Origin of the sequence: Geobacillus sp. BK01, from assembly GCF_052220245.1 — a bacterium.
GTDB lineage: Bacteria > Bacillota > Bacilli > Bacillales > Anoxybacillaceae > Geobacillus.
This window is the reverse complement of sequence record NZ_JBQPTH010000011.1, coordinates 1-57,671: the sequence shown is the minus strand read 5'-3', so window position 1 is coordinate 57,671 and position 57,671 is coordinate 1. Positions and strand designations below refer to the sequence as shown.

Annotated in this window: 49 protein-coding genes, 1 pseudogene and 1 riboswitch (1 of these 51 running past the window's edge); of the genes and pseudogenes, 16 read left to right on the top strand and 34 right to left on the bottom strand. The window is 52.4% G+C overall.

Annotated features, from left to right (window positions below; genetic code table 11):
* Positions 1-792, top strand: partial view of an MFS transporter gene (locus ACTVDO_RS12125; protein WP_442901610.1) — the 3' portion only. 366 nt of this gene lie to the left of the window's left edge; the window shows 792 of its 1,158 coding nt (coding positions 367-1,158); the start codon falls outside the window, past its left edge; it ends in the stop codon at positions 790-792.
* A 168-nt stretch (positions 793-960) separates the two neighbouring features.
* Here the strand turns inward: ACTVDO_RS12125 and ACTVDO_RS12120 are convergent, their stop codons facing one another.
* The 6 genes from ACTVDO_RS12120 to ACTVDO_RS12095 all read right to left on the bottom strand — a co-directional run bounded on the left by ACTVDO_RS12120 (position 961) and on the right by ACTVDO_RS12095 (position 10,427).
* Positions 961-2,121 (bottom strand): saccharopine dehydrogenase family protein, encoded by a 1,161-nt coding sequence (locus ACTVDO_RS12120; protein WP_020958588.1) that lies wholly within the window; start codon positions 2,119-2,121, stop codon positions 961-963.
* 157 nt (positions 2,122-2,278) lie between these two features.
* Positions 2,279-3,760, bottom strand: coding sequence for an aldehyde dehydrogenase family protein (locus ACTVDO_RS12115; RefSeq protein WP_020958587.1), 1,482 nt, complete (start codon positions 3,758-3,760; stop codon positions 2,279-2,281).
* 150 nt (positions 3,761-3,910) lie between these two features.
* The gene (locus ACTVDO_RS12110; RefSeq protein ID WP_442901609.1) at positions 3,911-5,551 is read right to left on the bottom strand and encodes a thiamine pyrophosphate-dependent enzyme; all 1,641 of its coding nucleotides are present in this window, start codon (positions 5,549-5,551) and stop codon (positions 3,911-3,913) included.
* Entirely contained in the window at positions 5,548-6,723 is a 1,176-nt protein-coding gene (locus tag ACTVDO_RS12105) for an aminotransferase class I/II-fold pyridoxal phosphate-dependent enzyme (RefSeq protein WP_442901608.1), read from the bottom strand. Before ACTVDO_RS12105 ends, ACTVDO_RS12110 begins: the two co-directional genes overlap by 4 nt.
* Before the next feature lie 368 nt (positions 6,724-7,091).
* Positions 7,092-8,780 (bottom strand): phosphomethylpyrimidine synthase ThiC, encoded by a 1,689-nt coding sequence (gene thiC / locus ACTVDO_RS12100; RefSeq protein ID WP_442901607.1) that lies wholly within the window; start codon positions 8,778-8,780, stop codon positions 7,092-7,094.
* 151 nt (positions 8,781-8,931) lie between these two features.
* Positions 8,932-9,045: riboswitch (TPP riboswitch) on the bottom strand.
* A 128-nt stretch (positions 9,046-9,173) separates the two neighbouring features.
* Complete coding sequence (locus ACTVDO_RS12095; protein ID WP_020958581.1) at positions 9,174-10,427, bottom strand: methyl-accepting chemotaxis protein; 1,254 nt, start codon at positions 10,425-10,427, stop codon at positions 9,174-9,176.
* Positions 10,428-10,637: 210 nt separating this feature from the next.
* Here ACTVDO_RS12095 and ACTVDO_RS12090 point away from each other — a divergent pair, with 210 nt between their 5' ends.
* The 7 genes from ACTVDO_RS12090 to ACTVDO_RS12060 all read left to right on the top strand — a co-directional run bounded on the left by ACTVDO_RS12090 (position 10,638) and on the right by ACTVDO_RS12060 (position 18,438).
* Entirely contained in the window at positions 10,638-10,847 is a 210-nt protein-coding gene (locus tag ACTVDO_RS12090) for a hypothetical protein (protein WP_020958580.1), read from the top strand.
* The gene (locus ACTVDO_RS12085; protein WP_235183444.1) at positions 10,790-11,188 is read left to right on the top strand and encodes a hypothetical protein; all 399 of its coding nucleotides are present in this window, start codon (positions 10,790-10,792) and stop codon (positions 11,186-11,188) included. Before ACTVDO_RS12090 ends, ACTVDO_RS12085 begins: the two co-directional genes overlap by 58 nt.
* A complete protein-coding gene (locus ACTVDO_RS12080) occupies positions 11,185-11,832 on the top strand; it encodes a hypothetical protein (RefSeq protein WP_023817448.1) in 648 nt (215 codons plus the stop codon). Before ACTVDO_RS12085 ends, ACTVDO_RS12080 begins: the two co-directional genes overlap by 4 nt.
* 242 nt (positions 11,833-12,074) lie before the next feature.
* Positions 12,075-13,991: an IucA/IucC family protein gene (locus tag ACTVDO_RS12075; protein WP_442901606.1), complete on the top strand. Its 1,917-nt coding sequence runs from the start codon at positions 12,075-12,077 to the stop codon at positions 13,989-13,991.
* On the top strand, positions 13,988-15,991 hold the full coding sequence (locus tag ACTVDO_RS12070; RefSeq protein ID WP_442901605.1) for an IucA/IucC family protein: 2,004 nt from the start codon (positions 13,988-13,990) through the stop codon (positions 15,989-15,991). Before ACTVDO_RS12075 ends, ACTVDO_RS12070 begins: the two co-directional genes overlap by 4 nt.
* A 15-nt stretch (positions 15,992-16,006) precedes the next feature.
* Positions 16,007-17,245 carry an MFS transporter gene (locus tag ACTVDO_RS12065; protein ID WP_442901604.1) on the top strand — a complete coding sequence of 413 codons (1,239 nt, stop codon included), beginning with the start codon at positions 16,007-16,009 and terminating at the stop codon, positions 17,243-17,245.
* Positions 17,233-18,438: a type III PLP-dependent enzyme gene (locus tag ACTVDO_RS12060; protein ID WP_020958576.1), complete on the top strand. Its 1,206-nt coding sequence runs from the start codon at positions 17,233-17,235 to the stop codon at positions 18,436-18,438. Before ACTVDO_RS12065 ends, ACTVDO_RS12060 begins: the two co-directional genes overlap by 13 nt.
* Before the next feature lie 40 nt (positions 18,439-18,478).
* Here ACTVDO_RS12060 and ACTVDO_RS12055 read toward each other — a convergent pair whose 3' ends face one another.
* Positions 18,479-18,892, bottom strand: coding sequence for an RDD family protein (locus ACTVDO_RS12055; protein ID WP_020958575.1), 414 nt, complete (start codon positions 18,890-18,892; stop codon positions 18,479-18,481).
* A gap of 267 nt (positions 18,893-19,159) precedes the next feature.
* Here ACTVDO_RS12055 and ACTVDO_RS12050 point away from each other — a divergent pair, with 267 nt between their 5' ends.
* The gene (locus ACTVDO_RS12050; protein ID WP_020958574.1) at positions 19,160-19,891 is read left to right on the top strand and encodes a sulfite exporter TauE/SafE family protein; all 732 of its coding nucleotides are present in this window, start codon (positions 19,160-19,162) and stop codon (positions 19,889-19,891) included.
* Positions 19,892-20,015: 124 nt separating this feature from the next.
* On the opposite strand, the gene ACTVDO_RS12045 is transcribed toward ACTVDO_RS12050, so the two are convergent.
* The 8 genes from ACTVDO_RS12045 to ACTVDO_RS12010 form a co-directional block, all read right to left on the bottom strand.
* Positions 20,016-21,542: a SpoIIE family protein phosphatase gene (locus tag ACTVDO_RS12045; RefSeq protein WP_020958573.1), complete on the bottom strand. Its 1,527-nt coding sequence runs from the start codon at positions 21,540-21,542 to the stop codon at positions 20,016-20,018.
* Positions 21,543-21,548: 6 nt separating this feature from the next.
* Positions 21,549-21,881 (bottom strand): STAS domain-containing protein, encoded by a 333-nt coding sequence (locus tag ACTVDO_RS12040; protein WP_020958572.1) that lies wholly within the window; start codon positions 21,879-21,881, stop codon positions 21,549-21,551.
* Positions 21,882-21,898: 17 nt separating this feature from the next.
* Complete coding sequence (locus ACTVDO_RS12035) at positions 21,899-22,303, bottom strand: ATP-binding protein (RefSeq protein WP_020958571.1); 405 nt, start codon at positions 22,301-22,303, stop codon at positions 21,899-21,901.
* A 287-nt stretch (positions 22,304-22,590) separates the two neighbouring features.
* On the bottom strand, positions 22,591-24,273 hold the full coding sequence (locus tag ACTVDO_RS12030; protein ID WP_051391555.1) for a LuxR C-terminal-related transcriptional regulator: 1,683 nt from the start codon (positions 24,271-24,273) through the stop codon (positions 22,591-22,593).
* A gap of 159 nt (positions 24,274-24,432) precedes the next feature.
* Positions 24,433-25,842: a phosphomannomutase/phosphoglucomutase gene (locus ACTVDO_RS12025; RefSeq protein ID WP_442901603.1), complete on the bottom strand. Its 1,410-nt coding sequence runs from the start codon at positions 25,840-25,842 to the stop codon at positions 24,433-24,435.
* Positions 25,793-26,908, bottom strand: coding sequence for a glycosyl transferase (locus ACTVDO_RS12020; protein WP_442901602.1), 1,116 nt, complete (start codon positions 26,906-26,908; stop codon positions 25,793-25,795). Before ACTVDO_RS12020 ends, ACTVDO_RS12025 begins: the two co-directional genes overlap by 50 nt.
* On the bottom strand, positions 26,889-28,076 hold the full coding sequence (locus ACTVDO_RS12015) for a glycosyltransferase family 4 protein (RefSeq protein ID WP_020958567.1): 1,188 nt from the start codon (positions 28,074-28,076) through the stop codon (positions 26,889-26,891). The genes ACTVDO_RS12020 and ACTVDO_RS12015 overlap by 20 nt, the downstream gene beginning before the upstream one ends.
* On the bottom strand, positions 28,073-29,116 hold the full coding sequence (locus tag ACTVDO_RS12010) for a sugar phosphate nucleotidyltransferase (RefSeq protein ID WP_442901601.1): 1,044 nt from the start codon (positions 29,114-29,116) through the stop codon (positions 28,073-28,075). Before ACTVDO_RS12010 ends, ACTVDO_RS12015 begins: the two co-directional genes overlap by 4 nt.
* A gap of 290 nt (positions 29,117-29,406) precedes the next feature.
* Here ACTVDO_RS12010 and ACTVDO_RS12005 point away from each other — a divergent pair, with 290 nt between their 5' ends.
* Positions 29,407-30,576 (top strand): Gfo/Idh/MocA family protein, encoded by a 1,170-nt coding sequence (locus ACTVDO_RS12005; protein ID WP_442901600.1) that lies wholly within the window; start codon positions 29,407-29,409, stop codon positions 30,574-30,576.
* Between the two features lie 109 nt (positions 30,577-30,685).
* On the opposite strand, the gene ACTVDO_RS12000 is transcribed toward ACTVDO_RS12005, so the two are convergent.
* Entirely contained in the window at positions 30,686-31,087 is a 402-nt protein-coding gene (locus ACTVDO_RS12000) for a (deoxy)nucleoside triphosphate pyrophosphohydrolase (protein WP_020958564.1), read from the bottom strand.
* Positions 31,088-31,256: 169 nt separating this feature from the next.
* Here ACTVDO_RS12000 and ACTVDO_RS11995 point away from each other — a divergent pair, with 169 nt between their 5' ends.
* The 3 genes from ACTVDO_RS11995 (at position 31,257) to sstT (ending at position 34,194) form a co-directional block, all read left to right on the top strand.
* Positions 31,257-32,018 (top strand): sporulation protein, encoded by a 762-nt coding sequence (locus tag ACTVDO_RS11995; RefSeq protein ID WP_020958563.1) that lies wholly within the window; start codon positions 31,257-31,259, stop codon positions 32,016-32,018.
* 475 nt (positions 32,019-32,493) lie between these two features.
* A complete protein-coding gene (locus ACTVDO_RS11990) occupies positions 32,494-32,787 on the top strand; it encodes a zeta toxin family protein (RefSeq protein ID WP_442901599.1) in 294 nt (97 codons plus the stop codon).
* 144 nt (positions 32,788-32,931) lie between these two features.
* The gene (gene sstT, locus ACTVDO_RS11985) at positions 32,932-34,194 is read left to right on the top strand and encodes a serine/threonine transporter SstT (RefSeq protein WP_020958561.1); all 1,263 of its coding nucleotides are present in this window, start codon (positions 32,932-32,934) and stop codon (positions 34,192-34,194) included.
* A gap of 327 nt (positions 34,195-34,521) precedes the next feature.
* On the opposite strand, the gene ACTVDO_RS11980 is transcribed toward sstT, so the two are convergent.
* The 4 genes from ACTVDO_RS11980 to rlmD (ACTVDO_RS11965) all read right to left on the bottom strand — a co-directional run bounded on the left by ACTVDO_RS11980 (position 34,522) and on the right by rlmD (ACTVDO_RS11965) (position 38,600).
* A complete protein-coding gene (locus ACTVDO_RS11980; protein WP_442901598.1) occupies positions 34,522-36,138 on the bottom strand; it encodes a carbon starvation CstA family protein in 1,617 nt (538 codons plus the stop codon).
* Positions 36,135-36,668 carry a hypothetical protein gene (locus ACTVDO_RS11975; RefSeq protein ID WP_442901597.1) on the bottom strand — a complete coding sequence of 178 codons (534 nt, stop codon included), beginning with the start codon at positions 36,666-36,668 and terminating at the stop codon, positions 36,135-36,137. Before ACTVDO_RS11975 ends, ACTVDO_RS11980 begins: the two co-directional genes overlap by 4 nt.
* Positions 36,669-36,683: 15 nt before the next feature.
* On the bottom strand, positions 36,684-36,974 hold the full coding sequence (locus ACTVDO_RS11970) for a CC/Se motif family (seleno)protein (RefSeq protein WP_442901596.1): 291 nt from the start codon (positions 36,972-36,974) through the stop codon (positions 36,684-36,686).
* 237 nt (positions 36,975-37,211) lie between these two features.
* Entirely contained in the window at positions 37,212-38,600 is a 1,389-nt protein-coding gene (gene rlmD / locus ACTVDO_RS11965; protein WP_020958556.1) for a 23S rRNA (uracil(1939)-C(5))-methyltransferase RlmD, read from the bottom strand.
* Between the two features lie 236 nt (positions 38,601-38,836).
* Between rlmD (ACTVDO_RS11965) and ACTVDO_RS11960 the strand changes: the two genes are divergently transcribed.
* Together ACTVDO_RS11960 and ACTVDO_RS11955 are read left to right on the top strand one after the other, a co-directional pair.
* Positions 38,837-39,253 carry an Rrf2 family transcriptional regulator gene (locus ACTVDO_RS11960; protein ID WP_033011350.1) on the top strand — a complete coding sequence of 139 codons (417 nt, stop codon included), beginning with the start codon at positions 38,837-38,839 and terminating at the stop codon, positions 39,251-39,253.
* A gap of 83 nt (positions 39,254-39,336) precedes the next feature.
* Complete coding sequence (locus tag ACTVDO_RS11955; RefSeq protein WP_442901595.1) at positions 39,337-40,212, top strand: SDR family oxidoreductase; 876 nt, start codon at positions 39,337-39,339, stop codon at positions 40,210-40,212.
* Positions 40,213-40,468: 256 nt separating this feature from the next.
* Here ACTVDO_RS11955 and ACTVDO_RS11950 read toward each other — a convergent pair whose 3' ends face one another.
* The 11 genes and pseudogenes from ACTVDO_RS11950 to ACTVDO_RS11900 form a co-directional block, all read right to left on the bottom strand.
* Complete coding sequence (locus ACTVDO_RS11950) at positions 40,469-41,938, bottom strand: alanine/glycine:cation symporter family protein (protein WP_442901594.1); 1,470 nt, start codon at positions 41,936-41,938, stop codon at positions 40,469-40,471.
* A 296-nt stretch (positions 41,939-42,234) separates the two neighbouring features.
* Positions 42,235-45,576: a DEAD/DEAH box helicase family protein gene (locus tag ACTVDO_RS11945; RefSeq protein WP_442901593.1), complete on the bottom strand. Its 3,342-nt coding sequence runs from the start codon at positions 45,574-45,576 to the stop codon at positions 42,235-42,237.
* Between the two features lie 48 nt (positions 45,577-45,624).
* Complete coding sequence (locus ACTVDO_RS11940; protein WP_442901592.1) at positions 45,625-46,740, bottom strand: restriction endonuclease subunit S; 1,116 nt, start codon at positions 46,738-46,740, stop codon at positions 45,625-45,627.
* Positions 46,737-48,191, bottom strand: coding sequence for a type I restriction-modification system subunit M (locus tag ACTVDO_RS11935; protein WP_442901591.1), 1,455 nt, complete (start codon positions 48,189-48,191; stop codon positions 46,737-46,739). Before ACTVDO_RS11935 ends, ACTVDO_RS11940 begins: the two co-directional genes overlap by 4 nt.
* 365 nt (positions 48,192-48,556) lie before the next feature.
* On the bottom strand, positions 48,557-49,012 hold the full coding sequence (locus ACTVDO_RS11930; protein WP_442901590.1) for a type II toxin-antitoxin system VapC family toxin: 456 nt from the start codon (positions 49,010-49,012) through the stop codon (positions 48,557-48,559).
* Positions 49,005-49,295, bottom strand: coding sequence for a hypothetical protein (locus tag ACTVDO_RS11925; protein ID WP_442901589.1), 291 nt, complete (start codon positions 49,293-49,295; stop codon positions 49,005-49,007). Before ACTVDO_RS11925 ends, ACTVDO_RS11930 begins: the two co-directional genes overlap by 8 nt.
* Before the next feature lie 118 nt (positions 49,296-49,413).
* Positions 49,414-49,560: pseudogene (locus ACTVDO_RS11920) on the bottom strand (DUF4351 domain-containing protein); the annotation flags it as partial.
* 495 nt (positions 49,561-50,055) lie between these two features.
* On the bottom strand, positions 50,056-51,432 hold the full coding sequence (gene rlmD / locus ACTVDO_RS11915; protein ID WP_442901588.1) for a 23S rRNA (uracil(1939)-C(5))-methyltransferase RlmD: 1,377 nt from the start codon (positions 51,430-51,432) through the stop codon (positions 50,056-50,058).
* 77 nt (positions 51,433-51,509) lie between these two features.
* Positions 51,510-52,430 (bottom strand): diacylglycerol kinase, encoded by a 921-nt coding sequence (locus ACTVDO_RS11910; protein WP_041267827.1) that lies wholly within the window; start codon positions 52,428-52,430, stop codon positions 51,510-51,512.
* 144 nt (positions 52,431-52,574) lie between these two features.
* Entirely contained in the window at positions 52,575-54,092 is a 1,518-nt protein-coding gene (locus tag ACTVDO_RS11905; protein ID WP_020958549.1) for a flotillin family protein, read from the bottom strand.
* A 21-nt stretch (positions 54,093-54,113) separates the two neighbouring features.
* Positions 54,114-54,653: an NfeD family protein gene (locus ACTVDO_RS11900; protein ID WP_442901587.1), complete on the bottom strand. Its 540-nt coding sequence runs from the start codon at positions 54,651-54,653 to the stop codon at positions 54,114-54,116.
* 213 nt (positions 54,654-54,866) lie between these two features.
* Here ACTVDO_RS11900 and ACTVDO_RS11895 point away from each other — a divergent pair, with 213 nt between their 5' ends.
* The gene (locus ACTVDO_RS11895) at positions 54,867-55,745 is read left to right on the top strand and encodes an Rpn family recombination-promoting nuclease/putative transposase (RefSeq protein WP_442901586.1); all 879 of its coding nucleotides are present in this window, start codon (positions 54,867-54,869) and stop codon (positions 55,743-55,745) included.
* A 101-nt stretch (positions 55,746-55,846) separates the two neighbouring features.
* On the opposite strand, the gene ACTVDO_RS11890 is transcribed toward ACTVDO_RS11895, so the two are convergent.
* From ACTVDO_RS11890 to ACTVDO_RS11880, 3 genes are all read right to left on the bottom strand, one after another.
* The gene (locus ACTVDO_RS11890; RefSeq protein WP_050368152.1) at positions 55,847-56,176 is read right to left on the bottom strand and encodes a DUF962 domain-containing protein; all 330 of its coding nucleotides are present in this window, start codon (positions 56,174-56,176) and stop codon (positions 55,847-55,849) included.
* A complete protein-coding gene (locus ACTVDO_RS11885) occupies positions 56,157-56,513 on the bottom strand; it encodes a hypothetical protein (protein WP_225995674.1) in 357 nt (118 codons plus the stop codon). Before ACTVDO_RS11885 ends, ACTVDO_RS11890 begins: the two co-directional genes overlap by 20 nt.
* Positions 56,514-57,250: 737 nt before the next feature.
* A partial coding sequence (locus tag ACTVDO_RS11880) for a winged helix-turn-helix domain-containing protein (RefSeq protein ID WP_442901585.1) occupies positions 57,251-57,671 on the bottom strand: 421 nt, incomplete at its 5' end.

Here is a 57,671-nt window from a genome sequence, read left to right as displayed (position 1 = left end):
GCCTTAACGCCGCAGGCAAGCACCGCCGTCGGCTTGTATGAGGCAGCCATCGGCCTCGGCATGGCCGGCGGACCGCTCGTCGGCGGGCTGCTTGGCCAACATTCATGGCGCTACCCGTTTATCGGCACGAGCATCTTGATTTTCATCGCCTTTTTGCTCGTCACCTTTTTCGTCTATGATCCGAACAAAGGAAAACCGAAAAAAGCGGTCGGCCTGCAAGAAATGCGGCGCTTGCTTTCGTTCCCGCCGTTTTTAAAAGGGGCGGTCGGCAGCATGCTTTACTATTACGGCTTTTTTGTCGTCTTGGCATACTCGCCTTTGATCATTGGACTGTCGGCCATCCAAATCGGCCTCGTTTTCTTCGGCTGGGGGCTTTGCCTTGCTTACGGCTCGGCGGTGTTGGCCCATCAGCTCGAGAAAAAATATGAACCAAAGCAAGTGTTGCCATACAGCTTGCTGCTGTTTGCCGTGCTGTTGCTGCTGTTGGCCGCCGTTGAACAAACGTGGCTCATGACCGCCCTCATTATTTTATCAGGGCTCATCTCTGGATTAAACAACGCGCTGTTTACAAGCTATGTGATGGAAACGTCGCCGTACGAACGCGGAGTCACCTCCGGCATGTACAATTTTGTCCGTTGGATGGGCGCCGCCATCGCTCCCGTGCTGTCGGGCGTCATCGGCCACGCCGTTTCGGCGAAGGCGCCGTTTATCGTGGCCATGGCGCTGTCGCTTGTCGCTTTTCTCTTTCTTGCCTGGCGCAAACGCGAGCCGTCAGCGACGAAAACAGTCTGACCACAAAAGATAAGGCAAAAACAGCACAACTTGACGCAAACTGGCAGACCGGCCGGCTGGCATGGGTCAGCGCCCGTTTTCGCCTGAAAACGGGCGCTTTTCTATTGGCAGCCTGTGTGGATTTCACGCGGCTTCCCATCGGCTGCTGTTCATTCGTTCCCTCCCCTTTTAGCAAGGGCGAATCGTTTGTTTCTCGCTAATCACGACCCCGCGCCTTTTCATTTCCTCAATATACACCTCTCCTGGCACGGCTTGCTCGGGTGGATAGACGCCGCGCTTCGTAATCACCCCGCGGCCGATCAGCTGGGCGACAACGGAAATCGTATAGGCGGTTGTGCGCGCCATCGCCGTCACTTTGTTTTCACGGTCATTAAACGTGACGGTCTCGTATTCGAACACCGTTTCCTTCCCGCCTTTTCGGCCGCCGACGATGACCCGAAGCAAGACGACATCGTCTTTTCCTTTCAAATCAAGGAGCGGCGTCAACACGGCGAGCAGCACATCGCGCGGTTTGACTGTTTGGCCGTTCACGTTGACTTCCATATCGTTGCGCGTCAAATTCAAATCGACGAGCAGCTTGAATTTTTCTGCATGGCCGCGGTAACGAATCGTTTTGTACTCGAGCCGCTTCAAGTTCGGAAACGAGCGCGAGAGCGTCGACGTCCCTCCTGAAGTATGGAACGCTTCAAGCGGTCCGAACCGGTCGAAATAAATCGGTTCCACTTCGGAAAGCGACGGTACTTCCCGCTTTTGGCCGTCACGGATGATGAGAGACGGATCGGTGTAATGGTCAAGCAGCCCTGCTAAAGAAAACACATGGTTGTACTCAAGCGGCGGCTCGGGACGGACGGGAATCCCCCCAACATACAGTTGGATTGACTCAACTTCATCAAGCTGGCTTGCCCCATAGCCGGACAAAATGTTGATCATCCCCGGCGCGACGCCAAGATCCGGAATGATCGTCACCCCTGCATTTTGAGCCTCCTCGTGCATCTCAAGCACCCGGTCGGTAATATGGCCGATATGGCCGCCTAAATCGACCGAATGGACGCCCATTTTGATCGCTGTTTTCGCCACCGTTTCATTGAAGCGGTAAAACAAGGCGTTGACAACCACGTCATGCCCTTTCATCGCCGCCGCGAGTTGTTTCGGATCGCCTGCATCGACCCGAACGGCGGTCAGTTTTGCCGATTGAAGTTGACTCTTAACCTGCTCCGCCCTATCCCGGTCGACATCGGCAAGCGTCACAGCCTCGACGTCCTTGCTTTGCACTAAATCGCGCGCCGCTTCTTTGCCCATCAACCCGGCGCCAAGCACGAGCATTCTCACCGTTCGTTCCCCCTTTGTTGCCGTTTTGTTGCTTGTATCCAACCGCTTGCTGCCTTTTGGCTGCCGCTATGGCAAATGCGGCATCTTGCCCGAGTCTGTATGGACCGCTTTTATCGGCCGCCATCGTTGCGGCTGCCCGGGCAGACAGCCCGCCCGTTCAATCGCCCGTATCAATTTGCGCCCGCTGCAGCTTGCCGCTGAAATCGACATAAATGCTCCGCCACTCGGTAAACACATCGAGCGCAGCGACGCCGGAGTCGCGATGACCGTTGCCCGTCCCTTTCGTGCCGCCAAACGGCAAATGAATTTCCGCCCCTGTCGTGCCGGCGTTGACATACACGATGCCGGTGTCCAAATCGCGCATCGCTCGAAACACGTTATTGACATCACGGGTGAAAATGGCGCTCGACAGCCCGTAATCAACGCTGTTGTTGACGGCGATCGCCTCTTCCAAACTGCCGACGGAAAGGATGGACACGACCGGGCCAAAAATTTCTTCGCGGGCAATGCGCATCGACGGCGTCACATCCGTAAAAATGGTCGGCGCGTAGTAAAAGCCGCGCGCATAGGCGTCATCGCGCAATCGATGGCCGCCAATTAACAATTTCGCCCCTTCTTCTACGCCAAGGCGCACGTAGCGGTCGATCTTTTGCAGCGCCTCTTCGTGGATGACCGGGCCGACTTTGACCGTTTCATCCAATCCATTGCCGATGGTCAGCGTTTTTACCGCTTCCAGCAGGCGCCGCTCGAGCTCCGGCTTGACCCGCTCATGGACGATGACCCGGCTGCATGCCGTGCACCGCTGGCCCGATGTGCCGAACGCGCTCCAGATGATGCCGTCGACCGCCAATGTTAAATCCGCGTCATCCATCACAATGACCGCGTTTTTCCCGCCCATTTCCAGCGACACTTTTTTCAGCAAGCGCCCACACTTCTCGGCGATTTGCCGGCCGACGTCATTCGAACCGGTAAACGAAATGACCGGCACGTCCGGATGCTCAACAAGCGCACCGCCTGCCGTTGGCCCGTCGCCGTGAACGACATTGAACACTCCACGAGGAAGTCCTGCTTCAGCGAAAATCGCAGCCAGTTCGCGCGCCATAAACGGAGTTTCAAGCGCCGGCTTCCAAACGACCGCATTGCCGGCGACGATCGCAGGAAACGACTTCCACGTCGCGATGGCGATCGGGAAGTTCCAAGGGGTAATGATGCCGACAACCCCCACCGGCACGCGGACGCTCATCGCAAACTTGTCTTTCAACTCAGACGGCGTCGTATCGCCAAACAACCGCCGCCCTTCCCCCGCCATGTAAAACGCCATATCGATGCCTTCCTGCACTTCGCCGCGCGCTTCCTCAATCACTTTGCCCATTTCCATCGTCAACAGCCGGGCCAATTGTTCTTTCCGCTCCTTTAGCAAGCTCCCGACCCGGTATAACACTTCCGCGCGCTTCGGAGCCGGCACGAGCGCCCATTGCTTTTGCGCCGCTTTTGCCGCCTTGACAGCCGCGTCGATATCAGCGGCGGTCGACAACGCCGCTTCGCCAATCACCTCTCCGTTCGCCGGGTTGATTACCGACGCCCGTTGGCCGCTTGAAGCCGCTTTCCATTCACCATCAATAAAGTTCCATGCTTTCATCGTCATCCTCCTTTGCACTTTATTCCAGTTCGACTGCCGGCGGCAATCTCCTTTTTCACCGGCGCCGCACCAAGCTGTTGCCATCCAGCCGGGCTCTCACCGCATATGGAAATGCGCATGCCTCCTTTGGGCACCTCGCTATTCTCGCTATTACGGAGCGGGCAGCCGCATCGCCACGGACAGCTGTTCCGGCTCCGTCATGATTTCAATCACCGTCGGCTTCACTGCTGTCAGCGCCTGTTTAAAAGCGGCCGCAAATTCGTCGCCCGTCTTCACCGTGACGCCGTCAGCGCCCAACGCCGTCGCCAACTTGGCAAACGACACCTCGCCCAGCTCGCTCGCAATCACCCGCCGCGGAAAGTGCAGCTCCTGGTGCATGCGAATCGTTCCATACATCCGGTTGTTAAAGACGAGACTAATGACAGGAATGCCGTAGCGGGAAGCGGTCTCGAGCTCAGCCGCTGTCATTAAAAACCCGCCATCGCCTGATAAGGAAACGACCACCCGTTTTGGCTCAGCGAGCTTGGCACCGATGGCAGCCGGCAGCCCGTACCCCATCGCCCCGGATGTCGGCCCGATATACACGTGCCGGTCACGGAACGGGAAAAAGGTATGCAGCCAGCCGACAAAGTTGCCGGCGTCATTCGTGATGACGCCATCATCCGGCAGCTCGGCCTGCAGCACGGCGATGACCGCTTCTTGTATATTTCGCGGCGGCTGCGGCAACATCGCGGTCGCCTCATAGGCACGTCGGCGGGCAGCGGCCCATTCGCTCCATGACGGGGCGATGTTCCGTCCGAGCAGCGCAAGCAAAGCCTCGCGGGCATCCGCCATAACGGCGATATCCGCCGGGAACACTTTGCCAAGCGCTTCCCCGTCTATATCGATATGAATAAGCGTCTGATGCGGCAACGGCCACGTGAAATCTTGCGTCGTCACTTCCGACAACCGCGTGCCGACCGCTAAAAGAAGATCAGCGCTCCTTGCCGTTTCGACCACCGCCGCCGGCGCCCCGAGGCCAAGATGGCCGACATAAAGTGGATGGTCGTGCGGAAACACGTCATGGCGGCGGAACGCCGCAGCGACTGGGAGGGAATATTGTTCCGCCACGAGGCGCAACGGTTGCTCGGCGCGGGCTCGTTTGACGCCGCCGCCGGCGACAATGAGCGGCCGACGGGCGGCGGCAAGCGCCGCTTCTATCTGCCGCAGCTTCTCCTCAGCCGGGGCCGGGCGCGGCGCGTCCATCGCCATCAACACCGCCTCCGCAACGGTTTCTGTAAATACATCTTCCGGGATCGAAACGACGACCGGCCCGGGACGGCCTGTTTTCGCCACCCGAAACGCCCGCTGCACCAACTCCGGCACGCGCTCCGGATCATCGATTTCAACCGCCCACTTTGCGAGCGGCCGGAACCATTCATCCAATTCAACTTCTTGAAACCCTTCGCGGCCGCGAAACCGGCGGTGCACCTGCCCCAAAAAGACGACGAGCGGCGTCGAATCTTGGCGCGCCGTATGGACGCCAATCGCCAAGTTGGCGGCGCCGACCGCGCGCGTCGCCAGCACCACTCCCGGCTTGCCGGATGCTTTCGCATACGCTTCGGCCATAAACACCGCCCCGCCTTCATGGCGGGCGGAGATGAGCCGGAGCGTTGGCTCGTCATATAACGCATCCAACAGCGGCAAATAACTTTCCCCCGGCACACAAAATAAGTGGGAAATGCCTTCTTGCTTGAAACATTCGATCATCGCCCGCGGGACAGAAAGACCGCGCATCACCCGTTTTGTCATGACCGTCCCTCCCAATCGATCGCCGCCCAGCGCTGCGCCGCTTCAAGCAGCCGCTCAAGCGGGGCGGCGAGCGAAACGCGGACATACCCTTCCCCGCCCGAGCCAAACGCCGTCCCCGGCGTCACGATCACCCCGGCTTCATCAAGCAGCCGGGCGGCAAACTCGGCGGCGGAGCAGCCGACCGCTGTCGGCACCCACAAGAAAAACGTCGCCTGCGGCGGCCGGACGGGCACGCCCATTTTCCAAAGCGCCGCCGTCATCGCCTTCATCCGTTCCTCATAGATGCGGCTGTTCTCTTTCGCCGCTTCAATTCCGCCCCGCAGCGCAGCGGCCGCCGCTTTTTGCACCGCTAAAAACTGGCACGTATCGATGTTTCCTTTTAGGACCGCCAGCGCCCGGATGACATCCCGGTTGCCGACGATATAGCCGATGCGGCAGCCCGCCATGTTATAGCTTTTGGACAAAGAGCCAAACTCGACGGCCACGTCTTTCGCGCCGTCAACTTGCAGCACGCTCGGAGCCCGGGCATCGCCAAACGTCAGCAGCGAATACGCGGAATCGTGGGCGATGAGAAACTGGTGCTTATTCGCCAGCGCCACCGCCTCAGCGAATACATCAACCGTCGCCATAGAAGCTGTCGGATTGCTTGGATAGTTTAGCAGCATGATATTGATGCGATCGTAAGTGGACGGATCAACAGCGGAAAATTGTGGTGCGTAGTCATGAGCGGCATCAAGCGGCAATTCAAGCGGCGTCCCGCGGGCGAGATGGACGGCGGTGCGGTACACCGGGTAGCCCGGATTCGGAATCAGCACCGCATCGCCCGGATCGATGAGCGCCTGCAATAAATGGACAATCCCTTCTTTCGAGCCGATCAAAGCGAGCACTTCCGTATCCGGATCCAGCTCGACGCCATACTGTTGCTTATAAAAAGCGGCAACCGCCTCGCGGTATTCGCGGCAGCCTGCATACGGAGAATACGTGTAGTTGCGCGGGTCATCAAGCTCGCGTTTCAGAGCGTCAATCACAAATGGCGGCGGCGGCAAATCCGGCGCGCCGATGCCCAGATCGATCACATCGATTCCTTTCTGGACAAGCTCCGCTTTTTTTCGCTCCAAAGCGGAAAACAAATACGGCGGCATTCCTTTTACAAGATCGGAAGCCGTCTTCATCGCGGCCTCTCCCCTTTCGGCTTTATCATTTGCGGCGCGGGGCGGACAAGCAACGAGGCGGATCGCGGCTAAAGCCCGGGAACGAGTCTAACCGGTGAAAACAGTTGAACGGAAACGCGATTTCTCTTCTTGTAAAATATTTTATTATCAATGTGAAAGAATTAGAATAGTAGCGGCGGAACGAGTCCATACGCCCCGGCTTGCCTGAACGCCAAACCGCAACCCGCATACCAGGATCGAATGGGATGAAGTGCGTGCGGCTCACCGCAATCCGGTCTTTCGCCTTCCGGAAAGCGAAGGCGCATCCGTCAGTTTCAAAAAGCCGGGCGCCGGCGGGCGCCCAGCTTGCATGTGATGCCGCCCATTTCTTACTGATATAGCGATGAACCGCCGCGCACAAATTCGGCGGCCTTTTCTTTCATCCCTTCCTCTTTGATTTTCCGCTGCAGCTCGTGCGAAATGTTCATTGAGCAAAACTTCGGCCCGCACATCGAACAAAAATGAGCTGTTTTCGCCGCCTCGGCCGGCAACGTTTCATCATGGTACTCGCGGGCCCGTTCCGGATCAAGCGACAAGTTGAACTGGTCGTTCCAGCGAAACTCAAAGCGCGCTTTCGAGAGCGCATCGTCGCGCTGCTGGGCGGCCGGATGCCCTTTCGCCAGATCAGCCGCATGGGCGGCGATTTTATACGCCACGACTCCGGCGCGTACATCCTCTTTATTTGGCAGCCCTAAATGTTCTTTCGGCGTCACATAGCAAAGCATCGCCGTCCCGTAAGCACCGATGATCGCGGCACCAATCGCTGACGTGATGTGGTCGTATCCCGGTGCGATATCGGTGACAAGCGGCCCTAACGTATAAAACGGCGCCCCATGGCAAATTTCCTGTTCCCGCTCGACATTTTCACGAATTTTCTGCATTGGGATATGCCCCGGCCCTTCGATCATCACTTGCACATCATGCTCCCAGGCGATTTTCGTCAGCTCGCCGAGCGTCTCCAGTTCGGCAAACTGCGCTTCGTCATTCGCATCGGCAATGGAGCCTGGGCGCAAGCCGTCGCCAAGGGAAATCGCAACATCGTATTGTTTCAAAATTTCGCAAATGTCTTCAAAATGCGTATACAAAAAGTTTTCTTCATGGTGGGCCAAACACCATTGGGCGATGATCGAGCCGCCGCGCGAGACGATGCCGGTCGTCCGGTTGGCGGTGAGCGGAATGTAACGAAGCCGCACACCGGCGTGGATCGTCATATAGTCGACCCCTTGTTCGGCCTGTTCAATCAACGTCTCGCGATACACGTCCCACGTTAACTTCTCCGGCACGCCGCCTACTTTCTCAAGCGCCTGGTAAATCGGCACGGTTCCAATCGGCACCGGCGAATTGCGGATGATGTACTCGCGCGTCTCATGAATGTGCTTGCCGGTCGACAAATCCATGACCGTATCGGCGCCCCAGCGCACCGCCCAAAGCAGCTTTTCCACTTCATCTTCAATCGAGGAAGAAACGGCCGAGTTGCCGATATTGGCGTTAATTTTCACATGAAAACGGCGGCCGATGATCATCGGCTCACTCTCAGGGTGATTAATGTTCGCCGGAATGATCGCCCGGCCGGCCGCCACTTCCTGGCGAACGATTTCCGGATCAAGTTGTTCGCGAATCGCAACAAACTCCATCTCCGGAGTGATGATCCCCTGTTTGGCGTAATGCATTTGCGTCACTGTTTTCCCCGATTTTGCCCGCAGCGGACGGCGCACGAACGGCAGCGGGCGGACACCGGCGGCTGCTAATGGCTTCACTTCTTCGACATCGCCGCGCTCAAAAATCCAGTTGCGGCGAAGAAGCGGCAATCCTTTTTCTACGTCCGGCTCAAAATCGGGATCAGTGTATGGACCGGTTGTGTCATAGACGCGCACCGATTCGTTTTCCACCGTCCCTTGCGGCGTTTTCGTCGGCGACAAGGCGATCTCTCTCATCGGCACGCGCACATCAGGCCGTGATCCTTCGATGTACACTTTGCGGCTGGCTGGAAATGACATGAACGAGCGAATGTTTTCCATGCGGCTTTCCTCCTTAAACATTTTGTTTGGGATCTGCAGCCGCACCAACGAAAAGAGAGGCAAAAACAGGGGCTATTTACGCAAAAACGGGTTCCGCAAAACGGAACCCGATCAAGGCAAAAAGGCCAAATGAACAGCCTGTGCGTCCATTTGTTCCCGCTGCCTGCTTCCCTACGCTGGCATGACCCAGATCAGGTTCAAAGGGTCAAAGAACTTCATCGCGTTCTTTTCTCAGCCCGGCTCCCGGACTCCCCTAGCAGATGAGCGTATAACAATGATGACTGACTTTCCTTTCATTTTACTGCATAACAGGCACGTATGCAAACCATTTTATTCCATATGACAGCTGGCGCATCAAGCCTTCTTTCCTTGGCAAACTCGCTTTTTCCCGCCTCACACCGAAAATTGCTTGAGCATCGTCCGCATCTCGTCCGCCATCCGGCCGAGCGCTGCCGAGGAAGAGGCGATTTCCTCGACGGAAGCCATTTGCTCCTGAGTGGATGCCGATACGTTCGCAGCGCCGGCCGCTGACTGTTCAACGATATTGGTCATCTGTTGGAGTGCGTCATCCACTTGGCGGGCGCGGCCCGTCATTTGTTCAATCGCAGACGATGCTTGTCCAATTTGTTCGCTCACTTGATCGACGGCCGCGCGAATCTCGGCGAACGACTGGCCGGCAGCGGCGACGGCGTCAAGCCCTTGCGCCACTTCAGCGACGACCCGCTCAGCCGACGCGATCGCCCGCTTCGTTTCCTCTTGAATGTGACCGATCAGCTTGGAGATTTGCTGCGCCGAGCGCGCCGACTGTTCGGCCAGTTTTCGCACTTCGCCGGCGACGACGGCGAACCCTTTTCCTTGTTCGCCGGCGCGCGCCGCTTCGATCGCCGCATTTAGCGCCAGCAAGTTCGTCTGTGACGCGATGCCCGTGATCGCTTCCGTGATTTGCCCAATCTCATTCGAGCGCTCCCCGAGCCTTTGGACGACCTGGCCGAGCGATTGAACATGGTCGTAAATGAACTGCATTTGCTCAGACATTTGCGTCACAGACTGTTTGCCGTCCTGCGCTTTGGCCGCTGTTTCCCGGGCGTTGTGCGACACTTCTTTCGTGTGAAGGGCAACTTCGTCCAATGTTTTCGAAATGTCATTGATAGCCATCGCCGTACCGCGGGCGGCCTTTGCCTGCTCCTCGGCGTGCGAGGCCATCGTTTCCATCGCGGCCGCAATTTGTTCTGTCGCTTTTGTCGTCTGCTCAGCGACAGCGGCCAACTGGCCGGACACTTGCGCCACCTCTTCGGCATGGTGCTGCACGCGGCCCATCACTTCCTGCCATGCATCGGCCATACGGTTGAACGCAGCCGCGATCGGCCGCAGCTGCTGCACGCTGTCCAGCGGCACGCGCGTCTTCAAGTCCCCCTCTGTCATTTTGCTTACATGTTCATTGATGATAGCGATCGGCGCGACAAACCGCCGGTAGTTGAGCGTTGATGAAACTAAGCCAACCACCGCCCCGAACAACAAGGTGGCGGCAAGCGTCCACCAAAACGCCGCCCCGCGAATGCCATTAGCCAAGCATATCGCAAGGCCGATCGCCGCCGTGCCGGGGATGACGACGAACATCGTGCGAATGATATAAGCGCTTAACGACAACCCTTTCTCCTCCTTTTTTCTATTGTCAAAAAGTTTTTCACTATTACTATAGCATTGACATATTCGTCAACGTGCGTCGGTTTTCCTTCTTTATGTCCAGCTGGATCTCCTTCATTAAAAAATTGTATTTCCAGCAAACAGGAATTGTATTAAAATAACGATTACCTCATAAATATTCATTTTCTAGATCAATAGAACGGAAGATCATCCATGGACAAAAAGAAAATGATTGGCGGTGCGCTTGCCGTCAGTTTGTTGGCGCTTTCCCCTTGGGCGGCTGTGCACGCCGAGCCGGTCAAATGGACGAACGTCAACGCATTCGAAGAACAAACGGGCAGCCTGTTCAACCAAGAAAACAAACGGTGGAACCCATTAAAGAATGGAATCCGATGGTGTTTCTTGATACACACGGCTATGTGAAAAATGACGGGCCAAACTTGCAAGGATTGATTGAACCTTGCACGCCGCCGCACAATCCAAACTATGAATACGATTTATATATCAAATGGGCGCTCGAACAAGCAAAAGCGATGGAAGCAGAAATTTTGGCCGACAAGGCGTCCTACCAAAGAGAACTGTACAAGTCGATGGAAGGCGTCTATATCCCGTATCGCGATGATACGGCCGGCTGGGATGACTATCCGCCGATTTTCACGCCGATGTACGCCATGTACCACGGCGCGTACGGCCATACGCTCGAAGCGCCGCCAAACGACTGGGACGGCGTGCGCTGGCAATATAACGCCATTATGGGCGCATGAATAAGCAGCAGTCCCATTCCGGCACGAAACTGGCGTTGCAGCGGCTCGGCTTTCAAGTGACCGAACTGACGCCGTCCGAAGTGGCGGCAAACGGGCTGGACGGGTTTGACGTCTTTGTTTACAGCGGGACGGAAAACGTAATTTCTCTGAACTTGAGCGCGGCCAACAAAGAATTCGGCTTGCAAAATGCTGATGAGTACAATGCCTTCAAGCAACACGTCACCGCTTTTGTGAACGATGGCGGCAAATACATCGCTGTCGGCGCCGGAGCATCAAGAGCGACGAAAACGCTCGGGCTCACCGACGACACGATTAATGTCGGCGGCTCGAACAGCAACGGCATCGTCCGCGTCGACTACAGCGGCAAAGGAACGACAGCCGGTTACGGACAGGACGATATCGGCTTTGTATACCGCCCGGTATGGTATACGAACACCGGCAATGACATCGTTGAAGCAACGTTTGACAATACTCCAGGCTTTTTCAAGGCCGGCCATTGGAAAAACCGCAGCGCCGCCCAAGGGGCTGCCGTCATCGTCCGTGAACAAAACGCTGACGTCACCTTGATCGGGCTTGAGGCTGGCTTCCGCGACCATACGGACTATTTGTTCCGCCTATTGGCCAACGCCATTTGGGAAAGATGAGCCGCGCGCTGAAAAACGGAAGCTCCGAACACGGAGCTTCCGTTTTTTCTTTTGCCCGGCCTTCTCAGCAGAATAGTCCAATGCCCCCCGCCGCCAAGGAGGAATAGTCCGTTTTTCTTATCTTCCTCTTCTCCGCTTTGCATCAAAAGGAGGTTTTTTTTGCACCATATTGAAAATGATAATCATTTATATTATGATGTTTACCGATATTGATAATCGTTTTCATAAGAGGAGGGAGCACATTGCAGTTGTCTACCGTCTTTCTCTATGAGGAAGAACAAGCATACCGACAGTTGCAACGAATCGATCCGGCGCTCGGACATTTGTTTTTGGCTATGTTGCCAAAAAGCCGGCGGCGCATCACCGGTCGGTTGCTGCAGGCGCTCGTCCGCGAACATCTCATCAGCCCAAACCGCGTTGACTGGAGGTATACCGGAAAAGAGTGGGAACTTTCCATCCTGCTTTCGGAAACGAAACAGATCAAAGCAGCGGCAGCTGAGCGGTTCAGCCTTGGGCAGTTTACCGTTGCACGCCTTTGGCTGCTGGACAGGAAGAGACAAACTCCCCTCTTCTCCCCTTTGGAGCTGCTTCAGCTGCTGCGATCCGAAGGGGCGATCGCTCCTATGCCAAACTGGGACGGATTTTGTGCTGAAATCGCCAACAGTGTTGTGAATGATGCGCTTGCCTTAGCCGCCGCCGAACGGCGCGGCCCACGCGGGACAGTTCACTCCTCTTCGCTTGAGTGGGTGCGCGCCCAACCGCATCCATTCAGCCCGCTTGTTTTTTATGAACAGTCGGTCGTTGACGGGCATACGTTGCACCCGTGCGCCAAAACGCGACTCGGCTTCAGCGTCCAAGATGTGATCGACTATTCGCCGGAATGGGAAGCAATCGTCGCCCTCCCCTTGGTCGCGGTGCATCGCCGCCATTGCCGTTTCGTTTCTTTTTCCTATGAACGAATGGCGGACTGGATTTACGAACAGGAAGAAACGTTGCGTTCCGCTGTACAGGAATCGTTGCGGACATGCGGCCGCTCTGAACGCGAATATGACGTCATTCCTGTCCACCCTTGGCAGTGGAAACATACGATCCAACGATATTTTCAAAAGGAGCTGAACGAACAGACGATCGTGCCGATCCAGGGCCGGACGCTCCGTGCCCATCCGCTCGTCTCCGTGCGCACATTCATGATCGCGGGCGCTTCCGGTGATCATTTGAAAACGCCGGTCAACGTGCAAATGACAAGCGCCGTCCGCACCGTATCGCCGGCCGCCGCTGCCAACGGGCCGCGCTTATCGGCATGGCTGAACGATGTGCTCACCAACGAGCAGCTGGCCCCCCGCTTCCGGATCATCAGCGAAAAAGCAGGCATCTACTTTTCCCCTGATGGGCGAACAGGCGAAGAATCGGCAACGCTCAGCAAACAGCTGTCCGCCATCGTCCGGGACAATCCAGAGCGCGGGCTGGTGGAAGGGGATATCGCCATGCCGGCTGTGGCGCTTCTTTCTTCTTCCTTCCTAAGCGGCAAGCCGGTGGCGGCCGAACTCGTTGAGGAATATGCCGCCAATCAGGGGGCAAGCTCCGTGCGCGAAGCGGCTGTGTGGTTTTTCCGGCAATATGCAGAAATGCTCGTTCCGCCGTTGCTCGTCCTTTTGTGCAAATACGGCATCAGCCTGGAAGCTCACTTGCAAAACAGTGTCCCCGTCTTCCGTCGCGGTGTGCTTCAAGCGATGCAAGTTCGCGATTTAGGAGGAATTCGCCTCCATTCCGGCCGTTTCGGGCGCCATCGCTACCCGCTTCACGATTTGGCGCTTTCAAGCATCGTGACGGACGAGATCACCGAGTTGCGTCATACGTTCACTCATGCCGTCATTCACAACCATCTTGGCGAGCTGATCGCCTGCCTGTCCCGGTCGTTCTCGGTCGAAGAGCCGCTGTTTTGGCGTGCGACAGCCGAAATAATGGAGCGCACATTTGCGATGCTTGCCCGTGACAACGAAGCGAACAGACACGCAAATGAAGACCGCGAGGCGCTGTTTTCCCCGGTGTTGCCAATGAAAGCGCTCGTCGCCATGCGCTTAACGGATGATCTCCGCAACCATTTCATTGAAACGGTCAATCCGCTGGCCAAATGGAAAAAGGAGGAATGGGAACGATGAACACCCGTTTATTCGCCCCAACGGCGAATATGACGCTCTACCCATACGAGCAAGAATGTGCAGAATTCATCAGGAAACGGTTCCCTGACCGGCTTTCTGCCTACTTCCGCCATGTCGCTCGGGCGCGGACAACGATCTTGCAACGAACTGTCGCCGCGTTGCTGCGGGAAGACGTATTCGGTCTGTACTCCCATTCCTACAACTTGCGAGTGGTCGGCTCGGTATATATGACAAATTGGCACGGGCTGACGCCGGAATGGGAGCCGGCCGTCCGCCGGCTTCCGGATGCCAACTTGCAAGAAGGAATCACCTACAAACTGTTCCCGGTTGCGCCGGGCGAATGTTTGCTCATCCCGATCCGCGGTGAATCGGCTTTTCGCCAATGCGACATCGGCGAGGAGATCATGTGGATCGGCAGCGGCATCCGAACGGTCCAAGACGCCATCTCCTTCCTTTCCCTGTTGGCGCCGCATATGAAAGCGGACGGCCAGGAAGACGCATGGGCGCAACTAGCGAAAGAGTTGGAAAACGGAACCGCCAATTTGGCACTTGCCTATTGGCACTTTGAGAAGACATGGCAGGTGACGGGGACGGAAGCTGACGGCTTGTTTGCGTACATTGAACATCGACGGCGTGACCCATCGTTTTGCCCGGCGTTATTTTTCGAACAGCTTTGCATTGAAGGGCACCACCTTCATCCGGGCGCCAAAACGAAACTGCCGATGTCCCCTGAGGACGTGTTCGCCTACTCGGCGGAATTTGGCGGCGAACCGCAGCTGCTGATTGTCGCCGTCCGACGCAGTTTGTGCGATTTCCGTTTTGACGGATATGAAGATCCCAACACCTTCCTGTTCGACCGCTTCCCGTCGTTGCGACGCCCGGTGGCGGAACGTTTCCGGCAGGCAAACCGGAAGCCGGAAGACTATGTGCTCATACCTGTCCATCCTTGGCAATACGAGCACATCATTCCGGACGTCTACCGTGAGGAGCTGCGCGATGGACGCCTTTGGCTGATCGAGGGGGTGACGATCCCGACGCAGGCGACCGCCTCGTTCCGGACCGTTTTGGCGAAGGAAACCCCGCTGTATATAAAAACTGCCGTCCATAGCCAAATGACCTCAACAGTCAGGTCCATTTCACCCCAGTCGGCCAACAACGGCGCCGCATACAGCCAGCTGTTTCGCGCCATTCTAGAAAGGGAACATGCACTGTCCGGCATCTTTCTTCCCGTTTGTGAAATCGGCGGCTGCTCGTTCCGCTCGGAAGATCCGACAAAAGCGCGAAATTTATCCGTCATTTATCGTGAGGGACCGGATCGTTTCCTTGGCGAAGAAGAAATCGCCATCACCGGAACCGCCTTATACGCCATGTCACCATTTAGCGGCCAGCCGGTCGTCGTGGACATCATCGAAGAGTACGCGAAGGCAACCAACCGTCCACCATCCCGGGAAACGGCGCTTTCCTTTCTTCGCGAGTACGCCGGCATCGCTGTCCGCGGTTTTTTGACGTTGCTCGTCAAGTACGGCATCGGACTCGAAGGGCATTTGCAAAATACCGTTCCCGTCTTTCGGCAAGGGCAACCGGTGAAATTGCTGTTTCGCGACTGGGGAGGCATCCGTCTGTACCGGCCGCGCCTTTTACGCCAAGGGCTTGACATCGACGTCCAACCTGGATCGCTCACGGTCACCGACGATTTACGGGAAGCGCAAAACAAGGTGTTTTATACCGTCTTTCAAAATCAACTTGGGGAAATTATCCGCCACATCTGCCGCCGGTGGGGCATCGCTGAAGAACAAGGTTGGACGTGCGTCCGCCGCCAATGTGATGCAGTGTTTGACGAACTGGCCAAAGATCCGAATCTGCAAACAGCGGTGCACGAAGACCGCCAAGCTTTATACCGGCCGCTCGTGGATCATAAGGCGCTGGCAACAATGCGGCTGCAGCCGGAAGCGAAAACGTATTGTTTCGTTTCCGTGCCCAATCCGTTGGCGACAGGTTGATAAGGGGAAATCGATATGCTTCTTATATGGAAAAAACCGTCCCCTTCCTTCGCGCTGTTTTGGCGCCCGTTCCGTGTGTATTGGGCCGGGACACTGCCGGCGCGCATCGGGGAGTGGGCTGATTTCATCGTTTTAAACTGGGCCGTGCTGCAGCTTTCCCGCTCGCCGCTCGACCTCGGCGTTCTGCACGCCTGCCGGTTGCTGCCGATCTTTCTATTCAGTTGGCTCGGCGGGGTGCTTGCCGACCGTCTGCCCCGGCGCCATGTGCTCGCCGCTTCCTTGCTTGGCATGGCCGCGTCCACGTTGGCAATCGCCTGGCTGCTGCATGAAGCGTTCTCATTCGTTTGGCTGTTGGCCGCCGTCTTGGTCCGTTCGGTCTTTATGGCCGTGGAAACGGCCGCACGCAATGCATACATCGCTCATCTTGTTCCGAGCGCGGCGCTCTCGAGCGCCATTTCACTGCATACCGCCGCGCTTCATATCGGAAAGATCGCCGGACCGGCAGCAGCCGGATGGTGGCTCGCTTCGATGGATGGCATCCCGCTGCTTGTCGTCTATAGCGCTATGCTCGTTGTCGCCGCCCTCGCGGTATCCTTTTTAAAGGAGGGCGGCCCCCACCAACCGGCTGCACGCTCAGCAGGAAGCGACAAAGGGGAAGCCATCCGTTATATCAAGGGCACCCCGCTCATTCAGGCGTTGCTTGCCCTTTCGATCATCCCGATGATGTTCGGTTTCGCTTATTCAGCGATAACCCCGCTCCTCGTTGAGGCGTTGTCCGAAGGTGGCGCCGGGGATTTCGCCTTGCTGCTTTCCGTCTCGTCCGTCGGTGCGTTGCTCGGTACGATCTGGCTTTCCTTCCGGCCGGTTGAGGCGGTCGGCAAATGGCTGATCGTTTCATTGCTTGCCTTTTCCTTATCGTTGCTTCTATGGATCGTCTCGTTTGAACATAAGTGGCTTTGCTTGGCTGCGATGGCGCTGGCCGGGCTGACCGGTCAGCTGTATCGGACGCTATGCCGCCTAGCCGTTCAGCTGACCGTTCCGGATCGCCTACGCGGACGGATTATGAGCATCGCCTTAATGGACCGCGGGTTCATCCCGCTCGGCACGCTTTTGCTTACCGCCGTCGCCGAGTACGCCGGGGTAAAAACGGCCGGCTATGCGATGGGGGGGCTCTGCCTTCTTTGTGTGCTTATCTTTTGGCGGCGAAAAGAACTATGGAACATCTCTACAGGAGGAAGAACATGGAACGATTAAGCGACGTCATTCAAGTGATCACGGATCACAAGACAAAACAGCAGGCTCCGCTCTGCGCCTATGTGTATGACCTGGAAGGCTTGCGCGCCCATACAGCCAGGCTATCCGCCCCGCTTCCCCCTTCCGTCCGACTTTTTTATGCCGTCAAGGCAAACGCGGATCCGCGCGTCTTACAGGCGATCCAGCCGCATGTGGCCGGGTTTGAAGTAGCCTCGGGCGGCGAGCTGCAAAAAGTCCGCCGCCTGTTTGCCGACACCCCGGTCATTTTTGGCGGACCGGGAAAAACAGACGAAGAACTCATCGCAGCAACCGAGGCGCGTGTAGCCCTCATTCATGTCGAAAGCATATGGGAACTGCAGCGGCTCCACTGGATCGCCGCCGAGCGGCAAACGACCGCACGCGTGCTCCTGCGGGTCAATTTGCGCCAAACCGCCCCAGGCGCTACGTTGCATATGGCGGGAAAACCGACCCAGTTCGGCCTCGACGAATGGCATATCGGCGAAGCGATTCGCACAGCGCTGGCGCTTCCGTCTATTGATCTGCAAGGGTTCCATTTTCACGCCATGTCCAATCATACCGACGAGCAGGCCCATCTTGCCTTTATCGAAACGTGCCTGTCATTCGTTAGGCAAACGGAAAAAACATACGGGCGGCCGTTTTCGTTCGTTAACGTCGGAGGCGGAGTCGGCGTCCATTACAACGACCCGGACCGGCAGTTTCGTTGGGATTGGTTTGCCAAAGAACTACATTTGTTGCTGCGCCGCCATGCCTCTCCGCATTGGACGGTCATTTTCGAACTTGGCCGCTTGATCGCCGCCCATAACGGCTACTACGCGGCTGAGGTGCTCGACTTAAAAAACAATTACGGAACGTATTTTGCCATTCTCCGCGGCGGCATCCACCATCTCCGGCTGCCGGCGGCATGGAAAATGAACCACCCTTTTCTCATCATTCCGATCAACGAATGGCGTTACCCGTTTGACCGTCCATCTTTGTTCGGCGAACGGGTGACGTTAGCCGGTGAGTTGTGCACACCAAACGATATATTGGCCCGGGATGTGCCTTGCGCCCGCCTGCGCGTCGGTGACATCGTATTATTCCGCTATGCCGGTGCCTATGGCTGGGACATTTCCCACCATGACTTTTTAAGCCACCCGCACCCGGACTTTATTTATCTTGATTCCTCAAGTTAAAAAAGCGGGCCTCTATTTGGAAGCCCGCTTTTTTCATTGTTTATGCGGTCGGTTTGTCCGTTGTGACATACGTGCCGGCGATAAAATCGTGAATCGACCGTTTGTCTTCCCTTGCCGCCACCATAATGGCACTAATGATCAGGCCGATGCCAAAGGTAATGAAATAAATCAATCCGCCGACAAACGAACGCAAAAACATCGTGCCAATACCGACTTTGCCGCCGTTCACCTTGGCGATCCGGATGCCAATCATCCGCTTGCCAACCGTATACCCGTACCACACCGCTGGAACAACTAAGGCGTAAAGCAAGTTTGCCAATGACGTAAACCAGTTCGTTTCCCCGCTGCCTGTAATCAAATAGCCGATGATCGAAATCGGAATGCCGACTACAATAGCGTCTAACAAGTTAGCCAACAGCCGCTTCCAAAATCCAGCCGGGTTCGTCACCGTCATATGCCTTCCCCTCCTCCTGGCTTTTCTATATTGTATTCGCCACCGACAGTACAATTGTCTTCATTTTAGCCTAAATTCAGGGGAGAAATCCACAACTTTCTTCCTAAAGCTTCTTAGCCCGTTTTGGACCGACAAAGGCGAAAAGTTTTCCCTAAAAGTAGTATTGGTGAAAAATCCGTATATAGTAAACTAAGAAGGATCGGGCAGCGGCAGGCGGACATAGGCAAACAGCGTCATTTCATTTTATAAAGAAAGGCATGACATTGCATGTGGGAACTTCTTTTCGTATTGGCCATTCTTTTTGTCGGCAGTTTTATCCAAGGGGCGAGCGGATTTGGCTTCGGCTTGTTTTCCATGGGGCTTTTGCCAATTTTATTACCCTTTAAGAATAGCACATTATTAGTGTTGGCTTTGACAATCGTTATATCGCTTCACGTGGCGGTCAAGTTCAGAAAATATATTCAGGTCAAAGATCTCCTTTCTATCTTGAGTTTCGCCTTGGCGGGCCGCGTATTGTCATTCTTTATCCTAAGCTTCTATGGCGAGACTGAGATGATGAGAAAATTGCTGGGCCTCGTGCTCATTGGAATGGTTGTTTATCTTTATGTAAGTGAAAAAAACACCTATACCCCGTCGTTTGAAAAGCCCCTCTTTCCTATGTTGATCGGTTTGACCGGCGGAATGATCGGAGGAATTTTCGCTGTAGGCGGACCTTTTTTTGTCTTTTATTTTCTGATGCGCTATAAGGAAAAGGAACGCTATAATGCCAATCTTCAAGCATCCTTTATCATCATGAACAGTTTTACGATCATTTTGCATGGGATTCACGGCGACTTTACCGGTTCATTCGCTCTTTACTTTTTGCTTGGCATCGTGGCCGTATTGGCCGGCGTACACATCGGCCTGAAATGGTTTGAACGTCTCCCGCATACACGGATCAAAAAACTGGCTTCCTTGATTGTGTTGATAGCGGGAATGAATTTGTTGGTCTTTTCGTGAAATGGGGAAGGGATGCCCCTGAGGCGGGACATCCGTTTTATTCGGAAACAGGAAGGCCAAACACATATCATGACCGATTCTTAAACTAGCCGCCGACCGATACAGGCAACTTCTCTTTCCTTCTCTACCTAAGCTTAGCGACCACCGCTGAGAAATCGTCCGGAAGCGGTCCTTTTTGGGCAAAATGGCGACGCAGGTGGGCCAACAGTGCACGCTCGTCGAGAGAGACGTATGGCGCTAGCGCGTCGCGGAACTCTCCGATATTTTGCCGGATCGAACCCGCTCCCCCTTCAATGACCCCATCGGAATACAACACGAGCGTCGCCCCGGGTTCATAGTGCAGACGACCGCTATCGATAAAAAGGCGCGGGAGCAGTCCGATCGGCGCGCAACCGCGATCCAATTCGGCCACCGTGCCATCCGGCTGAAACAAAAACCCGGGCGGATGGCCGGCCGATGCATACTCGATCGTTCGCTTCTTCACATCGACAAGGACATATACAGCAGTGAAATAATACGTCATTCCCCCATTTTCGTGGTACAGCTGGTGCATATGACGATTCAGCTCGCGGAACACTTCTTTCGGGACGATCCCTTTGCGGATGATGCCGTTAAGAAGCGAGCGCACGGACATACAAATAAGCGAAGCTGCCGCTCCATGTCCCATCACGTCCATTAAAAAAATGCCATACCGTTGTTGGTCGATCGGATACCAGGCATACATGTCGCCGCCTAGTTCCTGCGATGGGATGTATGTTCCAGCGATACCGATCCCGTTGGTTGATAACGGTTTGCTTAATACACGCTTTTGCACTTCGCGGGCCAGCTTTAAATCGTCCTTCATCGCCTCAACGTAAGCTGTCCCACGGAACGGGCCGGAAAACAAAAACAAATAAAAGACAATCTCCCCTTCCGGAGCATGAACGGGCCGCACCGTCGTTGGTCTGACATGCACGGATCCGTTTTTCCGCCGCCAACGCACGCGTCCGCGCCATTCCCCGCTTTCCTCGATCCCGGTTTTGACTACTTCGTAAAACCAGGCATCGTAGTAACCGGCATACAGTGTTTGCAACGGCTGGCCGATCACTTCCGCACTATGGCCGGTAATGTTCGTAAACGCCGGGTTGACGAACCGGATAGCGAACTCGGCATCGGTCACGAGCATCGCCTGCTCTATGGCGGCGTACACTTGCTCCGCAAGCCGGAGCTGATCCCCGTTCCGTTTCTCCTCAGTAATGTCCGTGACAAAGCCGCTCATCAGTTTGATATCCCCCGCCTGACCAAGCACAAGGGACGTCCGCTCAAGCACCCAGCGCACAGACCCATCACGCTGGTTAATGATGCGATATGTTTGCGTATTCGCTTCGGCGTTCGAAGAAGCCACCCATTTTTCCTCCGCCTTGGCACGATCATCAGGATGCGATACTTTGCTCCATACGTCCCCGTCATGATAAAAGGTGGCCGGAGGCAGGCCGTATAGCTGCTCACACGACGAAGAAATGAATAATATTTTTCTTTTATCTGGCATCGCCAACCAGTATACATCATCACGCGGCCCGAACAGCATATTCATTTTTTCGAGACTGCCGAGCAACTCCCGCCATGTAAAGTCTTCTTGATGTCGAAGATATTCTAAAAACCCATTACTCATAGAACGTCATTCTCCGCTGAAATAATCGATCGCTTCCTTCTCTGTAGCAAATAATTTGATAAACGAAGAAAATTTGACAATATGAAAAATTTCCGCGAGCGACCCTTTTACCCCGGCAACGACCAGCTCTTTTTGCCGGGCTCTGGCTGCCATCACACTGTCGGCGATCATGCCAAGTCCGGCGCTGTTGATGTAGCTGACCGCCTCCATGTTCACGATCAACTGGTCAGCCCGTTCGGTCAACAGCTGTTCAAGCGCTTGACGGAACGATTCAACATTATTTAATGTAATATCTTCCGTCCATGTCAGTGTGCAAATTGCCCCTTGTCTCATCTCCATCCTGCTTCCTCCAATGGTCACTCATTTTCTTTACATTTACACATGCAAAGCAAGACGTTATTTCCCGCTCGTTTCACGTATACATTGTCGACAATGTGAGCGATCAGTTGCAACCCTCTGCCGCGCGGCCCGGTGTTAACGCCATCGGTTTTGACGGCGGAAAAACACCCTCCTCGCTGCTTGACAATAATCGTGAACCGGGCTGTATCCATTTTCCAAAATATTTTAAACGGTAATCTTCTTGTTTTTTGACAATATTCATACGCATTCATACACGCTTCCTCCGTCGCCAAGCGAAGAAAGAGGCAGTCGCGTGGCAAAAACCCTACCTCGTTTGCCAGCTGTTCAGTAATGTCCATCGCTTTTAAAATATCTGCTGTTTTCATGATCGTCATTGTTCGGATCATGATGACATGCTTCATCGGCATTCCCCTATCTTTCTGTGCTTGCACGCGCAGTCAAATGCAACAATGGCAACCTTTTTACTATAGCACGCCCTGACGCTAGGAAAAACAGATTGGAATGCTATTTTTTCTTCCTTATTATTCCACATTGATAGAAAAAATAGTTCTTATTTACTACATTAATCATTATAATACAAAATGGGTTTCATTCCAATTTCCTGCTCTTTTTGACCTTATGATCGTTTTCGAATACAGCAAAATGTTAAAAAAGGAACATCATGGATCCTATCGTCCGATGATGCTCCCTAATGACGCTGCCGACGGTGACTTAACTGATACACAAGAGCAATAAGCTGTGAACGGTCATTGACTCCGATCTTTTGAAAAATATTCGTGATATGATTTTTCACTGTATGAACACTAATGAACAGCCGTTCTGAAATTTCGCGGTTGCTGCAGCCTTGGACGAGCAGTTCCAACACATCCATCTCCCGAGCCGTCAACTGTTCGGACAACATTTGAACATTAGCCGTCTGTCCGTCCTTGGCTTGAGCCGCGCTATTCATCATCATCATTCCAACAGACACTAGCGCTGTCATGTACACTTCCGCCTCTTTCGCTTCGTCCGTTTCCTTTAAATGGACGGCAAGAACGCCAAAGTGGCCGTCGCGGGAAAAAAACGGCACTTCCATCACTGTTTTGTCTCCTACTTGACGCAATGTGGGAACGTGGCTTTTCGCCGACTGTGCAATACCCCGGCTATAGCGGCGGAGCACGTCATCCCGGTAACAAGACAACATCTTGGCGGAAATTTCCCCTTCATGAACGGTGACGGCCTTGCCATCTCCGCACCATATGGCGCAAACGAAGTCGCCGTAGGCAAGCTCGATCGCGAATTCGGCCATCATACGGACGATTTCTTCTTCTTTTTGCACCACACGCATCGCCCGGCCAATTTCCATTAGCATCGCCAAACGCATGAAATGACGGTTCATTTTCATATTAGCAGTCTCACATTTGGCAAGCAAATGCCAATGTTGAACAAGCACGGCGCCAAGCGGCTTGATCGTGTCTGGCAGGGAGGAAGCGGTCTCACTTCCAACAATCACCCACCCTTCCAGTTTTTCTTCATACATCGCCGGATACACGACCATCGCCTTCGGGCGGATGCCATGACGAACCAAAAACGAAAAACGCGGATCTAGTGCAGCATCTTGAAAATAGGCAGGATAGCGCGACATCTCGGGGGAGGAAAGCGGCGGAAACAGTTCGTCGACCGCTTTGCCGTATAGCTGTCCGGCTTTTTCACCGCTCGTTGCCGTCACCAGCCATCCTTGCCGGTGCTTTCCGATATACAACGCCATATCGAGGCGTTCGTCCATCTTGCGCAGCTGGTGAAGCAGCTTATCTACGCCATTTAGGGCAGAACGATCGGTTACCGCCGCTTTAAGTAGCTGTCCGTACTCATTGTATTTCTGCTTACGGCGCTCACTGCAGATCAATTCTCCGCATATGGCTGCCATCTTTTCGATTTCGCCGAGCTTAGCCTCGACCGCCCAAGCCGGCAGTGCGTTCGCCTGTTCAATGGCTGACGCCCACTCGCGGGCATCGGAAAGTGGCTGTTCGCAAATCAACCATTTCGTTTCTTCCTCAACAAACGCACCCGCCCAAATCCAATATTCTGCCTTTCCATCGACAACCACAGGGGCAATGATGCTTTTCACTCCTAAATGCCCAACGGGAACAACAACCGGCCGCTGCCACCCGTCAACCGCCGGCTCCCGAGGGCAAAAAAACGATAGGGATCCCTTTTTCGCGACAAATAAAACGAGCTCCGCCAGCTCGGTGATGTTCGATACTTTTGTGACCGGATTGCCGTCATGATCCACGATAATCATGCTTAACTCCGTTAATGCCGCATATGCGTCTTGGACATATTGCAATAGTTTATTGATCGTCAATTTGCCCTCAACTCTCCTAAAACACATTTTTTTATCCTTACCTATTATGGACAAACGCACTGCAAGAAATCAAGTTTCAACCCCCTATGGCAAAACAACCCGGCGCAGCCCCCGCAGTGAAACGGGCGGCCGGCGCCGGGGAAACGGCTGTCAACAACTAGCTTGTTTATGGTTTTGCCATATTTATTACCAGTCGACCGACAACTCGAGCGTGCGCAAACAATCAGCCAGCTGCTGCTTGATTTGCGCCAATGTTTCTTCCGTCCTCGCTTCAGCGCGCAAGACGAGAATCGGCTGTGTATTCGAAGGCCGCACCAATCCCCAGCCGTCCGGAAACTGAATGCGGGCGCCATCCACATCAACAACAGGGAAACGGCCGGCAAATTTCTCTTTTACTCTGGCAATGGCGGCCGCTTTTTTCTCTTCCGGGCAAGCGACGCGCGTCTCCGGTGTCGCGGCGTACTGCGGCACGTCGGCGAACCACGCCGACAGCGGGCGCACATCGTGCGACAATAGCCGAAGCAGCCGGCCGGCGGCGTACAACGCGTCGTCATAGCCATAAAATTCATCATTGAAGAACAAATGACCCGACATTTCGCCGGCAAATGGAATCGTCGGGTTGCGGCGCAGCGTCGCTTTGACGTGCGAGTGGCCGGTGCGATGGAAGAACGGTTTCCCGCCAAGCCGCTCAATTTCTTCAACAAGCGCCTGCGAGCATTTGACTTCAACCGGCGCCTCGGCCCCCGGGTGATGCTTGAGAATCTCACGCCAGAACAAAATCATAAGCTGATCGCCCCAACGGATCGCACCGGTTTCATCCACAACGCCAATCCGGTCGCCGTCACCGTCAAACGCCAAACCGAGATCGGCCCGCTCCTTGCGCACCGTTTCAATCAAATCAACCAAGTTTTCCGGCACGACCGGATCCGGGTGGTGATTCGGGAACGTCGGATCGGATTCGCAGTAAAGCGGAATGACGTCACATCCCCATGCCTTCAGCACGTCCGGCGCTATGATCGACGGGGTGCCGTTGCCGCAGTCGACAACCACTTTCAGCTTCCGCGGGCCAAGTTTAATTTTTTCCGCCAGCATGTCCTTATACGCCGGAACAAAGCTCAGCATTTCCTCCCGTCCCCGCGGCGTCTTAGGCCGCGGTTGCTCTTTTGCAAGACGCTCCATCGCGCGCCGCAGCGCTTGAATGCGCTCACCGTAAATCGTCGTTTTTCCCATGGCGATTTTAAACCCGTTCTCATCGCCTGGATTATGGCTGGCGGTTACGATCATACCGCATGGGATATGCGTATAGTGCAGACTATAATAGAACATCGGCGTCGTCGACAGCCCAATGTCCACAACATCGCACCCGCCATCGAGCAAACCGTCCTTTAACGACCGATGCAACGCCGGCGACGACAAGCGATTGTCATGGGCGACAACCGCCCTCTTTTCCCCTTCCTTTTGCATCATGTCGGCAAAAGCCCGTCCGAGCCAATACGCAAACGGCTCGTCAAGCTCCTCGCCGGCGCGCCCGCGAATATCGTATTCTTTAAACACGTGTGCTGGCCATGCGAATTGTTTCATTGCTGAAAAGCTCATCCATAACCACCTCCACCGAAATCGACTGAGCAATTGCTGCCGTTAATAAGTAGGATAACGTCGACTCTGCCCCCCGATTCGGGTTCGGGCCGTTTGGACCAAGCCCATCGCAACAGCTGCCATCGCTTTGGTCAGCCAATGGAACGCGGCCATCATTGTTTCCATAAAACCATGCAAGGCAACGACGGACAACGTCACGATACCGCTTCTCTTCCGTCGCCCAATACGCCTCGCGCGCCGCCAGGGCGAGCTTCATCACATCGAGCGGCTGCTGATCCCAATCGGCGCGGTAGCGACGGCTGCACCAGCCGCGGTTGCCGACCGGGCGAATGACGCCCGCCGGTCCGCTCATCTTCTCGATCAAAAAGTTGAGACTTTCTTCCGCCGCCTTCCTGACCTCTTGCCTTGGCATGCGCCGGTACGCCGTCCAAAGCGCCCATGGCAGCACCCCGTTTCCATAGGTCAGCTCCGGCTCGTACCAACGCCAGTCGGCGTCCGCGTGCGTCTCGTAGGCCGCAAGCAGCCTCCGCTCAAACCGCTCCGCCAACGCAGTCAACTCTTCCTTATCGATGCCGGGCGCTCTCTCCTCTTTGAGCAAAACGCTGCACGTCGCCAGTCCCCAAGCGACGCCGCGCAGCGAGCGAAGCTCCCATGCCGCTGGCAGCGCCCGCCTCAGCATGTCCGCGGCCGCCTCACACCGTGCCAGGTCTTCCAATTGTATATACGCTATCGCCGACGCCCAAAACGACCGCCCAAAGCAGTCGTCTGACGGCGTCTCTTCCTCTTTCGTCCGATCGAAGAAAAAGTTGTTATGGAACGTCCCATCATCGTTTTGCGCCCACAGCAAAAAGGCTAAATACCGGTCAAGCAGACGATACAGCCGCTCCCTTGTTTCTTGATCATCGAGCAATGCCAGCCACTCGAGACACCCCCATATGGCGCGGGCGTTGTCGTCGGTCGAATACCCTTCGCGCCGCCGTGGAATGCGACCGAGGCTATGCTCGAGCAGCCCGGTGTCGTCAGTCATGCGCTCGAGATGGTCGAACTTAATGACTGACAAAGTCAACCGCCTTCACCTCCCCGCGTTTCGCGGCGCACACGCGCGCAAACAAGGCGATATGCTGTTCGCCGACGCGCGGCCAATGCGTGTTCACCCCGATTTGGCGTACGGTTTCTTCCCAACGTTTTAACGCCGCCTCATCGGCCAACAGCTGCCCAAGCCGTTCTTCCCATCGGGCGGTGTCGCCATACGGCAACAGCAACTCCCCGCAGCCCTGCAACAAATCGCGCGCATGCTCATACGGCGTCGAAATGACCGGACGGCCGACGCCGACTGCATAGGCGAGCGTGCCGCTTGTAATTTGCTGCATGCCGGGGTACGGGGTGACGTACAAATCGCACGCCGTCAAATAATCAATCAACTCTTCCTCGCTGAAATACCGATCCTCCATGCGGACATGGCCATCGAGCCCCAATCGGTGAATCAGCGCTTTTAACTCCTCGCGATATGCCTCGCCTTCCCGCTTTTTCACCTCTGGATGCGTCTGGCCAGCGATGACATACAACGTTTCCGGCACGCGGCGGATGACGCCCGGCAGCGCGGCGAGCACTGACTCAATCCCTTTGCCGCGGCTTAACAGCCCAAAGGTGAACATCACTTTGCGCCCGCTAAATCCAAGACGGCGCCGCAGCCATTCGCGGTTCTCGGGGCTTGGTCCTGGAGCGCCGTGCGGGATATAGACGATTTTCTTTTCCGACAAGCCAAACGCTTTGACCAAATACGGAATCGCCTGCCGGTTCATGACGATGATCGCATCGCTCGCCGCCGCGATCTTCTCCTGAATCGGGCGATACGGCGGCATGGGGTCGGCAAACACCGTATGGAACGTCGTCACGAGCGGCTTTTCGAGCGCCGCGATGAAATCGAGAATGTATTCACCGGCCTCGCCACCGAAAATACCAAATTCGTGTTGCAACACAACAACATCAATCTCACTTTCATTCACCCGTTTCGCCATCTCTGTATAAGCGGCGCGCTGTTGCGCCGGAAGCGGCCAATATGCCGGGTTGCCGCGATAGACATCATCACCATCGTTTTCGTTATACAGGACAATCACCCGGTCGCCCTCTGACGATCCGCGAACACTATCAATGCTTTGGCGAAGATGTTCCGTAAACGTGGCTAATCCGCACTTGCGCGGCGGATATGTACTGACGTACGCAATTCGGGTCATGCTTGCACCGCCTCCTTAAACTGATTGATAATCAAACCTTCGAATACTTCTCCAGCTGTCGTCACCGTCCGGTAGCCGAAAATACTGTTTTGCAACCGGCTGCGATCACGAATGAGGGAGCGATCCCAGACAATTGTCTGCGCGCAATGGACGCGGGCACCGATTTGACAATGGTCACCGATAACGGCATACGGGCCAATGACTGTTTGATGGCCGATTTTTACATTATTTCCAATTAGCACAGGAGGTACAAACAGTACACCCGAACTAACCTTGACATTTTCTCCAACAAACACGCCCGGCTGAATCTCGCGCCCTTTGATCGGCAACGGAAATTCCCGGCTCAACACATCCCAATGCACTTGGCGGTAACGGGCCGGCGTACCCATGTCGCGCCAATAGCCGCTGCTGACAGTGCCATAGACACCGGCGTTCTTCTCAATAAGAAGCGGGAACGTTTCGCGTTCAATCGATACTTCCTGCTCAGCCGGAATGTAGCGCATCACGTCCGGCTCCAAAATATACATGCCGGCATTGATCCGGTTGGACGGCGCTTCCTCACGGCGCGGTTTCTCAATAAAGCGTAAAATTTGCCCACGGTCGTCTTGTTCCACGACGCCATAGGAAGAGGGGTCGTCAACCTCTGTTAACACAATGGTCGCAAGGCCGCCATGCTGGCGGTGGAAATCAAGCAGAGGAAGCAATTGCGGCAAATGCACAATATCGGCGTTAAACACGAGGAACCGTTCGTCAAGCCAACGTTCGGCATTTTTAATCGCCCCGGCCGTTCCGAGCGGGAACGGTTCAAGCGCGTATGTAATGTTGACGTTCAGCTCCTTCCCGTCGCCGAAATAACGGCGGATCACTTCTGAACAATGATGGGCAGCGATGACAAATTCGTTAACTCCTTGGTCGCGAAGATGAACGATGAGGTGCTCAAGCCATGGCCGGTTCGCAATCGGGGCCATCGGTTTGGGGATATTCTCGGTCAATGGACGAAGACGTGTGCCTAATCCTCCTGCCAGCAACAATGCCTTCATTTCGTCATCCCTCCATACGTTTTTTTTTACAAAACTAGACACAATTCTTGATGGATGAGCGAGAAAATGAAAGTAGTTCATAGATTGCTAGCACTCGGTTGTGATGGTTGCTAATAATAATATACATAATATTCCTTCTCTTACGCAAGCGAAATGATTGTCGGATGGTGTCGATGAATCATCAATTGTTTACAAGTTTAGGAGCCCGAACTCCTCCCCTCCCTTATCTTTGCGGTATAATGGAGATTGGTAATGCTATATATATATGTAAGGGAGGAGGAGAATACGCCATGATTTCTTCATCTTTCTGTTACCGTGTCGGTATCGCCGGCGCCGGTGCGTTTGCTGAATTTTTAGCCGCCGCGCTCGCCCCGCTTCCTTCCTTTCATCTCACCGCTGTCGCCGGGCGAACGGATGAAAAGCGCCGGCGCGTTATTGCCGCCTACCATTCCCGCAATCCGCAAATTGACGGCGTGCGGGAATATCGTCAAGCCGAAGAACTGATAAACGATCCACATCTTGATATCGTTATTCTCACTACCCCACCGCACTTGCACGCCCCGCTTGCCAAGCGGGCGCTCGAAACAGGGAAACATGTGTTGCTTGAAAAACCGGGCGGCCTCACCGCCGAGACGCTTCGAGCCAACATCGAACTGGCCGAAAACCGCAGGCGGGCGTTGGCTGTCAATCTCGTCTTGCGCTACCATCCGCTCATAGAAGCCATCTGCCAGCTTATTCGTCATTCATCGCTCGGAGACGTCGATTACGCAAGCTTGCACAACGCCGTTCACCGCGTGGCAAACGGCCATTGGTTTTGGGATGAACGGCAAAGCGGCGGCATTTTCATTGAGCATGGCGTCCACTTTTTCGAAGTCGGCCGCCACTGGTTCGGTGAAGCCGTCAAGGCGCAAGGGTTCGCCTTGCACGAACAGGACGGCACACGGCCGCGCGTCGGCGCCACGGTGATTCATGAAAACAACGGCCGGCTCGTCCCGGTCCACTATTACCACGGCTTTACAATGGACCCGACCGCTCCTGAATCAACGCACTGGCACATTCATACGAAACGCGGCCGCATCGTGCTTGACGGCTGGATTCCGATGCAGCTGTCCGTCTCCGGCCTCGTCTCGGCCGATGAAGCGGCATATATTGACGCCTTGCTTGATGCCATTCCGAAACATCCATACGCCGACGCCATCGAACCAATGAGGCATGCTGCCGACCGCCTGGCACCGCCTGTTGCATCGCCGGCCGCCCCGCGCATCCCATATGAGCGCACGATCACACTCTCAGACCGCCATGGCTGGTATGAGGCAATCGCTCAAGCGCGCTTTCTTGACTTTTGCCGCTTGATCGAAAACCAAAATGAGCGCGGCCTTGTGACGGCAGAAGACGCCGCCGCCGACCTCGCCCTGGCCGAAGCGTGCACCGCCGCGGATGAACCGTCGCGCGTCCGCTAGACAGCGGGCAAGAAAACAAGCCTGTTGGAACTGCCGGGAGGGCAGCCGCCAACAGGCTTGTTCGTTGAATACAACCGTTGCCCCATCCCCCACTCGATGCCTTGCCTGCCTATGAACGACCCTTTTCTAGCAGCGCTTCAACGGTGGGGAGGTCAGCCGGCGCCCATGCTAGGTCACGAAGCTGAGAGAGCGGCACCCATCGGAGTTCGGCATGCTCCCGCGCCCGCGGCACCCCATCGGTCAGGTGAGCTTCGTATGTGCGCAAATGAATCACGGCATGTTCGTACTCGTGAAACACATCAGCCAGCAGCTTGCCAACTGAAACGGTGCAGCCAAGCTCCTCGCGAATTTCCCGAACTAAGGCTGCTTCCGGACTTTCCCCTTTCTCCACCTTGCCGCCGGGAAACTCCCACACGTTTGGAAGCGACATATTTGGCGCACGCAACGCGCATAACACATCCCTTTGTTCATTGAAGATGGCTGCCCCGACGACGTGAATGACCCGTTTCATTCATAACCCGCCCTTCTCATCCATATGCGCCATTTTAGCAAAAACCTCTTTGTTTTCCAAAATAGTGGAACCCCTCCGAACATTATGTTATAACAAAAATGGAACCTTTTTACTAGGAACCGCGTATTCCCAAACGAGACGAAACATAACCAAAAAGGGGGAGAACCTATTGTTCAAAAAACTATTAAGCTCCATCGGCATCGGATCTGCCACAGTCGATACGAAACTGACAAAAGCACAATACGTCCAGGGGGAAACCGTCGAGGGGGTTGTCGACATTCGTGGCGGCAACGTCGAACAGCATATCGATGAAATTTATTTGGCACTAGTCACAACGTACATCCGCGAAATCGATGATAAGAAATTCGAAGAAAAAGCCGTGCTGGCGCGCTACAAAGTGAGCGACTCGCTGACAATCGGACCGAATGAAACAAAGACGATCCCGTTTCAATTCGCCTTGCCGTACGATGTGCCGGTCACGGTCGGCACGTCGCGTGTATGGCTGCAAACCGGCCTTGACATTAAAATGGCGCTCGACCCGCAAGACCGCGACTATCTTGCCATCGAGCCGCATCCGCTCGTCGAGGCGTTTCTTGAGGCAGTCCGTCAGTTAGGCTTCCGCCTCCGTCATGTACAATGCGAACAAGCGCCGCGCTATTGGCAACGGCGGCTGCCGTTTGTCCAAGAGTTTGAATTCAAGCCGGTAAGCGGACCGTTCAAAGGCCGACTTGACGAACTGGAAGCCATTTTCTTCGTTTCCGAGCATGGGGTTGAGGTCATATTAGAAATCGACCGGAAAGCGCGCGGATTTGCTGGATTGCTTTCCGAAGCGCTTGATATGGACGAAACGCTTGTCCGGTTCACCTATGGGCCGAGCGATGTCGCTTCATTGCCACAACGGTTGGCGAATGCGATTGGTCGGCATAGCTGAGCTAAAAGAGGCAAAAAACGAAGGGGCCACTCGGCCCTTTTGTACTATGTGCTATACGGATGCAGTGAAAAAGTTGAACATATCCAGCAGCTTGTCTATTTTCCGTGCAGTTGACCCAACTGTTCTGTAAAAACCGCATTACTACAATTTCAAATTGCACCACACACTCCTTTTGTTTATTTTGATTCATATGGCTTGAGTTCAGTGAGCTTTTTGCTTTGCAACCGGTGCCAGCCCCATCGCGATTAAAGTCTCGCTTTGTTCAACCATCCCAGACACGAGTTCTCTTGAACTCAACACCAACGGTATACAATGGGCGCGCTTTACCCGCTTGTCCAATTTGGAACTATTGCGATCCCCCTTCTCTTTTACGCATACAATTTAGTACGAACAAAGGAACATCCCCCGCACTTAGCAGCCATATCCCTTTTCACCGCCAAAAGCGGGAGATGCCTTCGGGAGGGGAACAAAAACGATGAAGATCATCAAAACACTATGCAGCGTAACGCAGACATTCGTACAAAAACGGCAACGGAATCGCCCGGAAGCCAAGAGCACAAAGGAAATGTATTCGATTAAAGATGGGAAATATCATCCCCAGCGACACGCCTTGCATATGAGCATTGTCAATACGATCGTGAACCAGGCCTCTTCTCCTCAAAAAGGAAAAAAACCGATAGCCATTCTCATTGGCGGAGGAACTGCCTCTGGGAAGACCACAGTGCGGAAAGCCATCATTGAGAAAAAGCTGGCTCGAATGTTTGGATAATTTAAACTATTCGCATATAACAATCTATTCGTTAATTACTAATATTCATGTTAAAATAGTGTTTGTTCACCGCTAGAAAACACTTGTGTATGTACGGTGAATTTCATTCTTATACGACCATCCATGATTGTCAGGAGGAACGTTATGAAGCAACTCATTGTAAGGTGGAATCAGCTTAGCCTTGTCAAACGTATCCTTGTCGGTATCATCATCGGGATTGTCCTCGCCATGGCCGTCCCGGAATCAACAAAATGGGTGTCCATTTTTGGTTCCTTGTTTGTCAGCGCTCTAAAGGCCGTCGCACCCGTATTGGTGTTCTTTCTCGTGATCTCCGCCATTTCCCGCCATCAAAGCGGGCAAAAAACAAATATCCAACACATTCTTGTCCTATACGGGGCCAGCACGTTCTTAGCCGGTCTTACCGCCGTCGTGGCCAGCTTCATCTTTCCGGTTCATTTATCTTTAGCTGAAGGGGCGAAAGATATCTCTCCCCCTAGCGGCATAACAGAGGTACTTCAGTCATTGTTGCTTAATATTGTTGATAACCCTATTCATGCACTGATCAATGCGAATTATATCGGCATCCTGACTTGGGCGGTGCTGCTTGGTATCGCATTAAGACCTGCACCGGAGACGGTCAAAAACGTCATCGCCAGTTTTTCTGACGCCATTTCAAACATTGTCACATGGGTCATCAATTTGGCACCTATCGGAATCATGGGGCTTGTTTTTGACGCGATGGTCACCAACGGGCTTTCCGCTTTCATCGAGTACGGAAAGTTATTGGCCGTTCTTCTTGGGACGATGTTTTTCGTGGCATTCGTCATGAATCCGCTGATTGTCTTTGTGAACATTCGCCAAAATCCGTACCCGCTCGTTTGGAGATGCATTCGGGAAAGCGGAATGACCGCCTTCTTTACGCGCAGCTCGGCCGCAAACATTCCGGTCAATATGAATTTGGCTGAAAAACTCGGATTAAACAAAGATACGTATTCGGTCTCGATCCCTCTCGGCGCAACGATTAATATGGCTGGCGCCGCCGTTACGATTTCCGTGTTGACGCTTGCTGCGGTTCACACATTGGGGATTGAAGTCGATCTAGGTACAGCGCTGATTCTTAGCATTCTTTCCACCATCGCTGCTGCAGGGGCATCCGGCGTCGCGGGCGGCTCGCTTCTCCTTATCCCGTTGGCATGCAGTTTGTTTGGCATCCCAAATGATATTGCCATGCAAGTAGTAGGGGTTGGTTTTATCATTGGCGTGTTGCAAGATTCATGTGAAACGGCCCTGAACTCCTCTTCCGATGTTCTTTTCACCGCAACAGCGGAATATGCGAAGAGACGCAAAGAAAAAACTACCGTCATCATCGAAGCTGAATTTCATGCAAAACGAGCGGGTGGCAACTAAAATCCTTCTTGTTTTACTTGATGAAGACATGTGAGAAGCTTTGTTATTTTTAGCAGATTTCCAAAAAAAGTCTCCCACCTCAAGAAACGTGAAAGGTGCAACGGAGTGAGTAGGTGGGAGATGAATTTCGGTTGGCGTCAGCCAAAACGCATGACAACAGAAGAAGGGAATATTATGCTCTTTGTGAACGGGATATTAGGGGATTGCATGAAGAAAGTCCAATGCGCTCCCTAACAACCACCGCATCACGCAACAACATCCCCTTTCACTAAACAAAAGTCTGCTGAAAGGGGATGTTTCACCAATCTTGTTATGACCTTCCGCCTTTTACACCTTCACCGTCGTATCTGTATCTTTCGGTTTAGTAAATGAACGGTACGCCTCAATGACGAGGAAGATGCATAGAACAAACAAGATAAATCCGCAGACTGCAAGGAAAATGTTGCCGCCCAGGAAATTCGTTCTCATGAAAACCAACAAAGCGGAAAGCGTCACAATAAACATAAATACCATCGGGATAATCGTAAACCACGACTTCGTCCCTCTTTTCACAAGCCATACGCTTACCGCCAGCAACGCTAACGCACCAAGCATTTGATTGGCGGAACCGAACAGCGGCCATAAATCACTCCACGTTCCGGAAAGCGCCAACGCCGCTGCACCGACAACAACCACTCCTGTTGCGACATGCGGGTTGGCAAAAGCTTTCGATCTTCCTTCCGCAAGCTCCTGAACACCGTATCTGCCAAGCCGGGTCGCCGAATCGAGCGTCGTCATGAGAAATGCGGAGGCAGCCAATGCGACAAACGTCGTGCCCACTGTTTCCGGGATGCCAAAATGACCCATAAAATAACCAAGACCTGCAGAGAATGCCGGAATCGGGCCACCCAACTCAGTGAGCCGCTGCGTGAACTGCTCCGTCGTCAAATACGCCACAGAGCAGACTACAATCACCGCCAAAAACCCTTCAATCAACATTCCTCCATAAGCAATGAAGCGGCCGCTTCGTTCGTTGTCGAGCTGTTTGGCTGTTGTACCGCTCGCTACAAGGGAGTGGAAGCCGGAAATCGCACCGCAAGCGATCGTAATAAAGAGAATTGGGAACAACGGACCCAACTTCTCATTGTAAAAACCGGTAAACCCGGCAAGCTGAAGTGTCGGATTCGCGAAAAGAACACCGATAAACCCGCCGAGCATCATACCGTACAACAAATACGAATTTAAATAATCCCGCGGTTGCAGCAGCAGCCAAACCGGCAACACGGATGCTATATAAGAATAAGCGATCAAGAAAAACACCCAAAACGTAGCGCTCATTTTAATAGGGAAAATCATGCCGGTCCACACGCAGACAAACATGACAATGACGCCAATGACGCTCGCCAACACGAAATTAACGCGCATTTGGTTAACGAAAAAGCCGAACAGCATCGCAACGAAAATAAAAAGGACAGAAGCAGTCGCCGCCTCCGGGACGTTCGCAAACGTATCGGCAACCAGCACGATAAACACACCGACAATCAAAATAATGGTCGCCGTGGAGAATGATAAAAACAATGTTTGGCCGCGCTTGCCGATATACCCTTTAATTACTGCCCCGATCGACTGCGCTTTATGGCGAATCGATGCTTGCAATGAGGCGTAGTCGTGCACCCCGCCAAAGAAAATACTTCCTAGCACAATCCATAGCACCGCCGGAATCCAACCGAATACCGTTGCAGAAATCGGACCGACAATCGGGCCGCCGCCTGCAATCGTGGCGAAATGATGACCAAGCAAAACCGGCCGGTTGGTGGAAACATAGTCCTTTCCATCCGCCATCTCCACCGCCGGCGTCGGCCGGTTTGGATCGACCCCGAGCTTCCGGTCCAGATACTTGCCATACGTAAAATAAGCAACGATAAAGGCAATAGCCGAAATCAGCAATAACATCACCGCGCTCATAGGCTGATTTTATCCTCCCTCATTAAAGTTTCGATCGACTTAACGAACGACCTTCCTTTCGGGTGGATATGCACGGTTTTTTGATCGGGATGGAGGATGGCTACATATGTTTCAACCCACCCATGCCAACCGAATTTTAAAAATTTTACTTTTCGAAACTTCCTCACCTCCTTCAAAACCGCTTTATCGAGCGCGCCCTCCGCAACAATAAGACCGAGCACAATCGTAGACATATGTTCCGCATCTTCTTGAATAAACCGCTGTTTATGTTGATCGATGACATCTTGAAATCGTCTGACAAACTCCAGCGAGACGGGCTCATTTGCGACAGCGGCAAACACAAGCTGTTGGTTTTCTACGCCGTACACTTTAATCTTTTTCATCACCATATACCGTTCGTCTCTCCGTTTGTAATGGGCAATAAACGAAAGGGGGAAATCGCCTGGTTGTTCGTCGCGGTATACATCAAAATATAAGGTGAATTTGTTAGCCAACTCACGGGCAAAACGAGTCAACCGATCTCCCACCATCCATCTTCCCCTTCTTTAAAAATATTTGAACCCTTCCACCCGAATCGTGTTAAAAAAAGGGGAGCGGGCCAGCTTTACGTGCAGATGGTTTTGTTTACACTCTAACCCTTTTTCTATAAAACACGTAATCCCCTCTTGCACAATCTTTTCATAAAGGCTTTCATTTTCAGGCTTTCGAAATTCAATCCAAAGTTCCGATCCCGGGACACAACAATGGGCCGCTTGAAACTTTGAAATGGTCAGTACACCGCCTTTTCTCTTCAACCATTCCCTCGCCTTGTCGTCGATGGAAATGGAGTAATCCACCGCTCATCCCGCCTTATTAAGAATTGATTATTTTTTCTGTATATTCAGCACATTATATTATACATTCGTGTAGTTGAAAAATATAACCTTTTTCTTCCGCTTCCGATCGAAACAATCGCGAATATGGGCCGTTTTTTGCTATTATCCCCTTATGCCACGCCGGGAGGTGAAAGACTTTCCAATCGACAATCATAAAGCCCGTTTCCCCCTCACTTAGGGGAACGGGCTTTTCCTGATTTATGATGATTTGACAAGCAACGCACAGCACTCGACGTGCGCTGTATGGGGAAACATATCGACCGGTTGAACGGTTTTCAATGTATAGCCGAACGGAACGAATTCCGCAATATCGGCCGCAAACGTCTCCGGATTGCACGAGACGTACACGACCCGCTCCGGCTGGGCCCGGCCGATTTTTCGCATCACTTTTCCGCCCGCGCCGGAACGCGGAGGATCCAAAAGCAACAGCTCCGGCCGCCCGAACTGCTCCAACACTTCATCAATCCCGCGCCGCGCATCCCGCGCCAAAAAGTACGTATTGTCAATGCCGTTGTCTTTCGCGTTTCGTTTCGCCGATTCAATCGACGTCTCGACGATTTCAATGCCGGCCAACGCCTTCACCCGCTTGGCAAACGGCAGGGAAAACGTGCCGACCCCGCAGAACAAATCAATCATCTTCTCATGCGGCTTCGGCTCTCCCATCTCCAACGCGAGTTCAACGAGTTTGGCTGCCTGCACCGGGTTCGTTTGGAAAAACGTATCAAACCAAAGGCGGTAGCGAAATCCGCACAATTCGTCGTAAATGAAATCGCGCCCGGCCAATACGTGCGTTTTCTCCGCCTGGGTGCGGTCGGCCCACGCCCGGTTTTCAAGCCAAAGCAAACTTTTCAGCTGCGGAAACTTGTTCGTCATCCGCTCCGTCAAATCGGCCGCCGCTGCCGACAGCTCCCCTTCCGGCGCCTCGGTCGCAAAAAGCGCCGCCATCAACTCTCCTGTCGCAAACGACTCGCGCACCATCAAGTGGCGAAGCAACCCTTCATGCGTGTCTTTGTTATACCCCGTCAATTGATGATCGCGAGCCCAACGCGCCACTTCCATCGCCGCTTCGACCATCGTTTCTCCGGCGATCAGGCACGTCTCAAGCGAAATGATTTGCCGGAAGTTGCCTTGCTCGTGCAGGCCGAGCAAGCCTTCCGGAGAAAACGTAAACTCCATTTTATTGCGGTAACGCCATGGGCGCTCCATCCCGATCGTCTCACGCACAACGTCCGGATCAAATCCGTGCTTCACAAGGAACGCCTTTACCTGTTCGGTCTTATGCCGCAGCTGCCCTTCATAGTGCCAGTGCTGCCACACACAGCCGCCGCAACGGTCAAAATGCGGACATAGCGGTTCAAGCCGTTCCGGGTGCGGCTCCATCACTTCTTCCAAGCGGGCGTTCGCCCGGCGCCGTTTCGGCTCGTTGATCACGACCCGCACTTTTTCGCCGGGAAGCGTCGACGGTACGGTAACTTTCAACTTCTTTTGCTTCCCGTCACGCTCATGCCAAACAACCGCCTGCCCGGCTCCTTTTTTATCTAACTCATGGATGTCGGCAATGAATGATTGCTTTTCGCCATTCGTCAATGGCTTTCCTCCTTTCGAGATGAACGATGTTGTCACCCTTTATGTATTGTACACGATCAGCGGGCGAATCCAAAGCACCTTTCCGTCACGGCATTCCCTCCTCTTCCCTTCCGGCGCCACCTTTGGCGGGGATTTATCCCTTTCCGACCGGAAGCACGATTGATCCAAAACGGCCAGCACCAAAGTTGACTTTTCCTGAAGATATAACTATAATGGTTACAACGGTGGTGTTTTACGTGAAACAAATTAGCACACGATTTTCGATGGCCGTGCACATCCTTTGCTTGCTTGCGACCAGCCCGGCCGATTGCACCGGAGATTTCATCGCGCAGAGCGTCAATACAAACCCTGTCATCATCCGTCGAATTATGGGCATGTTAAAAAAAGCGGGGTTGGTTGACGTCCGCCCCGGAGTCGGCGGCGCTTCGCTACGCAAACCTCCCGACCAAATCACGCTGTTAGACGTGTATCGGGCCGTCCGTGTCGTGGAAACGGATCAACTGTTTCGCATCCATGAACATCCGAACATTCAGTGCCCGGTCGGGCGGAATATCGAGGCGGTTCTGCAAGCCGAACTGAAAGCGGCGCAGGCGGCCATGGAAGAGCGGCTTTCGCAAACGACGATCAGCCGGCTGATCGCTCAATTTCAATAATAAAAGCTCTTAACAGGGCTTTTATTTATACATTGGTTGTAACCAAACTGGTTATAACAAAACAAATGAGGAGGTCTAGGCGTATGAACATATTAGTCACCGGGGCAACCGGAAAATTAGGAACGAAAGTCGTCGAAACGCTGTTGAAATCCGTGCCGGCTCACCAGCTGGCCGTCAGCGTCCGCCAGCCGGAAAAAGCCGAACATCTTCGGGCCCGCGGAGTCGACGTTCGCCATGGCGATTTTGACCGCCCCGAAACGTTGGAGACAGCCTTTCAAGGGATTGACCGGCTGTTGATCATCTCCACCGACGGAGACAACGAAACAAGAATCCGCCAGCACACAAATGCCGTCAACGCCGCCCAACTCGCCCAAGTCGGATTCATTGCGTACACAAGCCTGGCGAATGCAAGCAAAAGCCGGCTCGCCTTGGCCGAAGTGCATCGGGTGACGGAAGAAGCCATCGCAAACACCGGCATTCCGTACTCCTTTTTGCGCAACAACTGGTATTTGGAAAACGAAATCGGAACCGTTCAAGCCGTCCTCGCCGGGGCGCCTTGGGTGACATCAGCCGGGACAGGCAAAGTCGGCTGGGCCCTTCGCCAAGACTACGCCGAAGCCGCCGCTGCCGTCCTCGCCGGAGATGGCCATGAAAACACAATTTACGAACTTTCCGGCCCCCTCATGACCCAAGAAGAACTCGCCGCCGCCCTCGGCGCCGTCTTAGGCAAAGATGTGCCGGTGCAACAAGTCGACGATGCTGCTTATGCTGATATCATGAAAAAGGCTGGTTTGCCCGATCCGCTCGTGTCGTTTCTCGTGGACATTCAACGCGGCATCCGCGAAGGCTCCTTAGAAATCGAAAGCAACGACTTTGAAAAACTGCTCGGCAGACCGGTGACGCCGATTCACGACGCGCTGGCCCAACTTGTTCGTGACCTAAAGGGAACAACCCATTAATTTCCACAAAAACCGGCCCTGCGGCCGGTTTTTTTACGAAACAAACTTCCTCCCCCTCTCCCCTTTTCCATCTTCCCGACCGCCATCCCCGTCAGCTCATCAACCGTTTCGTCATCATCTCCTGTTGCCAACCTTTTTTCCCCAATATCCGCTTTGCCTAGCAGGATTCCAAAGCGGCCATTCCCAGGATGCCGGACGCACAAAAACGGTGTCCCGAACGCAGCGGGACACCTCCAACTCTACAACGTATGATGGCTTATAACGCTTGTTCCTTCTTTTCGTCCACTCTCGTATACCCATTTTCCCAAAATGTCGCGTTCTTGATCCCGTATTTTGACGCATTGAATTCCGGATCCTTGCCTTGCTTCAGCTGCTCCTCATAATCTTTTAGCGCAATATAGGCCGGTTTAAACAACAACAAGATCGCGATCAAGTTGAGCCAAACCATGATTCCAAGCCCGATGTCGCCCATCGCCCACGCCGTCGTCGCCGTTTTGACCGTTCCGTAGAAAGTGGCGGCCAAAAAGATGACTTTGAGGGCAAAGAAGGCCTTCCCCCTCTTTTCACTGCGCACCAGATAAGCGAGGTTCGTCTCGGCAATATAGTAATAGGCGTACATCGTCGTAAACGCAAAGAAGAAAAGGGCAATCGCAATAAACGCCGAGCCAAATCCCGGGAAGAGGGTGTCCACCGCCGCTTGCGTATACCCTGCACCCGGTTCTACCCCTTCAAGGTTGACGACAATCGGCTCCCCGGTTTTTTCATTAATGACATTATACTGGTTAGTAAATAAAATCATCAGTGCAGTCGCTGTCACGACTAAGAACACATCCAAATAGATTGAAAACGCTTGCACAAGTCCCTGCTTGGCCGGGTGGGATACTTCCGCCGCCGCCGCCGGATGAGCGCCTGTCCCTTGACCAGCTTCATTGGCGTAAAGGCCGCGTTTGACGCCCCACATCACGGCCGATCCAAGAATTCCGCCAAACACTTGATCAGCGCCGAACGCGCTTTTGAAAATTAGGCCAAAAACATCGGGGACTTTTTCAATATTCACCGCAATGATCGCAATCGCCACCAACAAATAGCCGGCGGCCATAAACGGAACGACAATTTCCGCCGTTCTGGCAATCCGCTTTACCCCTCCAAAAATCGTAAAACCAAGAATCGAAATGACAATAATTCCTGTAATCAGCTTCGGAACGCCAAACGCATTCGAAAACCCATCCGCGATCGAATTCGCTTGAATGCCTGGCATCAACACCGCCATGGAGAGAAGGATCGCCGCGGCAATCACAACCGCAAACCATTTCCAGCCAAGGCCCTTTTCAATATAGAAAGCTGGCCCGCCCCGGTACTGCCCGTCTCGTTCCTCTTTATAAATTTGCGCCAGCGTCGACTCGACATACGCCGTCGCCGCACCGATAAACGTAATGACCCACATCCAAAAGACAGCTCCCGGTCCCCCGTAAGCAATCCCCGTTGCCGTTCCGGCGACGTTCCCGACCCCAATACGGCCGGATAAAGACATCGTTAACGCTTGAAAGGACGAGACCCCCGCGTCAGAGCCCTTCCCGGTCGTCACAAGCCGGATCATCTCTTTCACATGGCGAATTTGCAGGAAACGGGTGCGAATGCTAAAATACAAACCACAACAAACAATAAAACCAATTAAGAAAGGGCTCCATAATAACCCGTTCACCGTTTCGACCATTTTTTCAACCAAACAAATCCCTCCTATATTTTTGTTGTATAACACGAGCCCAAATTATATTATAAATATCACAAGTTTTTGTTTCAATAATTTTTTATAATAGGTTTTTTATATATTTTCTGGATATATCCCGCACTTCTCACCTCAGCATTACAAGAACAAAGGACATTTTATTTAGTTTTCTAACGTAACTCAGTATGGATATACTCATTTCGTTCTATACGCATAAGAAATATAAGGCATCTTCAAGACACTTTCAACCTCAAAGATGCCTGAACATCGAAGAAAAACAAAATGGATTACTTTTCCTACGCCCCCGCGATCTCTTCGGAATTTCGGTTAATCTCATCGATAATGCGAATAATCTTGCGCGCGTCGTCCATGTTGTCCTGAAACAGTTCAACGATGCTGCCGACGGTTTTAAACGGTTCTTCCTGCAGCACCCGCTTGTCCATGACCCCGTTTTTCACGAAGTAATCGACGATTAATTTGACAAACCGGCTTTGTTGGATGTTCAACCGTTCGCTTGATAAAAATTCGGAAAACGCTTCGTTGGCGGCCTGCGGGTCAAGGCCGACGATTTGGCGGACGAGCTTTGTAATCGGCGTGTCGCCGAATTCTCTTTTATAATCTTCCTGTGTGCCAAGCTCATTCCAAAGAATATGCTCCAACGTTTTTAAGTCTTGGACTGTCAGCTTTTTATTATTTCGCAACTTGTAGATGGCCATCTGGTCGCGGTGTTCGTGCAGATAATGTTCCACCTTTTTTCGATAATTTTTCAGATCATTGACATGAAACATCGGACCGTTTTCTTTGACCTCTAAAACTTGGTCTTGAAAGTTCGTATAGTAAATTTTGCGCGTTTCTTGTTCCAAGAATTTCACTAAATCACGCAACGCCTCACGGACGGCTTCCAATTCGAAAATATCGGCTTCGCTCCAAAATTCTTCCGTCTGTACTTTTTCAATAATGTATTTTTGTTCCACCACTTGAGGAATCGAACCGAGTTTCGACAACGCCTCTGCGGTGCGGATCACGCTTCGAATCGGCTTTGTGGCATTTTTCGTTTGCAGCTTCGCCAATTCGATCGTGTACATAAGCAAATCAAACCGTTTCGCCAATTCATCATCGTTTAGCGGAACAATCAACGGCGAAATATGTTCTTTGATTTCATTAACATCTATCGCTGTTAAGGAGTCCCATTTAGCTCGATTTTTAAACTTATGCACATATTGAATATGTTGACGTACACGGAAGTTTTCTTCGTTTAACTTATTGATTTCCGCTAGCACCTCGTCAATCAATGCATTGCGATAGGCAATATACTCTTCTTCTTGGTACTGTAAATGTTGCAGTTCTTTGATGATTTCGACTTTAGCGTTAAATAGACGCTCCGTTAAGCTTTCCACCGCTTTTCCTTCGATTCCTTTCGGGTTTTCACGGAAAAACTCAAAGTTGCCGCAATAGTCAAAAATAAGGAAATGCGTTTTATCTTGCCCGACTCCGAATAAGTCTTTGCATAAACGGGTTCCGCGCCCAATCATTTGCCAAAACTTTGATTTGGAGCGTACCTTTTTAAAGAACACAAGGTTGACGACTTCCGGAATATCCACTCCAGTATCGAGCATATCGACCGATACCGCAATTTGCGGCCATTTGTTGCGGTCGGAAAAATCGTTGATTAATGTTTGATAATAGTTCACACTGTAATCAATGACCCTTGCAAAGCCGCCCTTGTATTCAGGGAACAATTGATCAAAGCGCTCCACGATTCGTTCCGCATGGCGATGGTTTTTCGCAAAAATAATCGTTTTGCCAAGTTTGTCCCCGCCTTCGACGCGAATTCCTTTTTCCATTAAATCTCTGAGTACCGTATCAATCGTATCGTCATTAAACAACCATTCATTTAACGCGGCACTGTCAATATCCTCGCCTACTTCATCATCAAATGTTTCTTCATATCGTTCTTTTTCTTCATCAGATAACTCATCGTAATGAATGCCCTCTTCAAGAAATTTAAGCTTTGTTTCAATGGTGCGGTAATCGACTAAATAGCCGTCTTGCACTGCCTGGTCCAACTCATACGCATACGTCGGCACACCGTTTTCCAAATCAAACACTTCATACGTATTGCGGTCAATTTCATCTTTCGGCGTGGCGGTCAGCCCAAGCAATATGGCATCGAAATAGTCGAAAATGGCCCGGTATTTCTTATAAATGCTCCGATGCGACTCGTCGATGATGATGAGATCAAAATGCCCGACCGTAAAGAGCCGTTTGCCGTCTTTCCGCTTCGCTTCGTCAATCGCGTTCATCATCGTCGGATACGTCGAAAACACCATCCGGCTTTCCTCCGGATTGTCTTTGTTATCAAGCAAATTGCAAAGCGTCAAGTTCGGAAGCAAATGGCTAAAGCTGTTTTTGGCTTGCGTTACCAGCGTTTTGCGGTCCGCTAAAAACAAAATATTTTTTACCCAATTGTGGCGAGTGAGAACATCGACAATCGAAATCGCTGTCCGAGTTTTGCCGCTCCCCGTCGCCATGACAAGCAATGCTTTGCGCCGTTTGTTCTCGAGCGCGTCACATACGGCTAACACCGCTTCTTTTTGGTAATATCGGTTTGTAATATTGTCATTGATTTTTACATTTCGTAACGGCCGCTTCATCGTGCGGCGGTCTATAAGCAAGCTTAATTCTTCCTTATTGTAAAAACCGGAAACCTTCCGCGCCGGATAGTTAAGGTCGTCCCAAATATACGTTTCAAAACCGTTTGTGTAAAAAATAATCGGACGTTGGCCATGCATTTTTTCAATACAGTCGGCGTATAGCTTGGCTTGCTGCTTTCCTTTGTTCGGGTCAGCGGTTGTCCGTTTCGCTTCGATGACCGCCAGCGGCTTTCCGTTGTCGCCAAAAAGAACGTAATCGACATAGCCGACTCCTTCTTGATTCGGCATGCCAACGACAGGATATTCCACAATAACGTCCTTTTTAAATTCCCAACCCGCCAGCTTCAAATCTAAATCAATATATTTCTTTCTTGTTTCCCATTCGCTTAGTTCATCGACTTGGAAGTGGTACTCTTTTGTATTCGCTTCCCGTTTGGCGGTGAGAAGAGCGCGGAGCTGTTCATTTTCTTTCATCATTTCCTCAAGACGCTTGTCTTTGGAGCTTAACCGTTCGTATAAATCTTTTAATTCTTCCGGACGCTCGCGCTTTTCCTCTCCGATTGGCAACAACGATTCATCAAAATCCGTAGCCGTATATTCATCTGAATAACAATAATCAATCCAAGACACAAACTGATGAAGATGATGCAGGGAAAGAATCGCTTCTTCCCTCGTAATCATCGAGTTCGTATGAACCGCGACATTTCCCAGTTTGACAATGTAACGCAACAACGGCAACAAGTCTTCATCAATAATGGACAAAAAGACGTTGTCATGAATCAAACTGGAAAGATTATCTTGATACGGAACTTTCAAAGCGCTGTCAAAGCTGTACACCCACTTCACCGCCAGCTCCAGCGCACGGCGCGTCAAAATCGCGCACGTCGCCGGACTCACCACTAAACTTTTCTCCGCCTCTAAACACGCATTCGTAAAACTCTCATAATGAGGTTTGCCTACTAAAAACTGAAAGTTGGATAACAACAAATCCCCCTCCCTCGACCAAACCAACATGAATTTCCTTCACATTTATTAATCGTTGAATAGTTCTCCCTTAAATACACGTTGCATGAGGGAGTTGAAGATATTGTTTAGTTCAATTAAATTTTGTCGCAATAATTGTTTTTTCTCTTGAATCACTTTAAACCAATGAACAAAATATTTTTGATCTTCTAAAGTTGGAAGTATAATATTGACTTTATTCAACCCTTCGCGGCTAATAGTATATTGTCCCGCTGAAGTTTTTAAATTTTTTCTTAATTCTTTTTTACCTATATAGGAATTTAGATAGTATGCCAAAAAAATATTTTCTACAGGCTCAATCGTTTTAATCCTAATTATATGGTCATTAAAGAATACTTCTTCGCTATATCCAGTAAAAACAGCACTCCTACCTACATAATCTGGATTACCATTTACTCTTATTAACAACAAATCATTTAGATTTACGCGAAAATTCTCTTTTTCTGCTTCATTTAATTTGATTCTATTCACGTCTGTATAGTCGATAAGGTTTTCTTTAATATCACGCAATCTTAATACAATATTCCCATCTTCGTCATTGCCTCTTCTAGAAATTCCATTTTTTGTTTCTTTTATAACCTCTGCAAATTTAATTCGAGTATTCTTTTCGGGATTTCTAAATAAAATCTCCAAAAACACACTTTGCGCCAGTTGATCCAACGCTTCGATTTGGGCTTTTCGTTTGTCGATGAGTTCTTGGGCTTTGTCTAGTATTCTGGAGATTAGCATTTGTCTATTCTTATCCGGTAAATAAATTTTTATTTTTGAAATATTATTTCTTGTTATCTGTGGTTGCGCACTTCCCGAAATAACATCCTTAAAACCTCTGTATTTTAAATAATAATATAGATATTTTAGATCAACTTTTTCTTTATCAAGGGAATCAAGTGCCATTGCGTTTCCAGTTACATACGAATATGGCTGACATATATTAATCTCGCCACATGTAGCCCCTCTACAAGTTATTAGGATAGTTTCTTCAGTATGTGTATATTCAGAGTAGTAACCAATAATCCCATTTGCTCCATAAACCGGATATCCTTCATCTGTCAATTGATTCATACTAATTGTTTTCCATTGTTTTGGAGAACATATATCTGATAATCGATATAAGTTGTTACTCACTTTAACATATCCTCCAGTTCTTTCAACCCATTTACAATTTGTTTCTCTAAATCCAGTACTCTCTCAAGTATCACACTCGGCGCTTCATACTGTACCTCTTCATACTCAATCTCTTTATATTTGTTAATCGAAAGGTCATAGTCGTTTTCCCGGATTTCTTCCACCGGCACAAAGAACGATTGCTCTGTCCGTTTCCGATCTTTTTCTGCTTCACGGTTATGGAAGCGCGCAATGATGTCCGGAATGTCGTTTTCTTCAATCGGAGTGCGCTTGTCGTCTAAAGAGTAGCCATCGGCTTTCATGTCATAAAACCATACTTGATCCGTTCCGCCAACGCCTGTTTTCGTAAAAATCATAACCGCTGTTGAAACGCCGGCGTATGGTTTAAAGACGCCGCTTGGCATCGAAATAATGGCTTCTAATTTATGATTTTCCACAATTTCTTTGCGGATATCTTTATGCGCCTTCGAGCTGCCAAACAATACCCCATCTGGCACGATGCAGGCACAGCGTCCGCCCGTTTTTAAGATGCGCAGGAATAAGGCCAAGAATAAAAGCTCTGTCTTCTTTGTTTTAACGACTCTTAATAAGTCGCTGGAAACGGCTTCGTAATCCAACGAGCCTTTAAACGGCGGATTGGCGAGGACAAGGGTGTATTTGTCTTTGTCTTTGTTTTGTTCCGACAACGAGTCGCGGTATTCAATATTCGGGTTTTCGATGCCGTGGAGCATCATGTTCATCGCGCCAATCCGCAGCATCGTCCGGTCCATGTCAAAGCCGTAGAACATGTGGTTGTTAAAGTGTTCTTTTAAACTTTGCACGAAAAACAAGTCGTTGCGGTGTTTGCGCAAATATTCGCCCGCGGCCACCAAAAACCCCGCCGACCCCGCCGCCGGGTCGACGATGATGTCTTCCGGCGTCGGTTTCATCAGCTCGACCATCATGTGAATGATATGGCGCGGCGTGCGGAATTGGCCGTTCGTGCCTGCCGTCGCGATTTTTGATAACAAATACTCGTACAAATCGCCTTTTGTATCGCGGTCCTTCATCGGAATGCGGTCAATGCCGTCGACGATTTTAACGAGCATTTGCGGCGTCGGGATCATAAAAATGGCGTCACCCATATATTTGGCATAGGCCGATTGGCGGTTGCCGTGCAAGTTTTTGATAAACGGAAACACTTCATTGGAGACGACATCGTACATATGGGCGGCTTCAAAATGTTTGAATTTGCTCCAGCGCAAGTGCTGCTTATCGGGAGGAAAGATGCGTTCCGATTCGATGCCGAGCAACGCGTCCTCCTGCTCGCGCTGTGTTTCGACTTCATCCAAGCCTTTGATGAACAATAAGTACGTAAACTGTTCAATGACCGTCAGCGGGTTCGTAATGCCGCCTGTCCAAAACGTTTCCCATATTTTATCGACTTTGTTGCGCAATTCGCCTGTGAGCATGTATGTATGTACCTCCTTGTTATTTCCAATCTCCATTATATACTGTTTTCGGCGCAAAAGGGGAAGAAAAATGCGTTTGATGCCGGTTGGTGCTCAAGCAGCAGCACTGTTGTGTTCTACGTCCACAATAAGAACCGGGCGAAATTTTCCGCCCGGCCGATCTTTGAAGCCGAAATAAACATCATAAATATCTCCAGTCTTTACGTTCGTTATGATCCCTCATCAATCTTCAAACCATTCCGAATCATGTGGATCATTAGGATTCAAAAGAACCCGGCTCTCGTCATCTGCTTGGAACACTTTTACTTTGCCTCTGGGACAGTGGTAACCATATACGATGGAAAGTGGTGAACGCAGCATACCATTTACAACAACCGGTGGAGGAACTCTTGCAAATGTTGGGGATCCTCAATAGGATTGACATAATCTAATCCTAAATCGGTTAGACGGATAAAATCTTTATCATTATTGCTAAACAACGTCATGCGTTTTGTGATGGCCGTAGCGGCAATCCGTGCATCTCCAGCTTTCAACGTTTTTCCTGTTTCAATTTTACATTTTCGTCTCAATTCGGCCGCCTTCTCTGCAACCTCAAAATCTACGCTATAGAGTGTAGAAGCATAGAGATAAGCATACCGTTTGTTGCGGATCTCTTCATTTATTTCCACTTTTTCATACGAAAGAAACTCCATCGCCACCACGCTCGACATAGCGATCTCAAATCCATCGTTTAACAACCGGGTGAAGAGGTGCCTAATCGGAGGATATCCTAGATAATGATACACAAAAATATTGGTGTCAAGTAATGCTTTTTTACTCAAGCCCTTGATCCCTCCACTCCTCCTCTTCCCGATTGGCTATTTTCAGCAGCTCTTTGACATCTTCACCAACCGGCAAGGCACTTCCTGCCAAACTCTCAAACAAACGAATTTTCTCTTCGGTGTTTAACGGCCGCGGCTTGATGGCCCATCCATCCTCCCGCTCTTCAATAACCGTTAATTGCAATAAATTCGCCTCCCGCAACGCTTGTTTCACTAACAAAAGAAGACCGTCGTTACGGTAATTCTCATTGCCACGCCGCCCATCTGTATCCGCTTTCTTCATGATCAATTCCTCGCTTTCTCTTCATCGTAACGTGAAAGCATGAAACACTGAGCCTTCCCGAACGTCTAATATGGTTTTGATTGGGGAATGAAGGACCACCTAACAACCGATGCCTCGGTGTTTGGAAAAAGCCAAACGACAGACGCCGCTCCGCCCCATCGAGCTCGAGGCGGACGGGCATGCACACAAAATTCATTTTCACTTCCACCTTCTCATCTTCATTATAACCTATTTCGCTTAACAAGACAGCGGCGACGGGATTGTCACCCACGCCATGGCAGTTGCGCAATTGGATCGCAAACAAAAAGGCCGGGTCAACCGGCCTGTTGCCTTATTTCTATCCATTCCAAATAAACTCATTCCCCCTCCCCTCGCTCCAACCCTTATTCTTCCGCCCCCATTTCTTCCCATTTGAAATAAACTCGTTCCTCCTCCCCCGCTTTTTGCGGATTTTTTCTCCGTTTTTTTCCCGCTTTTTTCCTCCAAATAGACCTACTTTATTTCGATTTTTGGAAAAAGAAAAAGGACGAGCGCGGGCGTTTCCTCCGCTTCGCCCTTTTCATCTTCCCCGCCTCTTGATCGCTTTTCCCTTGATTTCTCTATGATTCCCCCGCTTTTTCTTCTGATTTTCCTCCTCTCCCCTTCCCCTCCAATGAAACGGAAGAGGGCGTTTTCTTTTTCCAGTAAACATCTTCCAATATTCAACTTTCTTTCTTACGATGAACGGCTATTTTTGTAATGGAACGAGTTTATTTGGTGTTTACAATTTTTTTATAAGCAACGCGCAACACTCGACATGCGCCGTATGGGGAAACATGTCGACGGGCTGGACTTCGAGCGTTTCGTAGCCGCCGTCTTCTAAGAGGCGCAAGTCGCGGGCGAGGGTTGCCGGATTGCACGAGACGTAGACGACGCGGGGCGGTTTCATGGCGATGATCGTCTCAAGCAGCGAGGCGTCGCAGCCTTTGCGCGGCGGGTCGACGACGAGGCAGTCGGCGCGGATGCCCTCTTCGTACCAGCGCGGGATGACGTCTTCGGCGGCCCCGACCGCAAACGTCACGTTCGTGATGCCGTTGAGCGCCGCGTTGCGCTTGGCGTCTTCGATCGCTTCGGGGACGATTTCGACGCCGTAGACGTGTTTCGCTTTACGCGCCAAAAAGAGCGAGATCGTGCCGATGCCGCAGTAGGCGTCGATCACCGTCTCCCGCCCGGTGAGCTCCGCGTACTCGAGCGCTTTGTCGTACAGCACTTTCGTCTGTTCCGGATTGACTTGGTAAAACGAGCGGGCCGAGATGGCGAATTGGATGTCGCCGATGCGGTCGGTGATCGACTCGCTTCCCCATAACACACGCGTTTTGGCGCCGAAAATGACGTTCGTCCGCTCGGGGTTGACGTTTTGCACGATCGATTTCACGCCCGGGATGTCGCGGACGATGTCACGGACAACGTCCTGTTCGTGCGGCAGACGGTCCGTGCGGGTGATGAGCACGACCATCACCTCGCCCGTCGCAGCGCCATAGCGGGCGACAATATGGCGGAGAACGCCTTTGTGCGCCGCCTCGTCATACGGCGGGATGCCGTAGCGCTCGGCGATGCGCTTGACCGTCTGCACGACGACGTCGTTTTTCTCTTGTTGGATCAGGCAAGCGTCCATATCGATAATGTCGTGGCTCCGCTCTTTGTAAAAGCCCGCCACCAAGCCCCCTTCGCGCTCGCCAACAGGCACTTGCGCCTTGTTTCGGTACCGCCACGGGTCGTTCATCCCGATGACGGGATGGACGGTGACGCCGTCCAACTTGCCGATGCGGGCAAGCACGTCTTTCACTTGCTTTTCTTTCGCCTTCAGCTGGCCCTCGTAGCTGAGGTGTTGCAGCTGGCAGCCGCCGCATTGGCGATAGACGGGGCACGGCGGCTCGACGCGGTCGGGGCTCGGTTCGTACAGCTCGATGAGGCGGCCGTACCCGTATCCCTTCTTCACTTTGATCACTTTCACCTTCGCCCGCTCGCCGGGGAGCGCGTGCTTTACAAACAACGGAAAGCCGTCGACTTTCGCCACCCCGAGCCCGTCGTGGGTCAAATCGGTGAATGTCACGTCATAGTACTCGTTTTTGGCGACTGGTGCTTGTTGTTTCGTCATGTCGTTCCCCCTGTCTACCGTTCGTTTGTATATGTAGCGTGCCCTTTAGGGCGACAAGACATAAGAAAAGAACAGGTTTACTCCCCTGTTCTCACTTGCTCTGCCTTTTCTTTTGGCATCAACACTTCCATATGGCGGTATAGGTTGACAAACTCCCCTGGAAGCATGCCGCCGAATTCGCCGTCTAAGTTCAATTGCATCGGCGAACGCACTTTCACCCGATTCGCTTTCGTGTAGATGACGTGCGGGTCGTTAATGTGCTCGCCGCGCGCTGCGAGGGTGACGAGACGGACAAATTCCGCCAAGTTCGTTTTTTTGACGATGATAAAATCGAACAGGCCGTCATTCAACGATGAATCGGGCGCCAATTTTTCAAACCCGCCGACCGAGTTCGTAAGCGAGACTAAAAACATCATAATTTCGCCTTCAAACAGTTTGCCGTCATACTCAATTTGCGCTTCCGTCGCCTTAATGGACGGCAACATCTCGATCCCTTTCAAGTAATAGGCGAGCTGGCCAAGCATCGTTTTCAGCTTGCTCGGCACTTCGTAGGTGAGCTCGGTCAGGCGCCCGCCGCCCGCGATGTTGATGAAATAGCGCGTTTTGTCTTCGTTCGCCACACAGCCGATGTCAATCGGGACGGGCTCACCTGTGGCGATCACCTCGCACGCCCCTTCGATCGAGCGCGGCACGCCGATGGCGCGGGCGAAATCGTTCGTCGTGCCGACAGGGATCACGCCCAATTTCGGCCGATGCGGCTGATTGGCGATGCCGTTGACGACTTCATTGATCGTTCCGTCGCCGCCAGCGGCGATCACGAGGTCAAATTCCCGTTCCACCGCCTGCCGGGCGGCTTTCGTCGCATCGCCCGGGCCTTCGGTGGCGTGGCACGATGTTTCATAGCCCGCTTTTTCCAGCCGGATCAAGACATCGGGCAAATGGCGCTTAAACAGCTCGCGCCCTGATGTCGGGTTGTAAATAATTCGAGCTCGTTTCATCATCCTCAACCTACTTCCTTCTTTTCCATTCCACTCGTTCCCATCATAGCGAAACAACGCTCAATGCGCAACTCCGAAACATGTCGGGAGCATGGCCGCGGAAAACAGCGCCCTTCGATCAAGGGCGCTGCGATAAGATGGGCATCATTCATTTGCCTTCGCATCTTGAGACGGTGCCGACGCGCTCATCGGCTTGGCGGCTGCCCCGCCTTGGGCGATGTTCTCAAGCAGCTGCTTCACATCGAGGCCGGTCGACGCTTTCAACGTCTCCTGCAAGCTTGCCATTAAGTTCGTCGCGTACCCTGTGACACGGTTGGCGCCGCCGCCTGACCCCGAGCCTGTATCGACGATCGTCAGCTTCTCGATGTTCGAAAGCGGGCTTGCCACTTGTTTCGCGTATTCCGGAAGCATCTTGATGATCATGTCGAGCACGGCCGCCTGACCATAGCGCTCGAACGCTTCGGCGATCTTTTGTTTCGCTTCCGCTTCGGCAAGACCTTTCAGGCGGATGATTTCCGCTTCCGCCTCCCCTTTTGCCTTCTCGGCCTCCGCTTTGGCCAAACCGTCGAGGCGGACGCGCTCGGCGTCGGCTTTCGCCAGCGTTTCGACGCGATATTTTTGCGCATCGGCTTCGGCGATTTGTTTCGCCTTCTCCGCCGCTGCTTTTTGCTCGATCGCATAGCGTTCGGCGTCGGCTTTTTTCTTCACTTCCGAATCGTATTGGCGCTCGCGGCGCAAAATTTCTTTTTCTTCAAGCTCAATTTGTTTTTGCCGCTCGATGATTTTGATTTGCATTTGTTGGGCCATGACTTCTTGTTTCGCCTTCGCTTCTTCCAAATGGTACGCCTGATCGGCGCGCGCTTTGGCGATGTCTTGTTCTTGGCGGAATTCGGCAAGCTTCAGTTGGTTGACTTTCTCCGCCTCGGCGATTTCCGTCAGCCGCTCAAGCTCGGCTTTGCGCGCTTCTTTATCCGCTTCGGCGCGCTTGATGCGCGTCTCTTTTTCCGCCTCGGCCGTGGCGATGTCAGCGTCGCGCTTCACTTGGGCGATGCGCGGCTTCCCGAGCGCATCGAGATAGCCGTTTTTGTCGCGCACGTCTTTGATCGTAAACGAGACGATGACGAGCCCCATTTTCGCCAAATCTTGGGATGCGACGCGCTGCACTTCTTGGGAGAATTTGTCGCGGTTTTTGTAAATTTCTTCAACCGTCATCGACCCGAGAATGGAGCGGAGGTGGCCTTCCAACACTTCCCGCGCTTCATTTTCCATATCTTGACGCGTTTTCCCTAAAAACTGCTCAGCCGCGGTCGCGATTTCGCCGATCGAGCTGCCGACTTTAATGATCGCCACCCCATCCGCCATGACGGGCACGCCTTGTTCCGTATACACTTCCGGTGTTTGCACGTCAAGCTTGATCGACAATAGGCTAAGCGGCTCGGCCTGTTGGAAAATCGGCACGACAAACGTGCCGCCGCCGCGGACGATTTTAATTTTGTTTCCCGATTCATCGATATGGACGTTTTTGCTTCCTAAGTAGCTGCCGGTGACGATCAGCGCCTCGTCCGGCCCAACAGTGCGGTAACGGGCGATAAAAATGGCGATGAGTCCGACAAGAAGCAAGACGACGACGCCGATCACCACAAGCCATGGTGTCATAGCCATCACAGTTTCCCCTTTCCTTGTTTAGATCGAAACATGGTATGGATCGTGCTTCGCCACTACAGCGACGCCGTTTTCCATTTGCACGATGACAACTTCCTCTCCAGCGGCGATCTCCTCGTGACGGAGGCTTTTCGCCGCTTTCGCCACCGCCCCGCTTTTGCGGGAAATGAGAATTTCCCCAAACCCGTCAGGCGGCACGGGGACGATCACTTTCGCGAGCGACCCTTCCAAGTCGGCATCCGTATACCCGAGCGACGCCTCAGCCGAACGGAGCGGCAAAAAAACGAAAAAATGCAAAAGCAGCACCGCGACAAGCGCCACACCGATGCCCAGCCACAGGATCAAGCTGGAGGCCCAATCGGTATACCATTCCGCCAACAGCCCGACTGCGCTGCTGACAATGAAAAACGATAAAATCAGCTGCGGACTGAACAACGGGTGGTCCACTGCATCCAATGCACCATCCAGCACATCACTAAAGAAAAAATACACGATCGTCAACACCGCGCTGACTACGAGCACGATCCCATAGATGACCTCAGGCGGATGCCCAAAAACCATTTCCCTCCCTCCTTTCGCCTTTACTTATTGATACGGGCGGATCAACGGTTGGTTTCATCATTTTTCCAATGTCATCAAAATTCGACAAACTCCTTCCGATTTCCTTTCTTTGAACAAAAAACTTCTATGAAAAATGCTTTGGACAGGCAGGATTTTGCGTTGTGTAGAGCGAATAAAGCGATGGGAATCCAAAAATACATAGGGAGGGAGACCATGTCAGAAACGCGCATTGACCATGATCGCCTGTTTAAAGAGTTGTTAAGTACATTTTTTGAAGAATTCATTCTCCTCTTCTTTCCGCATGTATACGAGCATGTTGACTTTCACCATCTTTCCTTTTTATCAGAAGAAGTGTTGACCGATGTTACTGCAGGGGAAAAACATCGAGTCGATCTATTGGTCGAGACAAAGCTAAAAGGGGAAGATGGGCTGATCATTGTCCACATCGAACACCAAAGTTACATCCAACCCACTTTTTCAGAGCGAATGTTCATTTATTTCAGCCGCTTATTTCAAAAACACCGCCGCCGTATTCTTCCGATCGCCATCTTCAGCTATGACGCCACTCGCGGTGAACCTTCCTCTTTCACTGTGGAGTTTCCGTTTTTGACCGTTCTCGATTTCCGTTTTTTGACCATAGAATTGCGCAAACTCCCGTGGCGCGAGTACATCCGTCAGAACAACCCGGTCGCCGCCGCTTTGTTAAGCAAAATGGGGTATAATGAAGACGAAAGGATCGAAGTGAAAAAAGAGTTTTTGCGCATGCTCATTCGTCTCGAGCTGGATGAGGCGAAACAGCGGCTGTTGTTCGGCTTTTTCGAAACGTATTTGCGGTTATCGGAGGAAGAAGAAGTCCGACTGCGAGATGAGGTGAAGACCATGGAGGAGAAGGAGGCTGCCAAAGTCATGGAACTTATCGTGTCATACGAACAGAAAGGCATGGAAAAAGGAATGGAAAAAGGAATAGAGAAAGGAATGGAGAAAGCAAAGCTGGATGTTGCGAAACGAATGTTGGCAAAAGGATTTGATGCTGACACGATCCATGAACTGACCGGACTGCCGCTGGAAACGATTGAACAATTGAAGCCATGAGAAGGCAACCCCCTTCTCCCTGAATCATTCGGGTTGCCGCCCCCCATTTCTCCAAACTTTGGAACATCTTCAGGGAGAAGGTCTTTTCATCGTTCTTCGCTTTATTCCTCTGAAATCCCCAGCCGCTCCAACTCCCGCCCAAGCTGCCCCGTAAGCATGAGCCCGTACATGCGAAAATCGGCCCGAAGCGACCAAAACGGATGGCCGAAGGTGGCGGGCTTGTTTCCTTCAATGAAAAAGTGGCTGAACCAGGCGAGCGCATAGGCGGCCACTGGAGCGCCGAGCAGCCACCACGCATTCCTCGTCACGATCGCAATGATCACAAACAAAAACACGAAGCTCGTTCCGACAAAATGCCAGCGCCTTGTCGCCCGTTTGCGGTGCTGAGTCAAATAAAATGGCCAAAACTCTTCATAATCGCGGAATTCCATCTCCCTTTCCCCCTTTGATGGATGCGGCGCGCCGCCCACGAATGCCGCGAACGAGCAGCACCCAGTACCCGATCATGTACAGAAACAGCACAAGCGACAGCCACGCCCACCATTGCCCTTCGATGAGGGATTGCTGCCAGTAGGCGAACGGATCGACGCCGACCCTGGCGATCGTGTGAAAATTGTTCAGAAAAAAGAGCGGCACTGCGATCACCGCAACGAGCGAATACAAGCGGCGAACCGTTCCTTTCACTAGCATCGCCACACCGACAATCAAGGTGGCCATGCACATAATGTAGTACAACACGGACATCCATAGCGGCGCACTCGGGCCCATTTCAAATCCCTTTTCATCCGTCATAATGGCCATATTCGATGAGAACCAAAAGAGTTCCTTCCTGTTAGAACGATGTTCCCTTCCTCTGTGAGGGAGCGGCTGCTCAAGTTCAACACACACTTGGCCTGCACCCACAAAGCTCCCCTTCATAATGAATTGTGTTTTCAAGTTGCGGGAAAGAGTGTGGGAACACAGAAGGACGTAACTCTTAGAACGGGATCTCCTCCATTTTTGGGATCATGCCCGCTCAGCTGCAGTCAGTTCGCTTTTGTTATGTTTAGCACTTGAGAATCAATACCTAATTTCTATATACATGCAACATGAAGAGTTAACTTCTCAGTCATCCTGCACACCCTAAGCGTTGCAGCACTTCCTGCGGACGTTCGTGGATGTCGTCCGCAAACCGAGCAATGGCCTGGACGATATCGTTTCGATGTTTGTGAAACACATTGGCGATCACGGTGTCTTTCAGCCATTTCCACAAGCTGAATGCGGGCGTGATCCAACACCAAGACGATGAGACGGTCTGGATAGCGCTCTTTGAGCATTCTCAAGAAATTCAAGAACGTCGCGGCATTGGCGCGGCAGTCGTTTGATGAAGCACCGTTTCGCCATCGTGGATGTTGACCGCGCCAAACCGCGATACGTGGGCATGATGGCCGAACGTCGGCACTTGTTTTTGGCGGCCGACTTCTGACCATGTGGACCGCAAGACATGGTAAGAGCGGATATGGGTTTCATCGATGTACAGAAGAACGGCATCTTCTGTGTCCTTGGTGATCAAGTTTTTTGATCAGATCCATTTGCTTTTCCAATTGCTTTTGCTCATCCGGGTTCCCTTTCGCCAGTGTGTACGTCGGTCGTGTCCACGACAGCCCTTTGCGGTGCAGGAGTTTTCGCAGCGCTTCGCGGGAAATGGAAACACCGAATTGCTTTTCGACATAGGATTGCAGGAGTTTGGTGTTCCACGCCGAAGCGACGTCCCATCCCAGTTCCGCGGGAGTGGTGGTCAACACAAGCTGTTTGATCTCTTCCTGCTGTTCTTCGGTGAGAAACGGCTCCCGCCCGGGGGCGAAATCCCGATGAAGCAAGAGCTCCAGACCGCCTTCGTTGAACAGCGACACATAATGGGAAACGGTTTGTCGGCACACGTTGACC

Bases quoted from the DNA above. Each gene is read 5' to 3' on its own strand.
- ACTVDO_RS12030 (WP_051391555.1), bottom strand. From the start codon at position 24,273: ATGTGTTTTAGGAGAGTTGAGGGCAAATTGACGATCAATAAACTATTG.
- ACTVDO_RS12065 (WP_442901604.1), top strand. From the start codon at position 16,007: ATGCTTCTTATATGGAAAAAACCGTCCCCTTCCTTCGCGCTGTTTTGG.
- ACTVDO_RS12080 (WP_023817448.1), top strand. From the start codon at position 11,185: ATGAATAAGCAGCAGTCCCATTCCGGCACGAAACTGGCGTTGCAGCGG.
- ACTVDO_RS11895 (WP_442901586.1), top strand. From the start codon at position 54,867: ATGTCAGAAACGCGCATTGACCATGATCGCCTGTTTAAAGAGTTGTTA.
- ACTVDO_RS11980 (WP_442901598.1), bottom strand. From the start codon at position 36,138: ATGAGCGCGGTGATGTTATTGCTGATTTCGGCTATTGCCTTTATCGTT.
- ACTVDO_RS11925 (WP_442901589.1), bottom strand. From the start codon at position 49,295: ATGAAGAAAGCGGATACAGATGGGCGGCGTGGCAATGAGAATTACCGT.
- ACTVDO_RS12015 (WP_020958567.1), bottom strand. From the start codon at position 28,076: ATGACCCGAATTGCGTACGTCAGTACATATCCGCCGCGCAAGTGCGGA.
- ACTVDO_RS11955 (WP_442901595.1), top strand. From the start codon at position 39,337: ATGAACATATTAGTCACCGGGGCAACCGGAAAATTAGGAACGAAAGTC.
- ACTVDO_RS12060 (WP_020958576.1), top strand. From the start codon at position 17,233: ATGGAACGATTAAGCGACGTCATTCAAGTGATCACGGATCACAAGACA.
- ACTVDO_RS12115 (WP_020958587.1), bottom strand. From the start codon at position 3,760: ATGAAAGCATGGAACTTTATTGATGGTGAATGGAAAGCGGCTTCAAGC.
- ACTVDO_RS11885 (WP_225995674.1), bottom strand. From the start codon at position 56,513: ATGGGCCCGAGTGCGCCGCTATGGATGTCCGTGTTGTACTACATTATG.
- ACTVDO_RS12025 (WP_442901603.1), bottom strand. From the start codon at position 25,842: ATGAGCTTTTCAGCAATGAAACAATTCGCATGGCCAGCACACGTGTTT.
- ACTVDO_RS12055 (WP_020958575.1), bottom strand. From the start codon at position 18,892: ATGACGGTGACGAACCCGGCTGGATTTTGGAAGCGGCTGTTGGCTAAC.
- ACTVDO_RS12105 (WP_442901608.1), bottom strand. From the start codon at position 6,723: ATGAAGACGGCTTCCGATCTTGTAAAAGGAATGCCGCCGTATTTGTTT.
- ACTVDO_RS12005 (WP_442901600.1), top strand. From the start codon at position 29,407: ATGATTTCTTCATCTTTCTGTTACCGTGTCGGTATCGCCGGCGCCGGT.
- ACTVDO_RS11990 (WP_442901599.1), top strand. From the start codon at position 32,494: ATGAAGATCATCAAAACACTATGCAGCGTAACGCAGACATTCGTACAA.
- ACTVDO_RS12045 (WP_020958573.1), bottom strand. From the start codon at position 21,542: ATGAGTAATGGGTTTTTAGAATATCTTCGACATCAAGAAGACTTTACA.
- ACTVDO_RS11900 (WP_442901587.1), bottom strand. From the start codon at position 54,653: ATGGTTTTTGGGCATCCGCCTGAGGTCATCTATGGGATCGTGCTCGTA.
- ACTVDO_RS11905 (WP_020958549.1), bottom strand. From the start codon at position 54,092: ATGGCTATGACACCATGGCTTGTGGTGATCGGCGTCGTCGTCTTGCTT.
- sstT (WP_020958561.1), top strand. From the start codon at position 32,932: ATGAAGCAACTCATTGTAAGGTGGAATCAGCTTAGCCTTGTCAAACGT.
- ACTVDO_RS12035 (WP_020958571.1), bottom strand. From the start codon at position 22,303: ATGAAGCATGTCATCATGATCCGAACAATGACGATCATGAAAACAGCA.
- ACTVDO_RS12000 (WP_020958564.1), bottom strand. From the start codon at position 31,087: ATGAAACGGGTCATTCACGTCGTCGGGGCAGCCATCTTCAATGAACAA.
- ACTVDO_RS12010 (WP_442901601.1), bottom strand. From the start codon at position 29,116: ATGAAGGCATTGTTGCTGGCAGGAGGATTAGGCACACGTCTTCGTCCA.
- thiC (WP_442901607.1), bottom strand. From the start codon at position 8,780: ATGGAAAACATTCGCTCGTTCATGTCATTTCCAGCCAGCCGCAAAGTG.
- ACTVDO_RS12050 (WP_020958574.1), top strand. From the start codon at position 19,160: ATGTGGGAACTTCTTTTCGTATTGGCCATTCTTTTTGTCGGCAGTTTT.
- ACTVDO_RS12110 (WP_442901609.1), bottom strand. From the start codon at position 5,551: ATGACAAAACGGGTGATGCGCGGTCTTTCTGTCCCGCGGGCGATGATC.
- ACTVDO_RS12090 (WP_020958580.1), top strand. From the start codon at position 10,638: ATGGACAAAAAGAAAATGATTGGCGGTGCGCTTGCCGTCAGTTTGTTG.
- rlmD (WP_442901588.1), bottom strand. From the start codon at position 51,432: ATGACGAAACAACAAGCACCAGTCGCCAAAAACGAGTACTATGACGTG.
- ACTVDO_RS12070 (WP_442901605.1), top strand. From the start codon at position 13,988: ATGAACACCCGTTTATTCGCCCCAACGGCGAATATGACGCTCTACCCA.
- ACTVDO_RS11975 (WP_442901597.1), bottom strand. From the start codon at position 36,668: ATGGTGGGAGATCGGTTGACTCGTTTTGCCCGTGAGTTGGCTAACAAA.
- ACTVDO_RS12040 (WP_020958572.1), bottom strand. From the start codon at position 21,881: ATGGAGATGAGACAAGGGGCAATTTGCACACTGACATGGACGGAAGAT.
- ACTVDO_RS11890 (WP_050368152.1), bottom strand. From the start codon at position 56,176: ATGGAATTCCGCGATTATGAAGAGTTTTGGCCATTTTATTTGACTCAG.
- ACTVDO_RS11910 (WP_041267827.1), bottom strand. From the start codon at position 52,430: ATGAAACGAGCTCGAATTATTTACAACCCGACATCAGGGCGCGAGCTG.
- ACTVDO_RS11935 (WP_442901591.1), bottom strand. From the start codon at position 48,191: ATGCTCACAGGCGAATTGCGCAACAAAGTCGATAAAATATGGGAAACG.